The organism is Betaproteobacteria bacterium (genome assembly GCA_009377585.1).
Taxonomy (GTDB): domain Bacteria; phylum Pseudomonadota; class Gammaproteobacteria; order Burkholderiales; family WYBJ01; genus WYBJ01.
In genome coordinates this window covers 7,179-63,725 of record WHTS01000005.1, presented here as the reverse complement: position 1 = coordinate 63,725, position 56,547 = coordinate 7,179, and the positions used below count along the sequence as shown (strand labels likewise).

The 56,547-nt window shown below is 65.6% G+C and carries 53 protein-coding genes and 2 pseudogenes (1 of these 55 cut by a window edge); 30 read left to right on the top strand and 25 right to left on the bottom strand.

The window, feature by feature from the left end:
* The 4 genes in view from GEV05_03105 to GEV05_03090 are tightly spaced (at most 32 nt apart) and all read left to right on the top strand, a layout consistent with a single transcriptional unit that may run on beyond the window.
* On the top strand, window positions 1-154 hold the 3' portion of the coding sequence (locus GEV05_03105) for a sarcosine oxidase subunit alpha family protein (GenBank protein ID MPZ42385.1). Its footprint begins 2,828 nt before the window's first position; only the last 154 of its 2,982 coding nucleotides appear in the window; the start codon falls outside the window, past its left edge; its stop codon occupies window positions 152-154.
* Window positions 147-716: a sarcosine oxidase subunit gamma gene (locus tag GEV05_03100; GenBank protein ID MPZ42384.1), complete on the top strand. Its 570-nt coding sequence runs from the start codon at window positions 147-149 to the stop codon at window positions 714-716. The genes GEV05_03105 and GEV05_03100 overlap by 8 nt, the downstream gene beginning before the upstream one ends.
* Before the next feature lie 32 nt (window positions 717-748).
* Window positions 749-1,489 carry a DUF3750 domain-containing protein gene (locus GEV05_03095; protein ID MPZ42383.1) on the top strand — a complete coding sequence of 247 codons (741 nt, stop codon included), beginning with the start codon at window positions 749-751 and terminating at the stop codon, window positions 1,487-1,489.
* Complete coding sequence (locus GEV05_03090) at window positions 1,486-2,385, top strand: TIGR00730 family Rossman fold protein (protein MPZ42382.1); 900 nt, start codon at window positions 1,486-1,488, stop codon at window positions 2,383-2,385. Before GEV05_03095 ends, GEV05_03090 begins: the two co-directional genes overlap by 4 nt.
* 73 nt (window positions 2,386-2,458) lie before the next feature.
* On the opposite strand, the gene GEV05_03085 is transcribed toward GEV05_03090, so the two are convergent.
* Entirely contained in the window at window positions 2,459-3,523 is a 1,065-nt protein-coding gene (locus GEV05_03085) for a tripartite tricarboxylate transporter substrate binding protein (protein MPZ42381.1), read from the bottom strand.
* 168 nt (window positions 3,524-3,691) lie between these two features.
* Between GEV05_03085 and eutB the strand changes: the two genes are divergently transcribed.
* From eutB to GEV05_03065, 4 genes are all read left to right on the top strand, one after another.
* The gene (gene eutB, locus GEV05_03080) at window positions 3,692-5,071 is read left to right on the top strand and encodes an ethanolamine ammonia-lyase subunit EutB (protein MPZ42380.1); all 1,380 of its coding nucleotides are present in this window, start codon (window positions 3,692-3,694) and stop codon (window positions 5,069-5,071) included.
* Window positions 4,989-5,873: an ethanolamine ammonia-lyase subunit EutC gene (eutC, locus tag GEV05_03075; GenBank protein MPZ42379.1), complete on the top strand. Its 885-nt coding sequence runs from the start codon at window positions 4,989-4,991 to the stop codon at window positions 5,871-5,873. The genes eutB and eutC overlap by 83 nt, the downstream gene beginning before the upstream one ends.
* 491 nt (window positions 5,874-6,364) lie before the next feature.
* Window positions 6,365-7,111 carry a prolyl oligopeptidase family serine peptidase gene (locus tag GEV05_03070; GenBank protein MPZ42378.1) on the top strand — a complete coding sequence of 249 codons (747 nt, stop codon included), beginning with the start codon at window positions 6,365-6,367 and terminating at the stop codon, window positions 7,109-7,111.
* 4 nt (window positions 7,112-7,115) lie between these two features.
* The gene (locus GEV05_03065) at window positions 7,116-7,397 is read left to right on the top strand and encodes a hypothetical protein (protein MPZ42377.1); all 282 of its coding nucleotides are present in this window, start codon (window positions 7,116-7,118) and stop codon (window positions 7,395-7,397) included.
* A gap of 170 nt (window positions 7,398-7,567) precedes the next feature.
* Here GEV05_03065 and GEV05_03060 read toward each other — a convergent pair.
* The 3 genes and pseudogenes from GEV05_03060 to GEV05_03050 all read right to left on the bottom strand — a co-directional run bounded on the left by GEV05_03060 (window position 7,568) and on the right by GEV05_03050 (window position 9,042).
* Window positions 7,568-7,765, bottom strand: a pseudogene (locus GEV05_03060) (tyrosine-type recombinase/integrase).
* A 210-nt stretch (window positions 7,766-7,975) separates the two neighbouring features.
* Complete coding sequence (locus tag GEV05_03055) at window positions 7,976-8,659, bottom strand: transposase (protein ID MPZ42376.1); 684 nt, start codon at window positions 8,657-8,659, stop codon at window positions 7,976-7,978.
* The gene (locus GEV05_03050) at window positions 8,455-9,042 is read right to left on the bottom strand and encodes a transposase (GenBank protein MPZ42375.1); all 588 of its coding nucleotides are present in this window, start codon (window positions 9,040-9,042) and stop codon (window positions 8,455-8,457) included. The genes GEV05_03055 and GEV05_03050 overlap by 205 nt, the downstream gene beginning before the upstream one ends.
* Before the next feature lie 64 nt (window positions 9,043-9,106).
* Between GEV05_03050 and GEV05_03045 the strand changes: the two genes are divergently transcribed.
* From GEV05_03045 to GEV05_03010, 8 genes are all read left to right on the top strand, one after another.
* A complete protein-coding gene (locus tag GEV05_03045; protein MPZ42374.1) occupies window positions 9,107-9,700 on the top strand; it encodes a DUF1294 domain-containing protein in 594 nt (197 codons plus the stop codon).
* A gap of 135 nt (window positions 9,701-9,835) precedes the next feature.
* Window positions 9,836-10,150, top strand: coding sequence for a helix-turn-helix domain-containing protein (locus tag GEV05_03040; protein ID MPZ42373.1), 315 nt, complete (start codon window positions 9,836-9,838; stop codon window positions 10,148-10,150).
* 156 nt (window positions 10,151-10,306) lie between these two features.
* Window positions 10,307-10,549 carry a hypothetical protein gene (locus tag GEV05_03035; protein MPZ42372.1) on the top strand — a complete coding sequence of 81 codons (243 nt, stop codon included), beginning with the start codon at window positions 10,307-10,309 and terminating at the stop codon, window positions 10,547-10,549.
* Entirely contained in the window at window positions 10,549-10,887 is a 339-nt protein-coding gene (locus GEV05_03030) for a type II toxin-antitoxin system PemK/MazF family toxin (protein MPZ42371.1), read from the top strand. The genes GEV05_03035 and GEV05_03030 overlap by 1 nt, the downstream gene beginning before the upstream one ends.
* A 115-nt stretch (window positions 10,888-11,002) precedes the next feature.
* Window positions 11,003-11,806 (top strand): methyltransferase domain-containing protein, encoded by an 804-nt coding sequence (locus GEV05_03025; protein MPZ42370.1) that lies wholly within the window; start codon window positions 11,003-11,005, stop codon window positions 11,804-11,806.
* 81 nt (window positions 11,807-11,887) lie between these two features.
* A complete protein-coding gene (locus GEV05_03020) occupies window positions 11,888-12,658 on the top strand; it encodes a peptidoglycan DD-metalloendopeptidase family protein (protein MPZ42369.1) in 771 nt (256 codons plus the stop codon).
* A gap of 143 nt (window positions 12,659-12,801) precedes the next feature.
* A complete protein-coding gene (locus tag GEV05_03015) occupies window positions 12,802-13,650 on the top strand; it encodes a methyltransferase domain-containing protein (protein MPZ42368.1) in 849 nt (282 codons plus the stop codon).
* Between the two features lie 133 nt (window positions 13,651-13,783).
* The gene (locus tag GEV05_03010; GenBank protein ID MPZ42367.1) at window positions 13,784-14,005 is read left to right on the top strand and encodes a hypothetical protein; all 222 of its coding nucleotides are present in this window, start codon (window positions 13,784-13,786) and stop codon (window positions 14,003-14,005) included.
* Here GEV05_03010 and GEV05_03005 read toward each other — a convergent pair whose 3' ends face one another.
* The 9 genes and pseudogenes from GEV05_03005 to glxR form a co-directional block, all read right to left on the bottom strand.
* Entirely contained in the window at window positions 14,006-14,884 is an 879-nt protein-coding gene (locus GEV05_03005; GenBank protein ID MPZ42366.1) for an NAD-binding protein, read from the bottom strand.
* A 202-nt stretch (window positions 14,885-15,086) separates the two neighbouring features.
* On the bottom strand, window positions 15,087-16,055 hold the full coding sequence (locus GEV05_03000) for an EamA family transporter (protein ID MPZ42365.1): 969 nt from the start codon (window positions 16,053-16,055) through the stop codon (window positions 15,087-15,089).
* Between the two features lie 92 nt (window positions 16,056-16,147).
* Window positions 16,148-17,325: pseudogene (locus tag GEV05_02995) on the bottom strand (thiolase).
* Window positions 17,322-17,711, bottom strand: coding sequence for a hypothetical protein (locus tag GEV05_02990; GenBank protein ID MPZ42364.1), 390 nt, complete (start codon window positions 17,709-17,711; stop codon window positions 17,322-17,324). Before GEV05_02990 ends, GEV05_02995 begins: the two are co-directional and overlap by 4 nt.
* A gap of 39 nt (window positions 17,712-17,750) precedes the next feature.
* Window positions 17,751-20,213, bottom strand: coding sequence for a CoA-binding protein (locus GEV05_02985; protein MPZ42363.1), 2,463 nt, complete (start codon window positions 20,211-20,213; stop codon window positions 17,751-17,753).
* On the bottom strand, window positions 20,003-21,232 hold the full coding sequence (gene glcF, locus GEV05_02980) for a glycolate oxidase subunit GlcF (protein MPZ42362.1): 1,230 nt from the start codon (window positions 21,230-21,232) through the stop codon (window positions 20,003-20,005). Before glcF ends, GEV05_02985 begins: the two co-directional genes overlap by 211 nt.
* 31 nt (window positions 21,233-21,263) lie before the next feature.
* Window positions 21,264-22,322: a glycolate oxidase subunit GlcE gene (gene glcE / locus GEV05_02975; GenBank protein MPZ42361.1), complete on the bottom strand. Its 1,059-nt coding sequence runs from the start codon at window positions 22,320-22,322 to the stop codon at window positions 21,264-21,266.
* Between the two features lie 153 nt (window positions 22,323-22,475).
* Window positions 22,476-24,014 (bottom strand): FAD-binding protein, encoded by a 1,539-nt coding sequence (locus GEV05_02970; GenBank protein ID MPZ42360.1) that lies wholly within the window; start codon window positions 24,012-24,014, stop codon window positions 22,476-22,478.
* Window positions 24,015-24,092: 78 nt separating this feature from the next.
* Window positions 24,093-24,977 (bottom strand): 2-hydroxy-3-oxopropionate reductase, encoded by an 885-nt coding sequence (gene glxR / locus GEV05_02965; protein MPZ42359.1) that lies wholly within the window; start codon window positions 24,975-24,977, stop codon window positions 24,093-24,095.
* A 196-nt stretch (window positions 24,978-25,173) separates the two neighbouring features.
* On the opposite strand from glxR, the gene GEV05_02960 reads away from it, so the two are divergent.
* The 4 genes from GEV05_02960 (at window position 25,174) to GEV05_02945 (ending at window position 29,528) form a co-directional block, all read left to right on the top strand.
* On the top strand, window positions 25,174-25,764 hold the full coding sequence (locus GEV05_02960) for an NTP transferase domain-containing protein (protein ID MPZ42358.1): 591 nt from the start codon (window positions 25,174-25,176) through the stop codon (window positions 25,762-25,764).
* A complete protein-coding gene (locus GEV05_02955) occupies window positions 25,761-27,296 on the top strand; it encodes a hypothetical protein (protein MPZ42357.1) in 1,536 nt (511 codons plus the stop codon). The genes GEV05_02960 and GEV05_02955 overlap by 4 nt, the downstream gene beginning before the upstream one ends.
* A 29-nt stretch (window positions 27,297-27,325) precedes the next feature.
* Window positions 27,326-28,174, top strand: coding sequence for an AAA domain-containing protein (locus GEV05_02950; GenBank protein MPZ42356.1), 849 nt, complete (start codon window positions 27,326-27,328; stop codon window positions 28,172-28,174).
* Between the two features lie 178 nt (window positions 28,175-28,352).
* Window positions 28,353-29,528, top strand: coding sequence for a VWA domain-containing protein (locus GEV05_02945; protein MPZ42355.1), 1,176 nt, complete (start codon window positions 28,353-28,355; stop codon window positions 29,526-29,528).
* Window positions 29,529-29,530: 2 nt separating this feature from the next.
* Here the strand turns inward: GEV05_02945 and GEV05_02940 are convergent, their stop codons facing one another.
* The 3 genes from GEV05_02940 to GEV05_02930 all read right to left on the bottom strand — a co-directional run bounded on the left by GEV05_02940 (window position 29,531) and on the right by GEV05_02930 (window position 34,695).
* A complete protein-coding gene (locus GEV05_02940) occupies window positions 29,531-31,069 on the bottom strand; it encodes a PAS domain S-box protein (protein MPZ42354.1) in 1,539 nt (512 codons plus the stop codon).
* Entirely contained in the window at window positions 31,066-32,484 is a 1,419-nt protein-coding gene (locus tag GEV05_02935; protein ID MPZ42353.1) for a PAS domain S-box protein, read from the bottom strand. Before GEV05_02935 ends, GEV05_02940 begins: the two co-directional genes overlap by 4 nt.
* A gap of 405 nt (window positions 32,485-32,889) precedes the next feature.
* Window positions 32,890-34,695: a type II/IV secretion system protein gene (locus GEV05_02930; protein ID MPZ42352.1), complete on the bottom strand. Its 1,806-nt coding sequence runs from the start codon at window positions 34,693-34,695 to the stop codon at window positions 32,890-32,892.
* Between the two features lie 320 nt (window positions 34,696-35,015).
* Between GEV05_02930 and GEV05_02925 the strand changes: the two genes are divergently transcribed.
* Entirely contained in the window at window positions 35,016-36,218 is a 1,203-nt protein-coding gene (locus GEV05_02925; GenBank protein MPZ42351.1) for an ammonium transporter, read from the top strand.
* A gap of 369 nt (window positions 36,219-36,587) precedes the next feature.
* On the opposite strand, the gene GEV05_02920 is transcribed toward GEV05_02925, so the two are convergent.
* The 6 genes from GEV05_02920 to GEV05_02895 form a co-directional block, all read right to left on the bottom strand.
* Complete coding sequence (locus tag GEV05_02920; protein ID MPZ42350.1) at window positions 36,588-38,486, bottom strand: hypothetical protein; 1,899 nt, start codon at window positions 38,484-38,486, stop codon at window positions 36,588-36,590.
* A complete protein-coding gene (locus tag GEV05_02915; GenBank protein MPZ42349.1) occupies window positions 38,234-38,827 on the bottom strand; it encodes a hotdog fold thioesterase in 594 nt (197 codons plus the stop codon). Before GEV05_02915 ends, GEV05_02920 begins: the two co-directional genes overlap by 253 nt.
* A gap of 70 nt (window positions 38,828-38,897) precedes the next feature.
* A complete protein-coding gene (locus GEV05_02910; GenBank protein ID MPZ42348.1) occupies window positions 38,898-39,491 on the bottom strand; it encodes a hypothetical protein in 594 nt (197 codons plus the stop codon).
* Between the two features lie 185 nt (window positions 39,492-39,676).
* Window positions 39,677-40,633: a hypothetical protein gene (locus GEV05_02905; GenBank protein MPZ42347.1), complete on the bottom strand. Its 957-nt coding sequence runs from the start codon at window positions 40,631-40,633 to the stop codon at window positions 39,677-39,679.
* 2 nt (window positions 40,634-40,635) lie between these two features.
* Window positions 40,636-41,826: an acyl-CoA dehydrogenase gene (locus GEV05_02900; GenBank protein MPZ42346.1), complete on the bottom strand. Its 1,191-nt coding sequence runs from the start codon at window positions 41,824-41,826 to the stop codon at window positions 40,636-40,638.
* A 37-nt stretch (window positions 41,827-41,863) separates the two neighbouring features.
* On the bottom strand, window positions 41,864-42,424 hold the full coding sequence (locus GEV05_02895; protein MPZ42345.1) for an NUDIX domain-containing protein: 561 nt from the start codon (window positions 42,422-42,424) through the stop codon (window positions 41,864-41,866).
* A gap of 156 nt (window positions 42,425-42,580) precedes the next feature.
* Here GEV05_02895 and GEV05_02890 point away from each other — a divergent pair, with 156 nt between their 5' ends.
* Window positions 42,581-43,663, top strand: a complete 1,083-nt coding sequence (locus tag GEV05_02890; GenBank protein ID MPZ42344.1) for an AAA domain-containing protein — start codon at window positions 42,581-42,583, stop codon at window positions 43,661-43,663.
* Entirely contained in the window at window positions 43,660-44,913 is a 1,254-nt protein-coding gene (locus GEV05_02885; GenBank protein MPZ42343.1) for a hypothetical protein, read from the top strand. The genes GEV05_02890 and GEV05_02885 overlap by 4 nt, the downstream gene beginning before the upstream one ends.
* Here GEV05_02885 and GEV05_02880 read toward each other — a convergent pair.
* Entirely contained in the window at window positions 44,910-46,121 is a 1,212-nt protein-coding gene (locus tag GEV05_02880) for a GNAT family N-acetyltransferase (GenBank protein MPZ42342.1), read from the bottom strand. The genes GEV05_02885 and GEV05_02880 overlap by 4 nt on opposite strands.
* Before the next feature lie 70 nt (window positions 46,122-46,191).
* On the opposite strand from GEV05_02880, the gene GEV05_02875 reads away from it, so the two are divergent.
* The gene (locus GEV05_02875) at window positions 46,192-46,530 is read left to right on the top strand and encodes a P-II family nitrogen regulator (protein ID MPZ42341.1); all 339 of its coding nucleotides are present in this window, start codon (window positions 46,192-46,194) and stop codon (window positions 46,528-46,530) included.
* Here GEV05_02875 and GEV05_02870 read toward each other — a convergent pair.
* Both GEV05_02870 and trxB read right to left on the bottom strand, forming a co-directional pair.
* Window positions 46,527-47,075, bottom strand: coding sequence for a DNA mismatch repair protein MutS (locus GEV05_02870; protein MPZ42340.1), 549 nt, complete (start codon window positions 47,073-47,075; stop codon window positions 46,527-46,529). The genes GEV05_02875 and GEV05_02870 overlap by 4 nt on opposite strands.
* Before the next feature lie 51 nt (window positions 47,076-47,126).
* Window positions 47,127-48,086 (bottom strand): thioredoxin-disulfide reductase, encoded by a 960-nt coding sequence (trxB, locus tag GEV05_02865; protein MPZ42339.1) that lies wholly within the window; start codon window positions 48,084-48,086, stop codon window positions 47,127-47,129.
* 151 nt (window positions 48,087-48,237) lie between these two features.
* Here trxB and GEV05_02860 point away from each other — a divergent pair, with 151 nt between their 5' ends.
* The 6 genes from GEV05_02860 to GEV05_02835 form a co-directional block, all read left to right on the top strand.
* A complete protein-coding gene (locus GEV05_02860; GenBank protein MPZ42338.1) occupies window positions 48,238-50,052 on the top strand; it encodes a ShlB/FhaC/HecB family hemolysin secretion/activation protein in 1,815 nt (604 codons plus the stop codon).
* Window positions 50,053-50,342: 290 nt separating this feature from the next.
* Window positions 50,343-51,047 (top strand): cyclic nucleotide-binding domain-containing protein, encoded by a 705-nt coding sequence (locus GEV05_02855; protein ID MPZ42337.1) that lies wholly within the window; start codon window positions 50,343-50,345, stop codon window positions 51,045-51,047.
* Between the two features lie 133 nt (window positions 51,048-51,180).
* Complete coding sequence (locus GEV05_02850) at window positions 51,181-51,897, top strand: hypothetical protein (GenBank protein ID MPZ42336.1); 717 nt, start codon at window positions 51,181-51,183, stop codon at window positions 51,895-51,897.
* A gap of 222 nt (window positions 51,898-52,119) precedes the next feature.
* Entirely contained in the window at window positions 52,120-54,369 is a 2,250-nt protein-coding gene (locus GEV05_02845) for a DNA translocase FtsK (GenBank protein ID MPZ42335.1), read from the top strand.
* Between the two features lie 246 nt (window positions 54,370-54,615).
* Entirely contained in the window at window positions 54,616-55,227 is a 612-nt protein-coding gene (gene lolA, locus GEV05_02840) for an outer membrane lipoprotein chaperone LolA (protein MPZ42334.1), read from the top strand.
* Window positions 55,220-56,547, top strand: a 1,328-nt coding sequence (locus tag GEV05_02835; protein MPZ42333.1) for an AAA family ATPase, incomplete at its 3' end; no start/stop codon positions are given. The genes lolA and GEV05_02835, both read left to right, overlap by 8 nt.

Genomic DNA, 56,547 nt, shown 5'->3' with positions numbered 1-56,547 from the left:
CACCTGCGGGCGCTCGATCGCGCTCGCCCTGGTCGAGGCCGGAATCGCCCGCATCGGCGAGACGCTATACGCGCCGCTCGCTTCGGGTTGCGCGAAGGTGACATTGACCGCGCCGCGTTTCGTCGGCGATTCGGGCGAGGCATTGCATGGCTGACAGCGGGCAGGCGCGGCGCTTCGCCGGCCGCAATCTCGTGATCGAGGAGCGCCCCGGCCGCGCCTGCATCGACCTGCGCGGCGATCCGAACGATGCACGCTTTGCGCGTGCGGTGGAAAGCGTTACCGACTTGCGTCTGCCGCTCGAGGCGGGCACGTGCGAATCGGGGTTGCTCGCGTCGATCCTCTGGCTGGGTCCCGACCAGTGGCTGGTCTCGAGCGACACGCAGTCCGGCGAAGCCTTGACGGCGAGCTTGCGCGCGGCCTTGCGCGGTATCGCCTCGGCCGTGGTCGATGTGAGCCATGCCCGCATCGTGTATGCTGTCGGCGGCTCGAATGCGCGCGCCGTGCTGGCGAAGGGTTGTTCGCTCGATCTGCACGAGCGGGAGTTCCCGGTCGGCCGCTGCGCGCAGACGCTGCTCGCCAAGGTGCCGATCCTCGTCCACCGCGCTAGCACCGAGCCGACGTTCGAGATTCATGTCGCCCGCAGCTTCCGCGATTACGCCTGGGCCTGGCTGCAAGCGGCTGCCTCGGAATACGCCGCCGAGGCAGGCGCCGTGTAGTGTCCTGTCGGCGGATTGCGATGGGTTGGTGGATGCGTACGATAGGCTGGGTCGCACTGCTGGTGCTGATCGTGCCGGTGCTGGCTTCGACCGGCTGCACGTTGTTCAGCAAACCCGGCGACTGGCGCAGCGCCCGCCGCGACGCGTCCAACCAGGCGCCCGACCCGGCCGCGACGCAGGAAGCAATCGTCCAGGTCTATGCCGCGCGCACGGTTGGCTGGAAAGGGGCCTTCGGCGTGCATAGCTGGATCGTGGTGAAGCCGTCGAACGCGACGCGCTACACGCGCTATGAGGTGGTGGGCTGGGGCGTCATGCGCGGTTATCCGGCCATCCAGGTCAATCGCACCGGACCCGACAACTACTGGTTCGGCGCCGCGCCGGAGAAACTGGTGGAGCGGCGCGGCCCCGGCGTGGACGCGATGATCCGGCGCATCGAGGAGGCGGTGAAGACCTATCCGTATCCGGACAGCTATCGCACCTGGCCCGGTCCCAACAGCAATACGTTCGTCGCGCACATCGGCCGATCCGTTCCCGAGTTGCGCCTGGATTTGCCGCCGACGGCCATCGGGAAGGACTTTCTCGCCAACGGCTCCATCGTCGCAGTCGCGCCGAGCGGCACCGGGTACCAGGTCTCGTTGTACGGTCTGCTCGGCGTGACCGGCGCGCTGGAGGAAGGCATCGAGCTCAACGTGCTGGGCCTGTCGTTCGGCCTGGACTTCAACACGCCCGGCGTGCGGCTGCCCGGGATGGGAAGAATCGGATTACCCCAATGAAGAATGAAGGCACGGACAAGGAAGGCACGGACAAGGAAGGCGCGGACAAGGAAGGCGCGGAGCCTTCCCTGCCGGAGGCTGGGCCGGAAAGGCGGCACCAGGGCGTCAAGGCATATCTCAAGGAATCGTTCCTCAATGCCGCCGATGCCCGGCCGCTGCGCATTCTCGCCGAGTATCTCGAGCCCAGGAGCCGGCTCGGCCGGCATCGCATCGAGGACACGATCGTATTCATGGGTTCCGCGCGGGTCATCTCGCGCGAACAGGCGCAGGACGAGCTGCGCGCCGCCGAGGACGGGAAAGGCGATCTCGAGCGCGCGCGCACGCGGCTCGCGATGTCGCGCTACTACGAGGATGCACGCGAGCTCGCGCGGCGCCTGACCGAGTGGTCCAAGCAGCTCGACGACGACGAGCGCCGCTTCGTGGTCTGCACCGGCGGCGGTCCCGGCATCATGGAGGCGGCCAATCGCGGCGCTTCCGAGGCCAAGGGCATGAACGTCGGGCTCACCATTTCGATCCCGGTGGAGGAGTTCGACAACCGCTACGTCACGCGCGAGTTGTCATTCCACTTCCACTACTTCTTCATGCGCAAGTTCTGGTTCGTCTACCTGGCCAAGGCGCTGATCGTCTTCCCCGGCGGCTTCGGCACTTTGGACGAGCTGTTCGAGGTTCTGACCTTGCGGCAGACGCGCAAGATGCGCAAGCACCTCTCGGTGGTGCTGTTCGGCTCGCAGTACTGGGACGAGGTGGTGGATTTCGACGCGCTCGTGCGCCACGGCACGATCAATGCCGAGGACGTGAAGCTCTTCCATCGCACCGACTCGGTCGACGAGGCGTTCGACATCGTGTCGCGGGACCTCACGCGCTACGCCATGGCCGAGCGCGGCGCGACGCTCTGACGCCGGGGCGTCGAGCCCGCGCAACGTTTTCCCTGGGATGAGGGTCGGCTGAGAATTGTCGCTAATCGGAAGATCAGTTGACCCGGATGTCCGCGTCGCGGATCACGCGAGCCCACTTGTCGGTTTCTTCGCGCAAGAAACGCGCGAATTCCGCCGACGTTGTCGGCGCGGTATCCAGACCCACCTTGGCGAAGCTCGCGCGGATGTCCGGCATCCGCAGCGCTTTCACGATCTCCGTGTTGAGACGTTCGACGATCTCGGGTTTGACACCCGCGCGCGTGAACATACCGTACCAGGTGATGACGACAACCTGCGGCATGCCGGCTTCCGCGGTGGTGGGCACCTTGGGTAGCGAAGCGACGCGCTCGGGTGCGAGCACGGCCAGACCTCGCATGCGTCCCGAATTGATGAAAGGAATGGTGGCCGGCACGGTGGAAACGACCATGTCCACCTCACCGCCCAGCATGGCGGTAAGCGCGATCGATGCACCCTTGTACGGTACGTGCACGATGTCGATCTTCGCCAGCGCCTTGAACAATTCGCTTCCGAGCTGACTGCCGGAGCCGACGCCGCCGGAGCCGAAATTGAGCTTGTGCGGGTGCGCCTTGGCCAGCGCGATCAGCTCCTTCAGGCTTTTCGCGGGCACCGAGGGATGCACCACCAGGACGTTCGGCACGGTGGCGAGCAGCGAGATCGGGGTGAAATCGCGGAAGGTGTCGTAGCCGAGGTTCTTGAACAGGCTCGGGCTAATGGCGATGGTCGGGCTGGTGAGCAGCAGCGTGTAGCCGTCCGTCGGGGCCTTGGCGGCGAGCGCGGAAGCGAGGTTGCCGCCGGCGCCCGGGCGGAAGTCGGGAACCACGCCTTGGCCCAGGCTTTCGCGCAGCTTCTCCGACAGCGCGATCGCCAGGATGTGGGAAGCGCCGGTCGCGAATGCGACGATCATGCGGATCGATCTTTCGGGATACGACTGCGCCTGGATCGGAAGCGGGCAAAGGCAGGCAGCGCCGAACACGAGACAAGGCCAGGCACGTCGGATCGTCATGTAACTCCTCCACGTTGTGTCGTTCGTCTGATGATGGATGTGCACAGCTGTTGTCCGTGTCGCGGCTTGCGTCATCCACGGTCGCGATGTTCGCATCACGGCGCCAATTCGGCCAGCCGCGGCAGCGCAAGCGGAAGCATCAGCCGATGATCGCGCACACCTTCCTCCTCATGTCGAAGCTGCAGCTGGCCCGCAGTTTGCGTGCTCGCTTTGCCCGGCTCGTTGCGCTAACGTGTGGTCGAGCCCCTATCGACGGGAGGCGCCATGCCGGAATACGCCCATTCGGTTGGAAGCCGGGTCTATCGCTTCGCCGATCTGAAATCCTTGCTCGCCAAGGCGACGCCTGCGCGCACGGGTGATCGGCTGGCCGGCATCGCGGCCGAAAGTGCCGAAGAGCGGGTCGCCGCGCAGATGGCGCTGGCTGAGCTGCCGCTCACCGAATTTCTCAATATCGCGGTGATCGACTACGACGCGGATGAAATCACGCGCCTGATCATCGACGGGCGCGATGCGGGCGCGTTCGCGCCGGTCTCTCATCTCACGGTCGGCGACTTCCGCGACTGGCTGCTCGCCTACGAGACGGACACCGAGACGCTCGCCGCGCTTGCGCCCGGGTTGACGCCCGAGATGGTGGCCGCGGTCTGCAAGATCATGCGCATCCAGGATCTCGTGCTGGTGGCCGCCAAGGCGCGCGTGGTCAGCAAGTTCCGCAATACGCTGGGACTGCCTGGGCGGCTTGCCACGCGCCTGCAGCCCAATCATCCGACCGACGACGAGAAGGGCATCGCGGCTTCGATCGTCGACGGCCTTCTCTACGGCTGCGGCGATGCGGTGATCGGCATCAATCCGGCGACCGACAATCTGGCGCAGGTGATGCGCCTGAACCATATGCTGGCCGGCATCATCGAGGCGTACGCGATTCCGACGCAGTCGTGCATCCTCACCCACGTCTCGACCACGATGCAGGCGATGGCGCAGGGCGCACCGGTGGATCTCGTGTTCCAGTCGATCGGCGGCACCGAGGCGACCAACCGCAGCTTTGGCGTGTCGGCCGCGATGCTGGCCGAGGCGAACGACATGGCGCGCGGGCTGCAGCGCGGGCGCGTCGGCTCGAACGTGATGTATTTCGAGACCGGGCAGGGCAGCGCGCTTTCCGCCAACGCGCACCACGGCGTGGATCAGCAGACGCTCGAAGCCCGCGCCTACGGGCTCGCGCGCCGCTTCGATCCGTTGCTGGTGAATAGCGTCGTAGGTTTCATCGGCCCGGAGTATCTCGACGGGCGCGAGATCGTTCGCGCCGGCGTCGAGGACCACTTCTGCGGCAAGCTGCTCGGGTTGCCGATGGGCGTGGACGTCTGCTACACCAACCATGCCGACGCCGATCAGGACGACATGGACGTCCTGCTCACGCTGCTCGGTGCGGCAGGCGTCAATTACATCATGGGCGTGCCGGGCGCGGACGACATCATGCTCAATTACCAGAGCACGTCGTTTCACGACGCGCTCTACTTGCGCCAGCTCCTGAGGCTCAAGCCCGCACCCGAGTTCGAAGCGTGGCTCGATGCGATGGGCATCGTCCGCGGCGGCACGCGTCTCGAGCGCGCGCTGGCCGATCACAAGCTGCTCGCCTTGGCGCCGGGTTAGGAACGCGGGCGTGGCAAAGCCGCTTGCGACCGCCGTGCCGAGCTCGCATCCCGACCCCTGGCAGGTGCTGACGCGATTCACCGCGGCCCGCATTGGATTGGGCCGCGCCGGCGGGAGTCAGCCCACCCAGCCCTCGCTCGCTTTTCAGCTCGCGCACGCCCAGGCGCGGGATGCGGTGCAGCGCAACCTCGACGTCGATGCACTCGCCGAGCAGTTGAGCGCCGCGGGTATCGACAGCCTGCGTTTGCACAGTGCCGCGCCCGACCGGCGCACATTCATCGCTCGCCCGGATCTGGGCCGCATCCTGAACGACGAGTCCAAACGCTCGCTCGAGACACGCGGACCGCCGGCATCGGCCTACGACTGCGCACTGGTCGTGGCGGATGGGCTGTCGGCACTGGCGATCGAACATCACGCCGTAGCGCTGTTGCAGGAACTGGCGCGCCGGCTGGCTGCCGAGGGATGGTGCGCGAGCCCGGTTTGCCTGGTGAGCCAGGGACGCGTCGCGATCGGCGACGAGATCGGCACCTTGTTGCCCGCGCGCATGACGGCCATGCTGATCGGCGAGCGCCCGGGGCTTTCCTCGCCCGACAGCCTCGGAATCTACTTCACCTACGATCCGATGCCCGGGCGCAGCAACGCGGAGCGCAACTGTATCTCCAACGTGCGGCCGCCCGAGGGCTTGTCCTACGCGTTGGCCGCGCACCGGCTCTATCACCTCATGGTCGAAGCGCGTCGGCGCAAGCTTTCCGGGGTGGCGCTGAAGGAGGCTGCGCCCGCGCTTCCCGGCGAAACTGAATGAACCAGATCACGGGCAAAACGACGAACGAACCCGGGGCGAGCAGAAGCAGCAGGTAGCCGCACCACTTGGCGTACGGTCGCGGCAGCGAGGCGATCCAGCGATTCATTCGTCTGCAGTCCGTCGTAAGTCGTTCGAAGTCTTGGTTAGTCGTTCGGCAGCGCGCGGAATCGACATGAACTTGCGCAACGGGAGGCAATTCTGGCGCCGGCGGATCGAAAGCTCCAGGGCATATTCGACATCCATCGCTGGCGCAAGTCGTACGACCAAAGTACGCGTTCGCACGCGCGCCCAACGGTGCTGACCGCTGGGCGAAGGGATGCTCGGCGCAGTGCCGCCGGCGCTGCAACGCCTGCTCGCCGCGTTGCTGCAGACGCCGCCCGCAGGAGCGACGCCCCGGCCGTCGACCGGCTGCTGGCGCTCGGGGCCGGTGATACACTTCCCTGCCGCTCGCGTTGTCATTCGTTCATCCTTACCGAAAAGAGGAGATAGCCATGGCCTACGAAGGCATGATCGCGGAAACCATCACCATCAATGGCGACAAGGGTGAGCCCATCTCCGCGTATGTGGCGCGGCCGCTCGGCGCTGGCCCGTTCCCCGGCATGGTCCTGATCCACCACGCGCCCGGGTGGGACGAGTGGTATCGCGAAACCACGCGCCGCTTCGCCCATCACGGCTATGCGGCGATCAGCCACAATCTCTATCACCGTGCCGGCGAGGGCAAGGCGGACGACGTGGCGGCGAAGGTGCGCGCCGAGGGCGGCGTTCCCGATGCGCAAGTCATCGGCGATACCGAAGGCGCGGTTCAGTGGCTGCGTGCCCAACCGTGGCTCAACGGCAAGGTGGGCTGCATCGGCACCTGTTCGGGCGGGCGGCATACCTTCCTGTATGCCTGCCATACCAAGAGCATCGACGCGGCTGTCGAGCTGTGGGGTGGGCGCGTGGTGATGAGCAAGGAAGAGCTCAACCCCAAGCAGCCGACCGCGCCGATCGAATTCACCAAGAATCTCTCCTGTCCACTGCTTGGCCTGTTCGGCAACGAAGACCGGTCGCCGACGCCGGAGCAGGTGAACCTGCACGAAGCGGAGCTGAAAAAGCACGGCAAGAACTACGAATTCCACCGCTACGACGGCGCGGGTCACGGCTTCTTCTACTACGACCGGCCCATGTACCGGGTCGACCAGGCGCTCGACGGCTGGAAGAAGGTGTGGGCGTTCTTCGAGAAGCATCTGGCCAAGTAAGCCGGTGTGCACCTCCATCGTCGAGATCGTCCCGGCGGACGGTGCGGGCAAGGGCGCGGACGGCTGGTTCGATCTCACGCATTCCGTGGTGTCGTACGACCATCCGCACCACGCCCTGCTGGAAGAGGCCATCACCATCGACTTCATGAGCTCCGCCCTGGGTCCCGGCTCGCGGGTCGCGGTGGAGCTCACGCTGGAATCGGCCAAGGATTTGGCGGCAGCACTTGCGCGCGCCATCGCCGCGGCCGAGGAGGTCGAAGGCGGGCGGCATCGCCCGAGCGCTTGACGGCTCTGTAGAACCCCCGGCACTGCCCTGCGAGCGGGTCTTGCTCCCGCGCGCCGGCTTTCCGTACAGCGGCCATGTCCTCGGACGGGCTGGCTTGGACGGGTCCGGCCAATTTCCTACCTGCGCAGCCACCATCGCACTCGACGGGCGCTGCTACGACGAGTACTTCCCTACTGGTCGAATGCGCCGGCCGGCGGCAGATCTTCCTCCAACCGGTCCATCGGGCTTCGCAGTGCACCGGAGCTCGTCGGCGAAACGTGGGTGTAGATCATGGTCGTCGCTACATCCTGATGGCCGAGCAAGGTCTGTACGGTCCGGATATCGACGCCGGACTGCAACAGATGCGTTGCGAATGCGTGCCGGCTATGCCGATCTCGGCATAGTCGGCTATCCCGAGTCCCAGACTATGCCGAGTAATGCGGCCAGACATCTCGGACGTACGCCGAAACGAAGGGTTTTTACTCGGCATAGTTCTTCCGTGCTGATATGGCTTCCATTGTCAAGCGGGCGAATGAGGTTCTGCCGACCTCCGAGCATGGTGTTGAGATAAAGCGAGCCCGATAGGCGAGGCGGCGGACTCATCTGTGACGTCGGTCGATCAAGCTGATATGCGGGCGTTGGTTAGCCGCCAGACTGTTGTTCGTCACGGAGCTGCCTCGCTCTATTGATCGTTCCGTATTGGACGACAGTCCAATACGGACACGACGCTCGGCTTGTCGCCGGGCGATGATGGGACTCACGGCGGCGTGGTGCTGATAGGCCCAGGCGGCCTCGACCAGGGCGCGGCGTGCGGAGCTATTACCGGCTTTGGTGATCGCACCTTGTCGGTGTCGCGGCCCGGAAGAATTCTCGGTGGGGATCATGCCCAGATAGGCCATGAGCTGGCGGGGATGGGTGAAGCGGGCGAGATCGCCCAGTTCGGCCACGATGCGCACCGCGTGGATGAGTTGAATGCCGCGGAAGGCCTGCAGCGCCGCCACCACCGGTTGCCAGCGCCACTGGGCGAGTTGCTCCTCGATGGCTTGGTTAAGCCGCTGGATACGTGCGCTCGCCTCGCCTACGCCTTGGACATACTCCTCGAAGGCGATGCGCTGGGCCGGGCTGGGGATGTTGAGCCGAGCGATCCAGCGCTCGTGGGCGCAGGTCCAGGCGGTCTTGCCGACGTAGCGGATGTCGTTTCGAAGCAGCAACGCGGACAGCCGATGGCGGACTTGGCGCTGAACGCAGACGGCGTCTTCGCGGGCGCGCACCAAATCGCGCATGGCCTCGTCGGTGGCATCGGGGATGTAATGGGGGTGAGCTCTCCGGCGCGGGCCAGTCCACACAGCTTCAAACAGTCGCGCCGGTCGGTCTTGATGCGATCGCTCACGCGCCGCGGAGTGTTCGACGGCGCTACGACCCAGCACTGGTGGGCGCGAGCCGTAAGCGCTCGATGGATGACGAACCCGCAGGGCCCCGCCTCGTAGACGAAAAGCAGCGGGTGTCCGAGCGACTCGAGCTTGCGTACCGTGCGCGCCAATGCCGTGCTGTCGCCTGCGATGCGCCCGTAATGACGCACCTCGCCGCGCTCCTCGGCGAGCGCCAGATCGATCGAATCCTTGTGAACGTCCATTCCGACGTACAACTTGCTAGACTTCTTGCTCATGGCCTGCCTCCTGTACTCGGTTGACACCTTCGGGCATTCTGTTTAGCCCTCAGTGAGAACGCCCGTGCGATATCAAGGCAAGATCACCGACTGGAAGGACGACAAGGGCTTCGGCTTTGTTACGCCGAATGGAGGCGGACCGAGGGTGTTCGTCCACATCAAGTCATTTTCGAACCGGCAGCGCCGACCGGGCGGTAACGAGCTTGTTACCTACGAACTCACATCTGATGCACGAGGCAGACCGCAGGGTGTGAACATCGGTTTCGTTGGCGATCGCCCATCTTCTCCTCCGTCAACCGCGCCCGGTCCCAGCATTGGGGCTTTGGTTTTCGCATCCGTCTTCCTTGCCTTCGTGGCGGGGGCTGTGGCTACGGGAAAGTTACCTTTTGTGGTGCTCATCGCATACCTTATTGGGAGCTGTGTGGCATACCTGGCTTACGTTTTCGATAAAGCCGCGGCTCTGAAGGGGCAGTGGAGAACTCCGGAAAGTCACATTCATCGAATCGTCCGCGTTCGAGCGTATCCGCCCGCTGTACTTGGACGAGGACGAGTTCTCCGAGCTGCAGCAGTTCATGATGCAGAACCCAGAAGGCGGCGAAATTGTCCCGGGTTCGGGCGGGGTTCGAAAGCTACGTTGGCGGCGTCGAGGAATGGGTAAGCTGGGCGGTCTGCGAGTCATTCACTTCGTACGATATGAGCCAAACGAGTTTCTGGATGTTGGCCTTGTACGCCAAGGCGAAGCAGGACAACGTGCCCGCTCACATTCTGAGGCAGTTGTTGGAGGCATTCCGAAATGGCTAAGAAACTCACTGGAAAAGTATTGGCGAAATTTGAGGCCGAACGCGACGTATGGCAGGAGGTGTTGGAAGGCGTCCGTGAAATCAAGGCGGGTGGAGGTCGTCGCACTAAGGTAGAACCAAAGTCTCAGGTGGGTCGAGTGCGATTGAAAAGTGGGCTGTCGCAGTCGCAGTTCGCTGCTGCGCTTGGGGTGTCGAAGCGGACACTTGAGCAGTGGGAGCAAGGGCGGCGAGAACCTTCAGGAGCTGCACAAACGCTTCTGAAGATTGCGGAACGTCATCCCGAGGTCTTACTTGAGGTGGCAGGCTGACCTTCTGAATCATCGTAGCGAGTGAGGCCGAACCCGCGCATGCACCGGACAGTCGAAAGCGGCGCTTCGCTTGCTGTCTCCTGCCGCTGATGCGCATCGTTAGCCCTCGCGGCACCGATGGTTGATGGAAGTATGACCGCTGTTATACTTCCCGCCATGAAGACCGCCGTATCAATTCCGGATCGGGTGTTTCAGTCCGCTGAGAAGCTCGCGGCCCGGCTAGGGATTTCGCGTAGCGAGCTCTACGCCCGCGCTCTGGCTTCGCTCGTCGAGCAGCACCGAGAGGATATTGTTACCTCTACGCTCAACGAGATATATGGAGAAGACGGGGAAGACTCTTCTCTGGAGAAGGAACTGAGTGTCCTTCAGGCGCGATCTATTTCGCGCGAGAAGTGGTAATGCAACGCGGAGAGGTCTGGTGGGCCTTTCTTCCCGCGCCGTCAGGGTCGGAGCCAGGTTATCGAAGGCCTTGTCTAATCATTTCAGCCAATAGTTTCAACGTCAGCCGCATCAGCACCGTGGTCGCGGCGGTAATCACATCCAATCTCCGTCTGGCAGATGCGCCAGGCAATGTGCGCTTGCCTGTGCGCGGCACTGGGCTGTCAAAGCCTTCGGTGGTGAATGTCTCGCAGGTCATCACGGTCGACAAGGCGTTTCTCACGGAAAGGATCGGACGAATCCCGCCGAGCCTATTGGCTTCGGTAGATGATGGGCTCCGACAGGCGCTTTCTCTGTAAGGCGAGGGCTAACCGTGTGATGGAGCTGACCATCCAACAGCGGCGCTTCGCTTGCTGTTGTCCGGCTGCCCAACACAGTCGTTGGGCATCGCATGATGCGTAGGAGGTTGTGACCATGGGCGGCAAGCCTGTGTCCGACACGTGGGAGCGCGGCAGTCCATACGAGCAGTACGTCGGCCGGTGGAGCCGCCAAGTCGCGCCTAAGTTTCTTTCGTGGCTCGATATTCCGTCCGGCAGACGGTGGCTCGACGTGGGCTGCGGAACGGGAGCGCTCTGCGCGGCGATTTTGGACCGATGTTCCCCCGCATTGGTCGCGGGCGTCGAGCCTTCCGACGGATTTCTCAAGACCGCGAAGGAGAATCTTGAGGGCCGGGCGGCGCTCCACCAAGGCAGCGCGACGGCGATCCCACTTAATGATGTTTCGGTCGATGTGGTGGTCTCTGGACTGGTCCTAAACTTCGTACCGGACCAGCGCGCGGCGCTCCTTGAGATGACGCGGGTAACAGGCAAAGGCGGCACGATCGCCGCCTACGTCTGGGATTACGCCGGAAGAATGGAGCTTATGCGTTTTTTCTGGGATGCAGCGGCCGAGATCGACCCGGACAGCGTGAAGCTGGATGAAGGCGTCCGATTCCCGCTATGCCGCCCGGAGGCACTCGAAGAGCTCTTCACCAGCACCGGCCTCGACAAAATCGAAGTGAAGCCTATCGACATAACCACGCCGTTTGCGAACTTCGATGACTACTGGCAACCGTTTCTCGGCGGCCAAGGGCCGGCCCCCGCCTACGCTATGTCGCTCGATGAGACAGCGAGAGCACGTTTACGGCACCGAATAAGTGATCGCCTTCCAATCGCTGCAAATGGGTCGATCTCCTTGACTGCACGAGCCTGGGCAGCTCGCGCAAACGTCCCAGGCTAACCTGACGCTCAACCGCACGCTGCAGCCACCAGCGGGCTTCGCCCGAGGGTTCCTGCGGCCAGTCGTTCGGCGTCGCGGACAATGTCTGCGTCGACCTATGGCTTCAAGTTGTGGCAAGCTATGGCCTGTGGTGTAGCCTGTTGGAGTTGGTCATACCTCGTCCGATTGAAGCCCGTGTTGCGCCGACAGTCATCCGCTGTAGCCGGAGCGACCGTGCGTCGTCTGGCGTTCGTGCTCCTCGTCGTCGCGTGTACTTCGATTTTCGCGCAAGACCTGCGACTGCCTTTCACCGGCCGCTGGTTCGTTGCCCAAGGTGGCGATACCATCAATGTCAATCATCACATGGCCGTTCGTGCGCAGTGGTTCGGAGTCGACTTCGCCAAGCTGGGCGGCCCCGGCCAGCGGGCGTTGTCAGTCGCCAATCCATCCCGATTGCAGGATTTCTACTCCCGGAATGAGCCTGTGCTTTCACCGGTCGATGGCGTGGTCGAAAGCGTTGTCCGGGATCTTCCCGACAATTCCCTGGGAGCGAAGGATTTGAGCAACCCGGCCGGCAACCACGTGGTTGTCAAAGCGGCGGAAAACCGCTTCGTTTACCTTGCGCATTTCCAACGTGAGAGCATCACGGTTGCGCAAGGAGATCGCATCAGGGTAGGCCAAGTTCTCGGCCGCTGCGGCAACTCCGGTAACTCGGACTTTCCGCACATCCATCTTCATGTCCAAGACTCGCTGACCGATGAGGCAATCGGCCAGAATCCCGTCTTTGCGGGCATGACGGTCGAGCTTACGGGTAAGAAGTTCGAAAACGTCACGTGGCCAGTCATACGAGGACTGTTTCTCACGACGAACTGAAATTCAACCCATTCAACCTCGGATTGCAGCGACAGTGAAGACGAGCGCTTCGCTTGCTGTTGTCCGGCCGGTTATCGCGAACGCTGGCCACCGCCAACTCCCCGAGGTCGTTGGAGTGTAGTTTCCAAGAGAAGAGTCGACTTATGCCGCGTGTCTTGAAGAAGATGGTTCGTAAAGGCGTTCGCAATCTCTTCGGGGTCGATGTCGTTCGCGCCACGTTCGACGAGGGCTGGGCGGAAGAGCGGGATTACTGGCTCGGCGTCCTCCGCGACTTTTACCGAACCACGTATGACTTGGACCTTCATCCGTCGCAAACTGATTCGTCCCTGATTCCTCCCCTCGAGACGATCGTCAAAGTACAGCGCGCCAACAAGGCTGAGCGAGACGCGTTCTTTGCTTCTGGCTATCGGGGTGCTTTGACTTACCAAACGGAATTGCTCGACTACGACTTGCCCGTCAACCGGATGCGCAACATTCTGGAGATGGGCCTGGGTTTTGGCCGGCTGATCATTCACTATTTTCCGTTCGAGGCGAACCTGTACGGTTGCGATGTGACACCCGAGGCCGTCGCATGGACTCGCTCGAAACTGGCCGATCGGGTGCAGATCGAGCTCACGGCCGGCGAGCCGCCGCTGCCCTACGCCGATGGCATGTTCGATTTCGTCTACGCCAATTCCGTGTTCACTCATGTCCCCTGTGCCTTGATGGATCGCTGGGCCGCCGAGTTGCGCCGGATCATCCGACCGGGAGGGGTCCTGATCTGCAGCGTGCTGGACGCCAACCACTACCTCCGGAATATCCCGTATCGGGACTTTCACCGCGACTATCAAACTCCCGGATGCCGCGATTGGGATCAAGCCAGGGGTGTGCGAATGCGCAATTACCTGGACCGGAATTTCTTGTTCTCCACCTGGGGCAGGTATTTCCGCGTTCATGAGCTTCGAGCGCACTATCGCGACCAGAGCCACTTGATCTGCAAACGAGAGGTCTGACCGCCGGGGCAGTAGGGTTATCCTCACGGTATGCCTTGCGGCACGGCAGCCGCGCGTGTACCGGGCAACGCGCGTCGAACGACAACGTCGATGAAATTCGCAGGAAGCTCGGGCTGGTCAAGGAGGAAACGAAATGAAGCTGGTCAAGATCGTTGGCGTATTACTCATCGTCGCGGGTATCCTGGGTGTCGTGTTCAATAGCTTCAGCTTCACGAAGGAAACCCACGAGCTCAAGCTCGGGCCGATAGAGCTGGCCGTCAAGGAGAAGCAGGCAGTCGACATCCCGGTGTGGGCCAGCGTGGGGGCGATCGTAGTCGGTGGATTGCTTCTCGTGCTTGGAAGCAAGAAGGGCTAGCTAGCGCTGGGCGAAACGCACCGGAATGACGACCGAATCCTTCGGTCCGAGCCCCGCGCTTGCGAGCGCATCGAAGCAGGCGAGCGTTTGCGATGTGATCGGCATGCCGTAGCCGAGGGATTTTCCGTCGTCGATCATTGCGTGCAGGTCCTTGCGCATCGAATCGATATCGAACGCGACCGGTCCTGTATAGCCACCCGCCATCTCCTCGGCGAGCGCCTTGCCGCGCGCTTTCAGAACGTTCGGGCCGCCCGACGTGTCGGCGAAAAGATCCACGAGGCGGTTCGCATCGACGCCGAGGTGCTGCACCAGCGCCAGGGCCTCGCCGAACGCTTGCCAGAACACCATCAGCGGAAGATTGATCGCGAGCTTTCCGGAAGCGCCCGCGCCGATCGGGCCGAGATGCTCCCAGCGCCGGCACAAGGTGTCGAGCAGCGGGCGCATGCGTTCGACATCCTCCGCAGCGCCGCCGACGATTCCGAGCAGCTTGCCTTCGCGTGCGGGGCCGACCGTGCCGCCGACCGGGCACTCGATCATCGCGCCGCCCTTGGCGTGGATGCGAACGGCGAGCGCGCACTCGGTCTGCGGCCGCACGGTGCTCATCTCGATGAATGTCTTGCCGCGTGCCTCGTCGGCGAGCAGCCCGTCGGCTTCGCCGTATGTGCGCTCGATTGCGGCTGCATCGGTAAGCATGGTGATGATCACCTCGGAGCTCGCGGCAAGCTCGGCGGGCGTCGCACAAACGATGGCGCCGTCCTTCTCCAGCGCCGCTGCCCTTTCGCGCGTGCGGTTCCAAACACGCACGGTGTGTCCCAGGTTCAACAGGCGTTGCGCGATGGCGGCGCCCATGCGGCCGGTGCCGGCGATGCCGATGTTCATTCGTTGGTCCTCGTTCAGTGAGGCGACGCCAGAGTCGAAGTCATCTATATGCAAGGGGGGCGCACCTTAGACCACCCCGTCCGCGCATGGCGCGTCCCGCCCCTCCTTGCCAGGAGGGGAAGGCTTGCAAGCGCAAGAACGATTCGTTCGAGCCCGCCTGGACTCCCGCATGCGCGGCAGGGACGGTTTCGGGATTGTACGTTCAGCGTGCACCCCCCGCCTGGATCTTCCGGATGCTCGCTGCGGGCCGCGTCATGGCGATCACCCCCGCCAGAATGAGCACGATGCCGGCAAGGCGCTCGAGGGTCAGGCTCTCGCCCAGGAACACGATGCCGACCGCAACCCCGACCACGATCCGCAGGTAACTTTGGCTCGCTGCCGCGATGCTGCCGAGCGTGCCGAGGATCCGATAGTAGAGGTAGAGCGCGGCCGCCGTGGAAAAGACGGCCAGACATCCCGCCGCGATCAGAGACGATCGACTCGGCGCGAGCGACCATGGCCGGTCGATGACGAGGCTCAAGGGCATCAACACCGCTGCGCCGACGATCAACGTGAGCGTGGCGGGAACCAGCGGCGGCAGGGCGTCGAAGCGCCGGCCGTGCACGGCTGCGATGCCGAACAGAATCGCACCCAGCACGCAGGCCAACTGCTGCGGCACTTGGCCACCGATGTCCGAGACAACGCCGACACCGACGATCAGGACGACGCCCGCGAGGCCGGCGAGCGCGCCCGCGAGCTTGGCGCCTGTCGTCGGCTCGTGGCGCGTGATGGCCCAGGTAATGAAGAACGCGAAGATGGGCGAGGTGGAGTTGAGCACCGCAACCAGCCCGCTGTCGACCGTCTGCGCGGCCCAGGCGCTCAGGCTCCAGGGCACGATGTTGATCATCGCAGCCTGGATGATCAGCAGCCGCCAGGGATAGCGCGACGAAAACACGGCAACGCCCGAAGCGCGCAGGACGGCGCCCAGCAGCAGCGCCGCGATCGCGACCCGTGCCGCCGTGAGCGTGAGCGGCGGAATGGTTTCGACCGCCACCTTGGCGAAGTTGTACGAAACGCCCCATAGCAGCGACAGCAGTCCGAGCAGTGCGTAGTTACGAAACGTGGGCAAGGCGATCAGCGTGCGAAGCAAGGCCTGAGCGACTCGATCCTGGCTTCGCAGGTGACTCTGCATGGCGCGCGGCCTCGTCACGCACGAAATGCGCAAGCGTGCCGGGAGTGCCGCGTGCGCTTTCCGACGAATCCTCCCGCCTTCCGCGACCAAGCCTACCGCGCCCGCCGCGATTGCGCTATACCCGTGTTCTCCGAACCCAGGAGCACGGTCACCTGGCTCGACAGCACGCCGCCGTTGCCGTGTGCGAGCGCGACGTCGCAGTTCGCGACCTGGGCCGGCCCGCGCTCGCCGCGAATCTGGCGCACCGCCTCGATCAGCAGGAAGATGCCGTACATGCCGGGATGGCAGTACGAGAGGCCGCCGCCGTTGGTGTTCACGGCGAGCTTGCCGCCCGGCGCGATGCCGCCGTTCTCCACCAGGCGCCCGCCCTCGCCCTTGCGGCAGAAGCCGAGATCTTCCAGGAACAGGATCGGGTTGATGGTGAACGCGTCGTAGAGCTCGATCGCCTTCACGTCCGACGGCGTCAAGCCCGCCATCCCGAATGCGATCGGCCCGGAACGGGAAGCGCCGCTCACGGTGAGATCGGCCATGTTCGAGATGCTGTTGTGGCTCAGGTACTCGCCCACGCCCAGAACGTAGGCGGGTTTGCTCTTCAGTGACTTCGCGCGCTCGGCCGAGACCATGATGAGCGCGCCGCCGCCATCGCTCACCAGGCAGCAGTCGCGCACCGTGAAGGGGTAGCTCACCATGCCCGCGTTCAACACCTGCTCGATCGTGAGCGGTTCCTTTTCCCACGCGCGCGGATTCATCAGCGCCCACTTGCGCGCCGAGACGGCCACTTCGGCCAGCTGTTCGCGCGTGGTGCCGTACTGGTGCATATGGCGCGAGGCCGCCAGCGCATACGCCGATGCGGGAAGGAAGGGTTTGTAGGCGGTCTCGTAGGGGTTGAACTCGCGCGGGCTCGCGGATGCGCGCGAGATCGTGCGCTGCGTGCTGCCATAGGTGATGAGCGCGACATCGCACAACCGTTCTGGATCGCGCCTTGCGCGTGGCCGATGTGCGATTCGAACGACGAACCGCCGATCATGGTGTTGTCGGCGTAACGCGGTTCGATGCCGAGATATTCGCGCAGGTACAGGGTGGGGCTGCGCGCCTGGGTGGTGGCGGCGAAGATGCCGTCGATGTCGGTAAGCTTCAGCCCGCAATCGTCGAGCGCACGGCGCGTGGCCTGCGCCATCAGGTCGATCGGGCTCGTGTTGGGCGCAACCGCGCCCAGGTCGGATTCGGCCGCGCCGACGATCGCGACGCTGCCGCGCTCGAGGCCCCTCATCGTGCGCCCTCCGCCGGCACGAACACCGGATACGGCGCCTGCTTGTCGTCGCCGGGATGCATGCGAACCTTGACCCGCATGCCGATCTTCACCTGCATCGGATCGATGTCCTCGACCCGGCTCATCATGCGAAAGCCTTCGTCGACGTCGATCAGCGCGACGTTGTACGGTGGCGTATCGCGCATGTGCACGACCGTGGTTGCGTGCACTGTCCCGTGCCCCTGACTGACTCGCCATTCGAGATTGGTGCTGCCGGATACGGGCGCCACGACGCGCGGGAAGAAAACCGCCTTCTTGTCGTCGACCGAGTATTGATACGCGAGCTGGCCCTTCTTGCAGTAGTCGACGAAGGTGCCGTAAGGCGAGGATTGCAGCTTCTGTTCCAAGGCAGATCTCCTTTCCGCTTCAGCGACCGCGCAGGCTGCTCATGAGCGGCCATCCTCACGCAGTACGATCAATGCATCGGCCGCGACGACCCCTTGCCCGCGGGGGCGCACGAACAATGGATTCACGTCGATTTCCTCGATGCGCCCGGCATGGTCGTGGATCAGCCACGACAGGCGCGCCAGCGTATCGGCGAGCGCTTCGGTATCCAGTGCCGGTGCGCCGCGATAACCGCGCAGCAGCGCCGCACCCTTGATCTCCGCCAGCATGTCGAGGGCCGTGCCCTGGTCGAAGGGCGCGAAGCGGTGCGTGACATCATGCAGCACTTCGGTCAGCACGCCGCCCAGCCCGAACATCACCGTCGGGCCGAAATGCGGGTCGTCGACCGCGCCGAGGATCACTTCGGTGCCGGCGGCCATTTCCTGTGCGAGCACGCCTTCGATGCGGGCGTCGGGCCGATACTTCCGCGCCGAGGCGATCACCTCGCGCGCGGCTGTCTGCAGTGCGGGCAGGTCGGCGATCCGCAGCCGCACCGCACCGGCTTCGGTTTTGTGCGCGATATCGGGCGACTCGATCTTGACCGCGAGCGGGAACGTGAATTCGTCCGTGCGCAAAGCATCGATGTCGCGCTCGGCGATCAGCGTTTCGCGCACGACCGGGATGCCGTAGCGCGCGAGGATCTGTTTGGAGCGCCGCTCGCCCAGCGCGCCGCCGCCGCCCGGCAGATCGAGCGATTGCGGCGGCACGGGGCGATCGCCTGCCTTCTGGATTCGCGCTTCGAGCCGTTGCGCCTTGAGGCCGAAACGGTACATCGCGCCGAGCGCGTTCATGGAGCGCCGCGGCGACAGGAACGACGGAATGCCGGCTCGGCGAACGATGTCGAACGCTTCCTGGTTGCGCTCCGAGCCCGAGCCCCATTGCAGCGTGACGGGCTTGTCGCTGCGCGCGGCCACCGCGACGAAGCCGGGCGCCCATGCCGATGCGATCGAGCCCGGCGCGGAGCGCACGATCGCCTGGTCGAACTCGGGCGCGGCGAGCACCGTGTCGATCACGCGGTTGTAGGCGGCGAATCCGTCGTCGTAGCCTTGCGGCGTCAGGTCGATCGGGTTCGTCAGCGAGCCGAGCTCGGGCGCGAGCGGTTTGAGCTTGGCGATCGTTTCGGCGGAAGTCTCGGGCACTTCGAACCCGTGCGCTTCGCACAGATCGGCGACCAGCACGCCGGCGCCGCCGGAGAGCGTCAGGATGACCGTGCGATTGCCCTTGGCGCGCTTGCGATAGCTAAGGAACTGCGCGAGGTCGACCACGTCGTCGGTGTCGCCGACTTCGATGAAGCCGCCTTGCTCCACCGCGCGCCGGAAGAGCTCCGGCCCCGCGCTCAGCCGTCCGGTGTGCGAGGTGGCGGCGCGCTTTCCGGAACGCGAGTTGCCGACCTTCCACATGAGCACCGGCTTTTCCAGCTCGAGCGCGCGCCGGCCGATCTCGAGCAGGCCGCGCCCGTCGGTGCTGCCTTCGAGGTATGCGACCACCGCATCGGTGTCATCGCGCTCGAGCAGATAGCGGATGAACTCGGTCGCCTTGATGCTCGTCTCGTTGCCGGTAGAGACGATGTAGTTGAATCCGACGCCCTGCAGGTCGGCCGCAGCCACCACACCGAAGCCGAAGCCGCCGCTTTGCGTGACCATCGCCAGACGCCCCGGCCGAAGGTTCGGATTCGACATCGCTCCGCCGAAGCCGGCGTGGATGTGCTCGTTCAGGTTGAGCACCCCAATGCAGTTCGGTCCGACGATGCGCACCGGATTGCGCGCAAGCGCCTGCTCGAGCGCGCGCTGGTTGTCCGCGCCGCGGCTGCCGATTTCCTGGAAGCCGGCGCTCAGCACGATGGCGAACGGGATGCCGCGGCTGCCGCATTGATCGATCACCGAGGGCACATGGCGCGCGCCGACCACGATGATCGCCAGATCGCACGGATCAGGCACCGCGCGCACGTCCGGATAGCAGGTGAGACCCTTGAGCTCAGGGTATTTCGGGTTCACCGGATAGACCCGGCCGGCATAGCCGAACTCGGTGAGGAAGCGAAGCGGCTGCCCGCCCACGCTGCTGGCGGTGGCCGATGCGCCGACGAGTGCAATGCCGCGGGGGCTGAAAAGCCGGTCGAAGTCGGTGGGCGAAGCGGCGGACGGGTTGCTCTGCGACACGATGATCCTCCAGCCGGCCGATTCTAGCACCGGGGTGGCGGAACTCTGCCTGCGTACGCTGCCGTTGACATCAACAACGTCATTCGATGCTTCTTGCCCTACGTGCCCGTCGAGATCCGCTCGGCCACCGCCTCGATCCAATGCCGCAGGGGCGTTTGCATGCCCGCGCGCAGATGCATGAGACAGCCGATGTTGGCGGTGAGGATCTCGTCCGGCTGGCCGGAATTCAGCGCAGCCTGTTTCGCGTCCTTGAGCCGCTGCGACAGCTCGGGTTGTAGGATGGAATACGTTCCCGCCGAGCCGCAGCACAAGTGCGCATCGGGCACGGCGGCAAGCTCGAAACCGAGGTCGCTCAGCAACGTCTCGATCGCGCCGCGCACGCGCAATCCATGCTGCAGGGTGCACGGCGAATGGAACGCCACGCGGCGCGCGGCCGCGGGCTCGCATGCGGCCCGCAGTTTCTCGCGCTCGGCGAGCAGCACTTCGCTCAAGTCGCGGCACGATTCGGCGATGCGCCGCGCCTTGTCGCGATAGCGGGGATCGTCGACCAGAACATGCGCATAGTCCCTCAGCATCACCCCGCAACCGCTGGCGGTGAAGACGATCGCTTCGGCGCCTTCGAGGTGCGGCCACCAGGCATCGATCAGGTTGCGTATGCGCTGGCGTGCCGTATCGGCGGCGTTCAGATGGAAGTCGATCGCGCCGCAGCAGCCCGCTTCGGCCACGCGCTGCAGTGAGATCCCGAGGCGGTCCAGCACGCGCGATGCGGCGGCGTTGATGTTTGGAGCGAGCGCGGGCTGTACGCAGCCATCGAGCACCAGCATGCGACGGGCATGGCGAAGCGGTGCCCATGGGCTCCGGGTCTCGCGTGGCGGCACTCGGGCGCGCAGCGTCGATGGCAACCACGGTGACACCAGTTGGCCGAGTGCGAGCAGCGGTGCGAACAGCCGAGGCTCGGCCAACGTGCGCCGAAGAGCGCTACGTCGCAGCCGCTCGGCGAGCGGGCGTTCCACCCGAGCTTCCACCACGGCACGGCCGATGTCGGCCAGCCGCGCATACTGCACGCCGGACGGACAGGTGGTCTCGCACGCACGGCAGGTGAGGCATCGGTCCAGGTGGATTTGCGTCTTCTCGCTCGGACTGGCGCCTTCGAGCACCTGCTTGATGAGATAAATGCGCCCGCGCGGTCCGTCCAGCTCATCGCCCAGCAACTGATAGGTCGGGCAGGTCGCGTTGCAAAACCCGCAGTGCACGCACTTGCGCAGGATCGCATCGGCCTCCTGGCCTTCGGGCGTGTCCTTGATGAACTGAGCAAGATTCGTCTGCATGCAGGCTCGATGGGGCGGTCTGTTCCCGATTCTACAGATCGGGGTACAGGCGCCCGCGATTGAGAACGCCGGCCGGATCGAAGGTCTGCTTCAGGCGTCTGTGCAGGCGCATGAGCGGTTCGGCCAGCGGATGGAACACGTTCGCGCGCTCGGCCGCGCCGCGATACCAGGTGGCGTGCCCGCCTGCCTTGTGCGCCAGCTTGCGCACCTCGACAGGGTCGGCGTCGGTGCGCACCCAGCGCAGCGCACCGTTCCATTCGAGCAACTGCGGACCGGCCAGCGCGAGGGCAGGCGCGGTGGATTTGACCGACAGGCGCCACAGCGTTGCCGCGCCTCGGAAGAAGCTGCATTGCTGCTCGCGCACGGCGCGCCAAAACTCGGCGGAATCGGGCACCCGCTCGCCGCCGAGCTGCCGTGCGAGCGCTTCCACGCCGGCCTGCGTTCCCGACAGGCGGATCGCGAGCACGCGTTCCTCATGGCAGGTTGCCGATATGGCGTAAGGTCGTGCAGCCCACTCGTTCATGCGTCGGATCGCCGCTGCCTGGTCCAGCTCGAAGCGCAAGGTCAGTTCGTGTGCGGGCTCGGGCAGCACCTTGAGCGAAACGTCGAGGAGCAATCCCAGCGTTCCCATTGCACCGACCATCAGGCGGGAAACATCGTAGCCGGCGACGTTCTTCATCACCTTGCCGCCGAATGCCAGTTCGTCGCCGCGGCCGTCGAGGATGCGCGCGCCGAGCACGAAGTCGCGCGCCGAGCCGGCAGCGGCGCGCCGCGGCCCGGAAAGTCCGCAGGCGATTGCACCACCCAACGTTGCAGCGGGGCCGAGATGCGGCGGCTCGAACGCGAGCATCTGGTCTCGTTCGGCAAGGGCGTGCTCGATCTCGGCGAGCGGTGTTCCGGCGCGAGCGATCAACACCAGCTCGGTCGGCTCGTACTCCACGATGCCGCGGTAGTCGGAAGTATCGAGCAAGGCGCCCTGGCGAATGCCGCCGTAGAAATCCTTGCTGCCGCCAGCGCGAATGCACAACGGCTCGCCGGCCGCCGCCGCTTCGCGGATGCGCTCGGACCATTCGGTGACAAGGTCGTGCATGAGAGCAGCCGGTCCTCGCAGCGTCATTCCCGCGCAAGCGGGAATCCAGGACTCGCGCCGCTGGGCCTGGGCTCCCGCTTGCGCGGGAACGACGGATCGCATTTCGGTTGTAGATGCTTCACTCGTGCGATGCCGAATCGAAAGCGTGCGCGCTCAGAAGCGTGGCAATTCCGGATGCTTCTCTTGCCCGCCGTGCACATGCATGCGACCCAGCTCGGCGCAGCGATGCAGCGTCGGCACGGCCTTGCCGGGATTGAGAATGCCGGCCGGATCGAACGCAGACTTGACCGCATGAAAAGCGGCAAGCACCTTGGGCGGAAACTGGATGCACATCTGGTCGATCTTTTCCACGCCGACACCGTGCTCGCCGGTGATGGTGCCGCCCGCCTCAACGCAAAGCTCCAGGATCTCGGCGCCGAACGCTTCGCAGCGTTCCAGCTCGCCGGGCGCGTTTGCGTCGTAGAGAATCAGCGGATGCAGGTTGCCGTCGCCGGCATGGAAAACGTTGGCGCAGCGCAGCTCGTACTTGCGTTCGAGGGCGCCGATGCCTGCGAGCACCTCGGCCAGGCGCTTGCGCGGAATGGTGCCGTCCATGCAGTAGTAGTCGGGCGAGATGCGCCCGACCGCGGGGAAGGCGGCCTTGCGCCCCGACCAGAAGCGCAGCTGCTCGGCCTCGTCGCGCGATACCCGAACCTCGTAGGCGCCGGCAGCCCGCATGACTTCGTTCACGCGGCCGATCTCCGCTTCGACTTCCGCCGCCGTGCCGTCGGACTCGCACAGCAGGATCGCTTCGGCGTCGAGCGGGTAACCCGCATGCACGAACGGCTCCACGGCCGCCGTCGCCTGCTTGTCCATCATCTCCAGGCCGGCCGGAATGATGCCCGCAGCGATGACATCGGCAACGGCGTTGCCGGCTGCCGTGATGCTGTCGAACGCGGCGAGCACGCAGCGGGCGGTTTCAGGCTTCGGCAGCAGCTTGACCGTGACTTCGGTGACGACGCCCAGAAGTCCTTCGGATCCCGTCATCAGCGCCAGCAGATCGTACCCGGCACTATCGAGCGCATCGGCGCCGATCTCGACCATCTCACCCTCGCTCGTACACATCCGCAGCCGCAGAATGTTGTGCACGGTGAGCCCGTACTTGAGGCAATGCACGCCCCCGGAATTCTCGGCCACGTTGCCGCCGATCGTGCAGGCGATCTGGCTCGACGGGTCCGGCGCGTAGTACAAGCCGTGGGGCGCCGCCGCCTCCGAGATGGCCAGATTGCGCACGCCGGGCTGTACGCGGGCGGTGCGCGCTAGCGGGTCGGTCTCGAGGATGCGCATGAAGCGGGCAAGCGACATGAGCACGCCGGCGCCATGCGGCAGCGCGCCGCCCGATAGACCCGTGCCGGCTCCGCGCGCAACTACCGGGACATTGCGCGCGCTGCACAGCCCGAGCGTGCGGCGCACTTCTTCCTCGTTCCGCGGCAGCACGACGATCGCGGGCAGCTGCTTGTAGGCGGAGAGCCCGTCGCACTCGTACGGCTTCAGGTCTTCGCGATCGAACAGGACAGCGTCGGCCGGCAGGAACTCGCTCAATGCGGCGAGCAGGCTCGCGCGTTCGGCCGCCGGCAGCACCCGGCCGTTGCCTGTGGACGGCAGCCGGTCGTTGCTTTCCACGCGATCGAGGGTCTGCACGATGGAGGACATCCGGAAGGGCTCTTACTCCCCTCTCCCTCCGGGAGAGGGGCAGGGGGTGAGGGAAGCAAGCAGGTGCCCGAAGTGACGCTACTTTCCAACCTCGTGGTTCGCCAGCCGCTCCAGCGCACGCACCATGCCGGAATGGTCCCACTGAGCCCCGCCGTTGGCGACGCACGCATTGAACAGCTCCTGCGCTGTCGCCGTGTTCGGCAGGCTCATGCCGAGCGCGCGCGCGCCCGATAGTGCGAGACCGAGGTCCTTCTGGTGCAGCTCGATGCGAAAGCCGGGATCGAAGGTGCGCTTGATCATGCGCTCGCCGTGCACTTCCAGCACGCGCGAAGCGGCGAACCCGCCCATCAGCGCCTGCCGCACCTTGGCCGGATCGGCGCCGGCCTTGGCGGCAAACAGCAGCGCTTCCGCAGCAGCCTCGATATTGAGCGCAACGATGATCTGGTTGGCGACCTTGCAGGTCTGACCGTCGCCGTTGCCGCCGACCAGCGTGATGTTCTTGCCTAGCTGCTCGAAGATCGGCTTGGCGCGGTCGAACGCGGCCTGCGGGCCGCCGACCATGATGGTGAGTGCCGCGTTCTTGGCACCCACTTCGCCGCCCGACACCGGCGCATCCAGGTAATCGCAGCCGAGCGCGTTGATGCGCCGGGCGAAGTCCTTGGTCGCGAGCGGCGAGATCGAGCTCATGTCGACGACGAGCTTGCCCTTGCTCAAGCCTTCGGACACGCCGTTGGGTCCGAACAGCACCTTCTCGACATCGGGCGTGTCCGGAACCATGAGGATGATGACGTCGGACTGCTGCGCAACTGCCTTGGGCGAGTCGCACGCCTTGCCGCCGGCCGCGGTCAGCTCGGAGGCCACGCCGCTGCGCGAGTTGAGGTACAGGGTATGCCCGCCCTTGATCAGATTCAGCGCCATGGGCTTGCCCATGATGCCCAGACCGATGAAGCCGATGCTGCTCATAGCCGTTCTCTCCAGCACACGATTCGATTCATTCTACGGCACTGCCTTGGGGCTTGTCCGCGCGTCGTGCGCACTATATGGCCGGCGCGCGCGGACACGGGATGGCGCAACCGATTCCCGGGATGGCGCAACCGATTCCCGGGATACCGAAGCGCGCCGCTGCGCCTACAATGAGGCGGTTTCATGGAGCGTCGGGATGCGCATCGTCGGAGTATTGCTGGCGGCAGGACAGGGGACGCGCTTCGGTGGTGACAAGCTGCTGGCAAGGCTTGCGGACGGTACGCCGGTGGGAGTGATGGCGGCGCGCAATCTCGCGGCGGCGCTGCACGAGGTGATCGCCGTCGTTCGGCCCGAAGATGTGCGGCTGGCGGAGCTTCTGGGTGCTGCCGGGATTGCCGTCGAGCCGTGCCCGAGCGCGTGGCAGGGCATGGGATCGAGCCTGGCGCATGCGGTGCGCGCCCGTGCGGACGCCGACGGCTGGATCGTCGCGCTGGCGGACATGCCCAAGGTACGGCCGGAGACGATTCGTGCGGTAGCCGGCGCGCTCGAAGACGGCGCGCCGCTCGTTGCACCGGTCCATCGCGGCGAGCGCGGTCATCCGGTCGGGTTCGCGGCCGCCTACGGTGCGCGGGTAGCGGCCCTTTCAGGGGACGCCGGCGCGCGCGAGATCCTGCGCGCCGAACGCGATCGGATCGTGCTCATCGAATGCGATGATCCCGGCGTGGTCGCCGACATCGACACCGTCCTGGACCTGGAACGATTCAAGACCGACCCGCCGCGGTCATGACGCCGGCGAGTAATGGGCTGCCCGCTCGTCCGGTCCGCGCTGCGCTCGTCGCCGCGCTGCGGCTTGCGCTGTTCCGTCCCGCCGACGCGGCCGCGTTCGCACCGCAGGCCCGCGTGCTGGCTGCGCTGGGGTTGCTCCATGTCGCGCTCGCGTTCGTTTTCCAGCTGGCGGGCGTCGGTCTCGACGGGCAGCTCAATCTGTACGCGCTTCCGCGCGCCCTGTTCCTGCTCGCGGCTGCGCTGTTGTGCGGCGTGGCGTGTGCCGAGTGCGCGAACGATTCCGGGCTCGCGCTGCGAATCGCGGTCGCTGCGACTGCGCTCGCCGTGGTCTTGTCGATACCGATCGGGTTGACCGGCCTGCTGTTCGAACGCGGCGGTCTCGATCGTGTGCGGCCGCAGCTCGGCCCGTATCTGTGGTACGGATTCCTGCTCTGGTGGGCGGCGGCTGTTTCGCTTGCGATTGCGCGCCTCGTGCGCGCGCCTGCGCTCGGGCGCATGCGCGCGGTCGCATACGGCCTGATTCTGCTGGTCGCGCCGGCCTACTGGATTCCCGCCGGGCCGCTCTGGAGCCGTGCCTATGACGGGGCATGGGACGCAGGCGCCGATCGAGGCCTCGTAGCCGAATCCGCCTTCTATGCGCAGCCGCGCCTGCTCGAGCAAGCGCTCGGCGCGCTGTCGCCCAGCCGGGTGGGGATCGACGATGTCTATGTCCTGACCGCCGCCCTGTATGCGTCGGAGGACGTATTCATGAAGGAGGTCGGGGTGATCGCCGAGCTTCTGGAACAGCGCTTCGATGCGCGCGGCCGAACGGTGCGTCTGGTCAACAATCGGGCGACGCTTACCCAATGGCCGATCGCGACGCTCACCAGCATTCGCGCGGCCCTGGCCGCGATCGGCCGGCGCATGGATGCGCAAGAGGACCTGCTCGTCCTGTACCTCACCTCGCACGGTTCCGAGAAGCACCGGCTCTCCGTCGACCTATGGCCGCTCCAGCTCTCCGAGATCGATCCTGCAGACCTGCGCAAGGCCCTGGACGATGCGGGCATCCGCTGGCGGGTGATCGTCATTTCGGCCTGCTATTCGGGCGGCTACATCGCGCCGCTGAAAGACGAGCGCACGCTCATCATCACGGCCGCAGCCGCAAGCCGACAATCGTTCGGCTGCGGATCGGCATCGGACTTCACCTATCTCGCCAAGGCGCTATTCGACGAAGAATTGCGCAGCTCGCTTTCGTTCGAGGACGCATTCGCCAACGCTCGGAAGACGATCGAGGCGCGTGAACGCGAACAGGGGTTCGTGCCTTCCGAGCCGCAGATCCACGTCGGCGCGGCGATTCGCGACAAGCTGCGCGCTCTGGAACAACGGCTCGCCGCGGCGGCGAACGCAGAGCCGGAGGCGACGGCGGCCGGGATCGACGGCAGCACGCCGGCCCACGAGCCGCAGGAGGGCAGCGGCCAGCCGCAGGAGGAAAGCGGCCAGCCGCAGGAGGAAAGCGGCCAGCCGCAGGAGGGCAGCGGCCGATCGCCGCTATAATCGATCCGTTCCCATCTCGAGGTCACGTCATGTCCCGTTTCATCGGAACTGAGTCCTATATTGCCACCGAAGACCTCATGATGGCCGTGAACGCGGCCATCACGCTCGAGCGTCCCTTGCTGGTGAAGGGCGAGCCGGGAACGGGCAAGACCATGCTGGCCGAGGAGGTCGCGAGGGCGTTGGACCGGCCGCTGTTCCAGTGGCACATCAAGTCAACGGCTAAGGCGCAGCAAGGCTTGTACGAGTACGACGCCGTGTCGCGCCTGCGCGATTCGCAGCTGGGCGATGCCAAGGTGCACGCCATCGCCAACTACATCGTCCCCGGAGTGCTGTGGCAGGCATTCGAATCGGATGTGCCGGCGATCGTGCTGATCGACGAGATCGACAAGGCCGACATCGAATTCCCCAACGACCTGCTGCGCGAGCTCGACCGCATGGAGTTCTACGTCTACGAGACCCAGCAGCTCGTGCGCGCCCGGCATCGGCCCACGGTGATCATCACCAGCAACAACGAGAAGGAGCTGCCAGACGCGTTCTTGCGCCGCTGCTTCTTTCACTATATCCGCTTCCCGGACAAGGAAACCATGGGGCGGATCGTCGACGTCCATTTCCCCAGCATCAAGAAGGAGCTGGTGCGGGAGGCGATGGAAGCGTTCTTCGGCATTCGCGAGGTGCCGGGATTGAAGAAGAAGCCGTCGACCTCGGAGCTGCTCGATTGGCTGAAGCTCCTGCTCGCCGAAGACATCCCGCCGGAGGCGCTGCACACCAGCGACACGCACAAGGTGGTGCCGCCGCTGCACGGCGCGCTGCTCAAGAACGAGCAGGACGTGCACCTGTTCGAGAAGCTCGTCTTCATGTCGCGCCGCAAGACCACTTGACCGCCGCCTCAGGGGGTCAGGTCTTGCTTGTTGCATCAGAGCCCGAGCTGCAAGAAAGGCCTGACCACGACGTGCAACAATCAAGACCTGACCCCGGCGGCGGCGCAGCGATGCAACATGCAAGACCTGACCCCAGAGACCTGACGTAACATGCAAGACGCCACCATGCTGTGACCCAATGCTGATCGATTTCTTTTTCACACTGAAGGAATTCGGCGTTCCGGTCTCGATCAAGGAGTTCCTGGTCCTGATCGAGGCGCTGAAGAAGCACGTCGCCTACTGCTCGGTCGACGACTTCTACTACCTCGCGCGCACCTCTCTGGTGAAGGACGAGAAGCACTTCGATAAGTACGACCGCGCGTTCGGCAAGTACTTCAAGGGCATCCTCGCGATTGACGGCATGGTGGCCGAGATCCCGGAGGAATGGCTGCGGCACATGGCCGACAAGTACCTTACCGACGAAGAGAAGAAGCTGATCGAGGCGCTCGGCGGCTGGGACAAGCTCATGGAGACGCTGAGAAAGCGCCTCGAGGAGCAGAAAGGCCGCCACCAGGGCGGCTCGAAGTGGATCGGGACCGCCGGCACCAGCCCCTTCGGCGCCTACGGCTACAACCCGGAAGGCATCCGCATCGGTCAGAAGGAATCGCGCAACCGCCGCGCGGTGAAGGTCTGGGATGCGCGCGAGTACAAGAACTACGACGATCAAGTCGAAATCGGCATCCGCAACATCAAGGTGGCGCTGCGGCGGCTGCGCAAGTTCGCCCGCGAAGGGGCGCCCGACGAGCTCGATCTCGACGATACCATCCGCTCCACTGCCCGCAATGCCGGCTGGCTCGATCTCAAGATGGTGCCCGAGCGGCACAATGCGGTGAAGGTGTTGCTGTTCCTCGATGTCGGCGGCTCGATGGACGATCACGTCAAGGTGTGCGAGGAGCTGTTCTCGGCCGCGCGCACCGAGTTCAAGCACCTCGAGTACTACTACTTCCACAACTTCCTGTACGAGCGGGTGTGGAAGGACAACCGGCGCCGTTTCAACGAAAAGATCGCGACCTGGGATGTGCTGCACAAGTACGGCCACGACTACAAGCTCGTGTTCGTGGGCGACGCCACCATGAGCCCGTACGAAATCACCTATCCCGGGGGCAGCGTCGAGCACACCAATCCGGAGGCCGGCGCGCTCTGGCTGGAGCGCATGCTCGGCGTGTACGAGCATGCCGTCTGGATCAACCCGCAGCCCGAGGCGCACTGGCCCTACCACGAATCGATCGAGATCACGCGTCAGCTGATGGGCGGGCGCATGTATGCGCTCACGATCGACGGACTGGACCGCGCGATGCGCGCACTTAGCAAGTAGAACTAGTGCATCCGGCTGCCGTCGCGCGCGGTGGCCGCGGCCGCCGGCAGGGTGAAGTGGAAGGCGGCGCCCCGGCCCGGCGCCGACTCGGCCCGTATGGCTCCGCCATGGCGCTCGACGATACGCTTGGCGGTCGCTAAGCCGATTCCGGTGCCGGGAAAGTCGCTCTCGCGATGCAGGCGCTGAAACGGCGTGAACAGCCGCTCGCCCTGCGAGGGGTCGAAGCCGACGCCGTTGTCGCGCACCGTCAGCTGCAACATGCCCGAGGCTGCGTCGGTTCGCGTGAGCTCGATGCGAGGCTCTAGCGTGCGCGCAGTGAATTTCCACGCGTTGCCCAGCAGGTTCTCCAGCAGGCTGTGCACCAGGTAGCGATCGGCGCTGGCGATGATGCCCGGCTCGATCACGACTGCGACTTCCCGGTCGGGCGCATGACGTGCAAGCTCCTCGACGCATTCGCGTGCGATTGCGCTCACGTCCACGGGCTGGGCATTGACCTCGAAGCGCGCGATCCGCGCGAGCATGATCAGCGCCTCGATCAATTCGGACATGCGCATGGTACCGGCGCGGATGCGCTCCACGCAGCGCTGCCCATCGGCATCCAGGCGCTCGCCCTGAGTTTCCTGCAGGATCGCAGCGAAGCCTTCGATGCTGCGCAGCGGAGCGCGCAGGTCGTGCGACACCGAGTAGGAGAACGCTTCCAGCTCCCGGTTGGCACGCTCCAGGGCGGACGTGCGGGCGCGAACGCGCTGCTCCAGCTCTTCGTTCAATTGCTGCAGCCGCGCCTCGATGCGCTTGCGCTCGGTCACGTCCAGACCGGTTCCCCGGTAGCCCTGGTAGTGCCCGCGCGCATCGGTGCGCGGAACGCCGCTTATGCGCTGCCATGCCGGTGTGCCGTCCGGTCGCACCATCATGTGCTCGAGCCCGCGAAACGGCTTGTGCGACCGGATCTGTTCGCAGAACCAGGATGCCAGACGCTCGCGTTCTTCGGGCGGCATCAGCTCGGTCGGGCTGTGACCCAGCAGCTGGGCCTCGGGATAGCCCATGATCTCCTCGGCCCGCTTGGAAACATAAACGTAGCGGCCGTTCGCATCGGTCTCCCAGATGAACTCGCCAGTCGCGTCCACTACGTCGCGGAAACGCTGCTCGCTTTCGCGCAGCGCGCTTTCGGCGGCATGGCGGGCGAGCGCCATCTGGATGGAGGCATGCAGCGCTCGCTCGTCGACGGGCTTCAGCAGAAAGCCGAACGGCAGGGTCTGCTCCGCGCGCGCGAGCGTGCTGTCCTCCGAATAAGCGGTGAGGAAGATGACCGGAATGTGCAGCGTCTCGTGCAGGGCGCGCGCGGCCTCGATGCCGTCGATCGCGCCTTCCAGGTGGATGTCCATGAGGACGATGTCGGGCAGCTGCTCCCTGGCGGTCTGCAACGCCTGCTCGCCGCTCGGTACGGTGCCCGCAACGGTATAGCCGAGCGAGGACAGGCGCACTTTCAGGTCGAGCGCGACGATGCGCTCGTCCTCCACCACCAGGACGCTGGCTGTCGTCATGTCGAAGCACCTATGGTTTCGATCGGAAAACGCAGCTCGAAGCGGGCGCCGGAACCACGCTCCACGCTCAGCGTTCCACCAACCTGTTCGGCGAGCAGGGGTATGAGTTGCATTCCCAGCGATTCGCTGCGTTCGATGTCGAGATCCTCGGGCAGCCCGCACCCCGTGTCCGAGACGCGCAGCCTGGCAAGGCTGTCGGCTTCGCGTCGCAGTTCGATTCGTATGCGCCCGGTACGTTCTCCCGGGAAGGCATGCTTGAAGGCGTTGGTGACGAGCTCGTTGACCAGCAGTCCGCACGGCACGGCGCGCTGTACATCGAGCTCGACGTCGTCCGCCTCGACTTCCAATTCTATGCGACTGCGCCCGTAGGTGCTCGACAACAGGTCGCCGAGCCGGCGCAGATACGGTCCGAGCTGCACCAGCGACCAGTCGCGCCGCTCGAACAACAGCTGGTGGATGAGCGCCATCGCCTGGACACGGTCCCGGCTCTCGGCGATCAAGGCGCGCACCGCGGGATCGCGTGCGCGCCCGGCCTGCAGGTTGAGCAGGCTGGTGATCACCTGCAGGTTGTTCTTCACGCGATGATGGATTTCGTTCAACAGAACGGTCTTCTCCGTGAGGGCGGCGCCGATCTGCTCCTGTGCCCGCTTGCGCTCGGTGATGTCGATCACGCTCGCAAGGATGAATGCGCCCTCGGTGGTGCGGATCGGATTGAGACCGATTTCGATCGGAATCTCGGTGCCGTCGCGGCGCAGCCCGTAGAGATCGCCGCCCGTTCCTATCGGGCGCACGCGTGGCGCATCGAGGTATCCGCCTCGCAGGCGCGAGTGCTCGGTTCCGAAGCGTTCCGGAACGAGCGTCTCGATCGGCTTGCCGACCAGCCCCACGCGCTCGTAGCCGAACAGGCGTTCCGCTTCCGCGTTGAGCAGCACGATCTTGCCAGCCTGATCGACCATGATCATGGCGTTGGGCGCATACTCGACCAGCAAGCGGAAGCGCTCTTCGCTCGCCCGCAATGCCTGCTCGGTACGCTTGCGCTCGGTGATGTCGATGATCGAGGCGAGCACGAAGTTGCCCACTCGGGTAGCGATCGGATTGAGCCCGATCTCGATCGGCACTTCAACGCCATCGCGGCGCAAGCCGAAAAGATCCCGCCCCGCTCCCATGCGACGCGTCTCCGGCGCGCGCATGTAGGCGCCGCGCACCGCACGGTGCATCGCGCGCTCGTTGTGCGCAAGCAGAACTTCGATCGATTGCCCGAGCAGCTCCGAGCGCTGGTAGCCGAACAGCCGTTCGGCCTGGGAGTTGAGCAGCTGGATCGCGCCGCCGGCGTCGACCATGATCATGGCATTGGGCGCCGCTTCCACCACCAGGCGAAAACGGGCATCGCTGTCGTCGGCAACGTCGGCAGCCATAGCCTGGATGCGGCCCGTCGAGTCGCCCGAGGATGGCGTCGTTGAATGCGGCGGCAGTGGCGACGGATCGCGGGCGCCTGCAGGCTGCGCCGGCCGCGTGCGGCGCAGCTCGGGATGGGAAACAAGATAGAAGGCGGTCGCGAACACCGCCACCGACAGAGCCGCAATGCACGCGTACAGCGCCTGCAGGCGCAGCGCAGGCGGAACGAACACCAGCACCACCCACGCGGCCAGCACCGCGATCGGTCCGATGGCGATCCAAGGGCCCGCGCGGCCCGCCCGCGCTTCGTTCTCCACGCGGCCCGTCCGCGCTTCGTTCTTCCTGCGGCTGCGAGCGCTAGCCGCCATGGCGTGCACCCGGCCGGTTGCGGTTGCGCTCGGATTGCCCTGGGCGAACGCGGCGATCTAGCGCGCTGCCTTGCGCGGATCGCCGCTTGCGGGCGGTGCGACCTTCAGCACTTCGTCGATGGTGGTCACGCCGGCCGCGATCTTGGCTGCGCCGCTGATGCGAAGGGGTTTCATCGCCTCTTTGTAGCACTGTTCGGTGAGCGCCTGCAGGTCGGTCTCGGTGGTCACCAGGCGGCGCAGCACCGGCGTCATGGTGAGCATTTCGTAGAGACCGACGCGTCCCATGTACCCGGTCATGCGGCACTCGAGGCACCCCTTGGCGTAATACACCGTCGCCGGCTTGTTCGCCTTCCAGGGCGTCACCAGCATGTCCCAGGCTTCGTCCTTGAGCTCGCCGGCTTGCTTGCAATGCGGGCACAACGTGCGCACGAGGCGCTGCGCCATCACGCCGTTGAGCGTCGAGTTTAGCAGGTAATACGGCACGCCCAGATCGAGCAGCCGCGAGATTGCCGAAGGCGCGTCGTTGGTATGCAGCGTGGAGAGCACCAGGTGTCCCGTGAGCGCGGCCTGAACGGCCATTTCCGCGGTCTCGAGGTCGCGGACCTCGCCCACCATGATGATGTCGGGGTCCTGCCGCAGCAGCGTTCGGACCCCGGCGGCGAACGACAGATCGATGCCCTGCACGACCTGCATCTGGTTGAAGGCCGGTTCCACCATCTCGATGGGGTCCTCCACCGTGCAGACGTTCACTTCCGGAGTGGCCAGGGATTTCAGCGTCGAATAAAGCGTGGTGGTCTTGCCCGATCCGGTCGGTCCGGTCACGAGCACGATGCCGTTGGGCATGCTCACCATCGCGTTCCAGCGCCGCGAGTCCTCGTCGGAGAAGCCCAGCTCGGAGAAGTCGCGCACGAGCACTTCCGGGTCGAACACCCGCATGACGAGCTTCTCCCCGAACGCGGTGGGCATGGTGGAAAGGCGCAGCTCGACCTCGTTGCCTTCCGGGGTCTGGGTCTTCACGCGCCCGTCCTGCGGCCGGCGCTTCTCCACCACGTCCATGCGCCCCAGCACCTTGATGCGGCTCACCATGGCGGCCATGACCGGAGTGGGAATCTGGTAGACCTGATGCATCACGCCGTCGATGCGGAAGCGCACGTTGCCTGAATCGCGCCGCGGCTCGATGTGGATGTCGCTCGCCCGCTGATCGAACGCGTACTGCAGCAGCCAGTCGCAGATGTGCACGATGTGCTGGTCGTTGGCGTCGAGCTTGCCGCTGCGGCCGAGCTGGACCAGCTGCTCGAAATTCGCGATCTGGCTGTAGGCGCCCTTGTCCTGCTCGGTGGCGATCTTCACCGAGCGCGCGAGGTTGTAGAACTCGACGATATAGCCGGTGATGTCGAGCGGGTTGGCGATGACGCGCTTGATCTCCTTGCGCAGGATGTGAATGAGCTGAGGCTCCCATTCGCGCACGTAAGGCTCGCAGGTCGCGATCACCACCCGGGTTGGCGTCACCTCCACGGGCAGGATCTTGAAGCGCGTGGCATAGGCGTTCGACATCACCTTGGTGACCGTGGCGAAGTCGATCTTGAACGGATCGATGTGCAGGTAGGGCAGCTGCACCCGCTCGGCGAGCCATTGGGTCAGGCCCTCCACCGTCAGCGTTTTCTTGGGATTGTGCGCATCGCGCCACTTCTGGTCGGCCACCACCACCAGCGGGTGCGTGTCGCTGCGCGCAAGCCGCCGGTCCCGCAGCAGCTTCTCCCCGACTTCCTTCGCCACCAGCCCATCGGCGACGAGGTCTTTCACGACGGCATCGAGGCTCAGAAGGCGTTCCGGGGCAGGATTATGCGCAGTTGCGCTTTGCATTCGGACCTCGCGATTCAGGCTTTGTGGCCGGCACATCAGGGGATGCAGGATGGCACGAGCAGGCAGGTTCGGCAATCGAGCACGGCAGGAAGATAAACGCGGCAGGAACAGAAACGGCGCAAACGCATCCCGACTGAAGCGGCATCCTCTCCGACGCACCAATGATGTGCGCTAAACGGGGCCCAGGCACCACATAAGTGCGGCAACTGCCCTAGCCGCGCCGAATCGACGACATAAGCCTATGAAAAGCCGGGATTCTACTTGTTTGGAACAACGCTTGCTTGCCGCCCTTTCCAATTCGATTGCCAGGGGAGGGGCTGATGGAAGCGCTGAAGGTTTCGACCGACGTACTGTTCATCCTGTTAGGCGCCATCATGGTGCTCGCCATGCACGCCGGCTTCGCGTTTCTCGAGCTCGGTACGGTGCGGGCGAAAAATCAGGTCAACGCGCTGGTGAAGATCATGTGCGATTTCGCCATGTCGAGCCTGGCCTACTTCTTCATCGGCTATGCGCTCGCCTACGGCGTGAACTTCTTCGCCGGCGCCGAACAGCTCGCGCAACGCAGCGGTTACGACCTGGTGAAGTTCTTCTTCCTGCTCACGTTCGCTGCCGCGGTGCCCGCCATCATCTCCGGCGGCATCGCCGAGCGCGCCCGCTTCTATCCGCAGCTTGCCGCGACGTTCCTGATCGTCGGCTTCGTGTATCCGTTGTTCGAGGGCATCGCCTGGAACCAGCAGTTCGGCGTGCAGGGCTGGATCAAGGCGACCTTCGGCGCGGAGTTCCACGATTTCGCCGGTTCGGTGGTCGTGCATGCCATGGGCGGCTGGATTGCCTTCATGGCGGTCATCCTGCTCGGCGCGCGCAACGGCCGCTATGGCCGGGACGGGCGCGTGACTGCCCAGCCGCCTTCGAGCATTCCGTTTCTCGCGCTCGGCGCCTGGATCCTGTCGATCGGCTGGTTCGGATTCAACGTGATGTCGGCCCAGACCATCGACAAGATCAGCGGCCTGGTGGCGGTCAACTCGCTCATGGCGATGGCGGGCGGGATTCTGGTCGCCATGGTTGTCGGTCGCAACGACCCTGGTTTCGTCCACAACGGTCCGCTGGCCGGATTGGTGGCCATCTGCGCCGGCTCGGACTTGATGCACCCGATCGGCGCGCTTGTCACCGGCGGCATCGCGGGCGCGCTGTTCGTGTGGATGTTCACCGCCACCCAGAATCGCATGCGCGTCGACGACGTGCTGGGCGTATGGCCCCTGCATGGCTTGTGCGGCGCCTGGGGCGGAATCGCGTGCGGCATCTTCGGCTCCAAGGCGCTCGGCGGCCTGGGCGGGGTCACGTTCATGTCGCAGCTGGTGGGGACGGTGCTCGGGGTCGCAGTCGCGGTGATCGGCGGTGCGATCGTGTATGGACTGTTGAAGGCGATCGTGGGCATACGGCTTACGTCCGAACAGGAATTCGACGGCACCGACTTGTCGGTGCACCACTTCACCACGGCGCAGGAGGTTGATGGGCGCTTGTAAACCACACCCCTTGCAGGGCGCGCATCGGCATGCAGGCCGATGCCGTTCGCTCGGCGCGGACCGCCTCGTATAGCTTCGGCGCAGGCTCGACGATCTGCGCCCGGCGGTTGGCGTCGACTCGCTTTGCGGTCGATCCCCACTTCGTGGGGCCCCTCGCCCGGGAAGCTCGCGCCGCTATGGTCCGCGAATTCCCGGGCGCACCCCCGTCGGCTGTGCCGACAACCCTCCTCCTGAGAGGAGGGGACAACGATATCAACCGTCAGCTTCGCCGGCACCCCGCCGTGAGAAGCGGCGAGGCTTGCAGCGTTCCCCTCCTTGCCAAGGAGGGGCTGGACGCGACAACGTCGCGGACGGAGTGGTCCAAGGAACTCAGCCGAACCGCACCGTCCCCGCCATCGCGATTGCTCCCTTCTCGTTCGGGGTCCAGACCTCGGCGTTCGATCCATCGGCAGAGGGGTTGGCGTTGATCGTGAACGTCTCGGTATGGAACACGGGGCTCATCGCGCGATAGTCGAAATGCGCGACCGGACGCAGGCTATGGCGCCGGCATAGATCGAGCAGCAGCGTGGCCTGCAACGGGCCGTGCACGACCAGCGCCGGGTAATGTTCTTCGCCGGTCGCATACGGCAGGTCGTAGTGGATGCGATGGCCGTTGAAGGTCAGCGCCGAGAAGCGGAACAGCAGCACCGGATCGGCGGTGAGCGACCGTCGCCAGGCAGCCGACTCGGGCGCGGGCTTGCCGGAGGCCGGCGCCTCGCCCGGCCGGGCGGCTTCCCGGAAGACGATGTCGTGCTCGTCGATCGCTGCGACTTCGCCCGAGCCGTAGATGGTGTGGCGCGCGGTGAGGAACACCAGCGTCCCGCTGCGGCCTTGCTTGGGCTCGATGGAGACGATCTCGGACTCGCGCCGCACGGGCTCGCCCATGATGAGCGGCCGCCGAAACTCCATGCGCCCTCCCGCCCACATGCGCCGCGGCAACGGCAGCGGCGGCAGAAAACCGCCGCGCTGCGGATGGCCGTCGGGTCCGATCCCGGATTGGCGTCGTGCCTCGAGGAAGTAGAACCAATGCCAGCCGAGCGGGATTGGTTCGCCGCGTTGCGGCGTCGGCTCGTCGCGATCGAGCGAGGCGGTCATCGCCTTCACCGGCCACGCCGTGATTTCGTCTTCCGCCGAATCCTTGCGGCCCAGCCAGGTCCGGAATTGGTTCAGATCGGTTGTGTCAGTGCTCATGGTGTGCATCACGCCGTCCGTTCCGAGCAGCTCCACCCGCGCGGCATGTCCCAGCGCCGGGTACTTTTCCGGCAGCGCGTAGCACACGCCCAGATTGACCGCGGCCCCATCGTCGTAGCGCAGGATCGCCCAGGTGAGATCGTCTGTGGCGTGCCCGGCCGCGGCGAGCACGCCACGGCTACCGACCGCCGTCACTTCGGTGAGGCGCCGGCCCTCAAAGAACCAATTCATCAGATCGACGTAGTAGGTGAGCGCATCGACCACCGGCGTCGCGTGCGGATTGCGCGCGAGCATGGCGAGCGCCTGCGAGCGCGAGTTGTAGACGCGCGCCTGGGCGCCGATCAGCCGGCCCATGCGCCCGCGCACGATCTGTTCCTTCGCGACCTGATAGCGCTTGCGAAAGCGCCGGCTGTAGCCGACGCGCAAATCCCCGCGGGCGGCATCGCACGCGGCGAGGATGCGATCGGCATCGGCGAGGGTGAGCGCGATCGGCTTCTCCACCAGCACGGCCTTGCCCGCGGCGAGCGCCTGCAGCACCGCCTCGACGTGCTCGCCTTCGCTGGTGGAGACGACCACGGCGTTCACTTCGGGATGCGAGATGATCTCGAGATTGTCCGCCGACCAGGCGTCGGCCGAGACGGTTTCGGCGAGCTTGCGCGCCTTCGCGGTCTCGATGTCCGAAACCGCGACGAAGCGCACGGCCGGGTGCTCGGCGGCGATGCGTGCGCGCAGCGAGCCGATGCGTCCGGAGCCGACGATGGCAAGCCCGATGGTCTTGCTCTGCTTCACGGCCGTTCGATCCGTGCGCGCGAGCCGTTGACGCGGCGCGTGCCACTTCTTGCTGCCGCGCGCGTGGCGGACGAGCGTGTGCCGGACGAGCTCGTAGGCCGAGCGGACGCGCCGGAACGCTTGCGGACAGGCGGTTCCGTTTCGGCAGCACTTTCCACCGGCTTGTCCGCGCGCGGCAGCAAGACCATCTGGGTCTGAGTCACGACCGCGACCATGCGCCCATCGGCATTGCGCACCGTCGTCTGCCATACCATCGTGGTGCGGCCGATGTGCAGCGGGACGGATACCGCGTGCAGCAGCGGTGCTTCGCCGGCCGCAAAAAAATTGGTTTTCGATTCGAGCGTGGTCGTGCGGGCACCGGGCGGCAGATTGGCGACGGTACCGCGGGCGCCGAGCAGATCGGCGAAGGTCATGATGACGCCGCCGGCGACGCGTCCGCCGCGGTTCATGTGCTGGGGCTTGACCGGCAGCTCGGCGCGGATGCGGCTGCGAGTGATGCCGAGCAGGCGAATGCCCAGCAGCTGCGCGATCGGATGGTTCGCGAATACGTCTTCCAGCGGCGCAAGCCGCTTCGACTGCGCGCGGCTCATGTTTCCAGCGGCAGCCGCACCGGCTTGCCGGTCGCGACCGCGCGCTCGATCGCGATGGTGGTCTCGAGGTTCACGCGCGCCTGCTCGGGGGTCGTATGCGCCGTCGGATTGCCGGTGACCAGGTGATCGAGCCAGGCCCGCGTCTCGTTGCCGAGCGGACCCCAGAAGTCGCCCAGCGCCCAGTCGCCGGCGGTGTTGCTGCCGAGAAACGCCATGTTGACCTGGTCTGTTCCTTGGCGCGCAGAAAGCATTCCTTGAAGCGGCGGCTGTAGCCGACCCGCAACGTGCCACCGGTCTGCCGCAATGTGCCCAGGATGTCGTCGGCATCGGCGAGCGAGAGCGCGATCGGCTTTTCGACCAGGACCGCCTTGCCGAGCTCGAGCGCCTTGCGCACCGCGGGCGCGTGCTGCCCCTCCGGGGTGGAGACGAACACAGCATTGACTTCCGGGCGCGCGATCGCTTCGTCGTTGTCGGCGCAGTGATAGGCCGCCCCGGTCTGCTGCGCGAGATTGCGCGCGCGTTCCGGATCAGCATCGGAGATCGCGATGAAGCGCACCGACGGGTGCTTCGCCGCGAGCCTCGCGCGCAACGTGCCGATGCGTCCCGCGCCGATCACGGCAACGCCGAGTTCCTTGTTCAATGGCCGGCTCCTTGGTGTTGCAATCGAGGTTCGAGGCTAGCGAAGCATGCGCGCGCAAGCGGCGCTGGAAAAGTATGCGCGCGCAAGCGGCGCTGGAGCATAGCGCGTCCGCGCGAGGGGCGGCAAGTTGAGCGCCGACTGAGCGGGCGCGGCTCGCGTGCTGAGCGTCAGAACAGCAACGCGCAGCGGTGAGACGGCCTCGCGACGGGTTATCGTCCGCAGGGCCAGGACGCGGGGGAGCGGGCGCCGGCTGCGCCTGGCGCTTGCGCCGGCTCCGGGCAGAACGCGCGTTCCGCCACCGGGCTCGCATACATCGCGCGAGCGCTATGACCGACATTCGGAATCTCCACCAGCTGCCAGCCGAAGCGCCAGCCGCGGTCGTGCGCCATCGCGGCGGCGGACTGAAAGACATGCGTGCCGCGCGCATAGCGATGCACGCCCTGCCGTTTCGCTCCGGCGGTTTGCGAGAGATCGATCGAGCCCGTGTCCGCGGTGCCCAGGACCACGGTAACCGGCTGCGCCAGATAGCGCTCGAGCGCGCGCTCGTTGCCGATCTCGGCGGGCAGGCGGCCGAAGCCATAGGGAAAAGGCTCGGCAAGTGTCGGCGCCACCCAGGACGACGGATTGGCGATGATGATGCGCGCCGCGGGCAACGGCGCGAACGCGGTCATGCGCGCGAGGAACTGGGCGCCGGCCGAGTGACCGATGAGGACGTAGGGCAGGTCGGGTGCGCCCTCGTGGGCGCGCACGGCGTCGATGACGGCACGCAAAACTTCGCCGGTCCATTGTTCGGGCGGTTGCGCGCTGAACGCCCCCGTTTCGGCGTTCCTGCGAACGATCCCGGCGCGCTGATAACGCCAGGTCGGGAAGCGCTCGCGATCGAAATACGGCACGATCAAAAGCGCCCCGAAGCGCTCGGCGAGGCCGCGCGTGTGGTCGCGATAGCCGGTGGCGTTTCGCCCCAGGCCGTGCAGCGAGACGATCATGCCCTCGCCGCGGTAAGACGGCGGCTTGTAGACGGAGAGCTCGATCGATGTGCCGGCCGCTTCGACGTCCGTGTCGCTGTCGCCCGGTGCGTAGGCGGCCGCCGCACCGAGCGCAACGACCAACACCAAGCCGCCCAGCAGGCGAGCGGCCAGGCGGGCGTGTGATGGGCGGCTGGGCATGTTCAGAAGAAGGCCTGGATGCCGGTTTGCGCGCGCCCCAGGATCAACGCGTGCACGTCGTGCGTGCCTTCGTAGGTGTTCACCGCTTCCAGGTTCATGACGTGGCGGATGACGTGGTATTCGTCCGAGATGCCGTTGCCGCCGTGCATGTCGCGCGCCATGCGGGCGATATCGAGCGCCTTGCCGGCGGCGTTGCGCTTCACGATCGACATCATCTCCGGCGACCAGCGGCCCGAGTCCAGCAACCTTCCGACGCGCAACGCCGCCTGCAGCCCGAGCGCGATCTCGGTCTGCATGTTGACAAGCTTCAACTGGATGAGCTGGTTGGCCGCAAGTGGCCGGCCGAACTGCTTGCGCTCCAGCGTGTATTCACGCGCGGCGTGCCAGCAGAACTCGGCCGCGCCCATCGCACCCCAGGCGATGCCGTAGCGCGCCTTGTTCAGGCAGCCGAACGGGCCTGCCAGGCCGGAGACGTTCGGCAGCAGGTTCTCCGCCGGCACGAACACGTCATCCATGACTACCTCGCCGGTGATCGAGACCCGCAGGCTGAACTTGCCCTCGATCTTGGGCGTGGACAGCCCCTTCATGCCTTTTTCCAGAATGTAGCCGCGGATCTTGCCGGCATCGTCCTTGGCCCAGATCACGAACACGTCGGCGATCGGTGCGTGCGTGATCCAGATCTTCGAGCCGTTCACGACGTAGCCGCCATCCACCGAGCGCGCGCGGGTCTGCATGCCGCCCGGATCCGAGCCGTTGTCGGGCTCGGTCAAACCGAAGCAACCGACCCACTCGCCGCTTGCGAGTCTGGGCAGATACTTCTGCCGCTGCGCTTCGCTGCCATAAGCGTAGATCGGAAACATCACCAGACTCGACTGCACGCCGGAAGCCGAGCGGTAGGCGCTGTCGACGCGCTCCATTTCGCGCGCGATGAGGCCGTAGCAGACGTGATTCACGCCCGCGCAGCCGTAGCCCTCGATCGTGGGGCCGAGAAAGCCCAGTGCCCCCATCTCGTTCAGGATTTCGCGATCGAAGCGCTCGTGGCGGTGCGAATCGCGCACCCGCGGCATCAGCTTTTCCTGGCAATAGGCGCGGGCGCTGTCGCGCACCATGCGCTCGTCGTCTTCGAGCTGCTCGTCGAGCAGGAACGGATCGTCCCAGCGAAACGCGGGCAGCGCCGCATCGGTAGCGTTCATGGGTCCCTCGGAAGGTGCTTGCGCACGGCGGTGATGGTCACGGACCGGGCTGCGACGGCGTTCGCGGCATCGGCTGGATCGTGCCGATGTGAAAGCCGAACGCGCCCTTGCGCTTGTCGTTGAAGTAATGGTTCAGCGTGTTGCGTACGGTGGCGAACGCGATGTCGTCCCACGGCACGTCGCTCTCGTGGCACAGCTTGAGCTCCAGCGTCTCGGCGCCGGCGGAGAAATCGAGGTCGAGCAGGCGCGCCCGGAACAGCATGTAGACCTGGCTGATGTGCGGGATGTTGTAGAGCGCGAACAGCTCGCCCACTTCCACACGGGCATTGGCCTCTTCCAGCGTCTCGCGCTGGGCACCCTCGCTGGTGGTCTCGCCGTTTTCCATGAACCCGGCCGGCACCGTCCACAGCCCCCGCCGCGGTTCGATGGCGCGCCGGCAGAGCAGGATGCGGTCCTCCCATTCGGGGATGCAGCCGACCACGATCTTCGGGTTCTGGTAGTGAATCGTGCCGCAGGCGTCGCAGACGTGCCGCGGCAAGGTGTCGCCGGCGGGGACGCGGACCACGACACGAGTGCCGCAATTTGAGCAGAAGTTCATGAGGAAGGCAGGGGAGCGGGACGATTCTATACGCTCGGCTGCGAGGGGCAAAGTTCGGTCGTGGGTACGCTTCTTGGACCACCCCGTCCGCGACACTGTCGCGTCCAGCCCCGCCTCGACGAGGAGGGGAAAAAGTCGCGTGCTATGATCGATCGCATGCGACCTTCGCACGTGCGAGCGGTCCTCGAGCGCGAGTTCGCCGCCGCGGCCGACGGCATTCACACACCCGTCATGCTTTGGGGCCCACCAGGAGTGGGCAAGTCGCGAATCGCCGCCGCCGTCGCAGAACACCATGGCGTGCCGCTGGTCGACATCCGGCTGTCGCAGATGGAGCCGACCGATTTGCGCGGCATTCCGTATCGGCAGGCCGATCGGGTGCTCTGGTCGGTGCCCGCGCTGCTGCCCGATCGCGAGCGGCATGGGCCGCGTGGCATCCTGTTCCTGGACGAGATCACCTCCGCCCCGCCGACAGTCACCGCTGCGGCCTATCAGCTCATCCTCGACCGCCGTCTGGGCGAATATGCCGTGCCGCCCGGCTGGGCGCTGTTCGCTGCCGGCAACCGGCATGGCGATCGCGGCGTGAGCTATGTCATGCCGGCGCCGCTCGCCAACCGCTTCACGCACTACGAGATCGAGCCTCAGCTCGACGACTGGGTGCAGTGGGCACACGATGCCGGAATCGACCCGCGCATCATCGCTTTCTTGCGCTTCCGCCCCGACCTGCTGTTCCAGTTCGATTCGGCACGCGCCTCGGCGGCTTTTCCGAGCCCGCGTTCCTGGGAGTACGCCGATCGCGCGCTGAGGAAGTTCCGCGACTGCCCGCAGCTCATGCTCGATGCGTTGCAGGCCTGCGTCGGCGCCGCGGCCGGCATCGAGCTCACGGCGTTCATCGAGCACATGTTCGCCATGCCGGACATCGAGGCGATCGCGACCGGCCGCTGCTCGGACGTGCCGCTGGGGCTGGACCTGCAGTACGGCGTGGCTGCGGCGCTCGTTCGCCGCGCCCAGGCAGCTTGCGCGAGCGGCGACGCCGATGCCGTGGTCGGCAACATCCTGCGCTACGCGCGCGAGCTTCCGCAACGCGAGCTGGGCGTGATGCTGGTCACCGATCTGCACCGCTCGATCGGGAAGCCCTTGTACGCGCTGCCCGAGTTCGCCGAGTGGGCGCACAGCGTGAGCGACCTGCTGCTGCACGAGCCTGACGGAGGCGGTAGCGCCGGCACAAGCGCACAGCTATGACCGACGTGGGCCGCGACCCGGCGCAAGCGCAGCTCGCCGCCGCGCGCGCTCGGCTCATTCTCGACAAGCCCTTCATCGGCGTGCTGCTGCTGCATCTTCCGTTCGAGGCGGCCGGCTGGTGCGAGACGGTGGCGACCGATGCCCGCCGCATCTACTACAGCCCGGACTACATCCAGCGCCTGGATGCACGCCAGACGCAATTCGTGCTCGCCCACCAGGCGCTGCACTGCGCGCTGGGGCATTTTGCGCGCCGCGGACATCGGCTGCGCGAGCCCTGGGATGCCGCCTGCGACTACGCGGTCAACCTGTTGCTGGTCGAGGAAGGCTTGCCGCCTGTTCTGGGCGCGCTGGTCGATGCGCGCTTTCGCGGGCTGAGCGCCGAAGAGATCTATCCGTTGCTTGCTGCGCATGGGTCGGAGCGTGCGTTCGATACGCATCTGTTCGATGCGACCGCTGCGCGCGGCATCGCCCTCGTCGGCCAAGGCGCCGAGGACGCGGCATCAGGCGATGCGTCCGATGGGGTTGCCGCCGAAGGCACGAGTACAGCGCTCGACAGCGACGCAGCGCCACAGTCGCGCCGTAATCGCGGCGGCGGTGGCGAGACGCAGGCGCCCCTGCTGCCCGAGGACGATCTGGCGCGCCGCTGGCAGATGCGCTTCGCGCTCGCCGCGCAGCAAGCGCGGCATGCCGGCCGCTTGAGCGCTTCCTGGCAGCGCCTGCTGTCGGTTGCCTTGGAACCGCCGCTGCCGTGGCGCGCACTGCTCGCCCGCTTCCTCGCCGCCCGCGCGCAGGAGGACTACACCTTCCAGCGGCCGCCGCGGCGCGAGTCGGACATCTTTTTGCCGCGCCTTCGCTCGGAATCGATGGAGGTGCACGCCGTGCTCGACACCAGCGGCTCGATCGGCGATACGGAGTTGTCCGCATTCGCCGCCGAAATCGATGCCTTGAAAGGGCAGGTGCGCGCTCGGGTAACGGTGCATGCCTGCGATCGGGCGCTCGCGGCCGACGGGCCGTGGACGTTCGAGCCGTGGCAGCCGATCGTCCTGCCCGATCGCCTGTCGGGCGCAGGCGGCACCGACTTCCGGCCCGTGTTCGAGTGGCTGCAAACCAGCGCGGCGAACCCCGATGCGCTGGTCTACTTCACCGACGCTTGCGGCGAGTTTCCCGGACAGCCCCCGCCATATCCCGTTCTGTGGCTGGTAAAGGGCAATGCCGAGGTACCCTGGGGCGAGCGGATCGCGTTCAACTAGCTCGGCTCGGCCGATGTGGCTGCATCGGTAGAGAACGGGCTGTGTTCGTTCAGTTCGTCCACGTACTCGCCGATGCCGCGGGTTTCGCGCGCGAGATACTGGCCGATCGCATGCCTGAATTCGGCATGCGCCACCCAGTGCGCCGAGACGGTCTCGACCGGCATCAGGCCGCGCGCCATCTTGTGCTCGCCCTGCGCGCCGCCCTCGAAGCGGCCGATGCCGTGCGCGATGCAGTATTCGATGGTCTGGTAGTAGCAACACTCGAAATGCAGCAGCGGGACGTGCGCCACCGCGCCCCAGTTGCGGCCGTACAGCACCTCGTTTCCGATCACGATGTTGAAGGTTGCCGCAACCGGTTTGCCGTCGCGCGAGGCCTCGATGAGCAGCAGGTGCTCGGGCATGTGCTGCGCCAGGTGCAGAAAGAAGGCGAGATTGAGATACGGCGTCGAGCGATGCTCGCGATAGGTGCGCCGGTAGCAGCGTTCGAAGAAGACCCAGTCGGCTTCGGTTGCCTCGGCCCCGCGAATCCAGCGAAACGTGATGCCCTGCTCGTGCACCCGGCGCCGTTCCTGCCGGATCTTCTTGCGCTTCTCGCGCGTGAGGCTGCCGAGGAAGTCTTCGAAGGTGCGGTAGCCGGCGTTGTGCCAGTGGAATTGCACGCCCTTGCGCAGCATCATGCCGGCGCGTTCGCATTCGGTGGCGACCTCGCCGGGCGGAAACAGGACGTGCAGCGAGGAGGCACGGCTGTTTTCAGCGAAGGCCAGCGCGCCCGCGAGCAGCAACCCGCGCTGGTGCGGGCTTGCCGCCATGATGCGCGGACCCGTCACCGGCGTGAACGGCAGCGCGCACAGCAGCTTCGGGTAGTAGGCGAGTCCGTGGCGGTGATAAGCGTCGGCCCAGGCCCAGTCGAACACGTACTCGCCGTACGAATGGTCCTTGAGGTAAAGGGGCATGACGCCCGTCAGGACATCGTCATGCCACAGCGACAAGTGGCAAGGAACCCAGCCGCTTTCGGGAGCTGCGCAGCCGGTACGCTCGAGTCCGTGCACGAAGGTGTGCCGCAGCAGGGGATTGCCCCCGGCCAGCCGGTCCCATGCGCTGGGCTCGATGTCGCCGGCCGATTCGACCACCCGGATCACGTCGTGGGGCTGGTGCCTGCTCATGCAATCGGCGTTCGAGCGCGGCGGCACGATCTCGCGCCCGGCCAGGCCAGCGCGTTCCGCCACCGCAGGTTAGCGGCTATACTAACCGCAGTTCGCGTTCGCTCCGGAGAGCGGCATGAAAAAAATCGAAGCGATCTTCAAACCCTTCAAGCTGGACGAGGTGCGCGAGGCGTTGTCGGAGATCGGCGTGTCCGGGCTCACCGTCACCGAGGTCAAGGGCTTCGGGCGGCAGAAGGGGCACACGGAGCTTTACCGCGGCGCCGAATACGTGGTCGATTTCCTGCCCAAGGTGAAGGTCGAGGTGGTCGTGCCGGACAAGCTGCTGGAGCAGGCCATCGACGCCATCATCAAGTCCGCCCGCACCGGCAAGATCGGCGACGGCAAGATCTTCGTCAGCAGCGTCGAGCAGGTGATCCGCATCCGCACCGGCGAGACCGACGAGGCGGCAATCTAGCCGCGCAGCAGCACCACCACCGCGCCCGAGCCGCCGTCGACCGGACGCGCCTCGCAGAAGGCCAGCACCTCGTCCCGGATGACCAGCCAGCGGCCGAGCTTGCGCTTGAGCACGGGTTCCCGGTTGGGCGATCGCAACCCCTTGCCGTGCACGATACGCACGCAGCGGATGCCGCGTTGCACGCATTCGGAAAGAAACTCTGCCGTCGCCGCTCGCGCCTCGACTGAGGTCATGCCGTGCAGGTCGAGATCGTCCTGCACCACCCAGTGGCCGCGCCGCAGCCGGCGCAGCACCTGAGCCGGAACTCCGTTGCGGACGTATACGAGCTCTTCGCCCGTGGCGAGGCCCGTATCCGGGTGTGCCTGGGTCGTGAGCGATTCGGCCAGCACGGAGCGCTCGTCGCGCAGCCGCTGCAACGGAATCGGAGCAGGGCGCTCCGGCCGATGCTCGACGCGTGCGGGACGCCCGAGCGGCACGACATCGCGCATCGCTTCCGCAAACGAGGCGTCGAATTCCGCATCCAGCGCGGCACCGGGTTTTTTCATGGCTGACGTCCGCCGGATCATGTCGAGGCGAAAGCTGCGCCGCCGCAGCGGTTAGGTATCGAAGGCTTCCAGGTAGCGTTGCGCATCGAGCGCCGCCATGCAGCCGCTGCCGGCGCTGGTAACTGCCTGGCGGTAGACGTGATCCTGTACGTCGCCGGCCGCGAAAACACCGGCAACGCTGGTCGCGGTTGCGTCGCCTTCGGTTCCGCCGTGAGTCACGATGTAGCCGTTCACCATGTCGAGGTGGCCGAGGAAGATCTCGGTATTCGGCTGGTGGCCGATGGCGATGAACACGCCTTTGAGCTCGAGTTGCTTCGACGCATCGGACTGGGTGCTCTTCAGCCGCACGCCGGTCACGCCGGACGGGTCGCCCAGGACCTCGTCGAGCACATGGTCCCAATGCAGGGTCACGTTGCCGTGCGCCGCCTTGTCCTTCAGCCGGTCGACCAGGATCGGCTCGGCGCGAAACCGGTCGCGGCGGTGTACGACGTGCACGCGACGCGCGATGTTGGTGAGGTACAGCGCCTCCTCCACCGCCGTATTGCCTCCGCCGATGACGGCCACGTCCTGGCCCTTGTAGAAGAAACCGTCGCAAGTCGCGCAGGCCGACACGCCTTTGCCCATGAAGCTCTGCTCGGACGGCAGGCCGAGATACTTGGCCGACGCGCCGGTTGCGATGATGAGCGCATCGCAGGTATAGATGGCGCTATCGCCTTCGAGCCGCAGGGGCCGCTGCTCGAAATCGACGGCCGCGATGTGATCGAAGATGATCTCGGTGCCGAAGCGCTCGGCATGGCGCTGAAATCGTTCCATCAGCTCGGGACCCTGCACCCCGTCGGCGTCCGCGGGCCAGTTGTCGACGTCGGTCGTGATCATGAGCTGTCCGCCCTGGGCCATGCCGGTGATCAGGACAGGCTTGAGGTTCGCGCGCGCCGCGTAGACCGCCGCCGTATAGCCGGCAGGGCCGGAGCCCAGGATGAGGAGGCGGCAGTGTCGGGTGCTTTTGGCCATGGTTCGAGGATCTCGAGGATTTGCAAAAAAACAACAATTTAACAGCCCGCAGCGGCCTTTGTCGAGTTGACTCAGGGCTTCAATGTGCCAAACCAACTCGTTGTCATACAATCGAAAACCAGGACATCAGCATCCCGGCTAGGGTCTTTTGATGAGTTGCACGCGTTGGGTTTTGTTGGCTGCGTGTTTGACTGCGGTCTGCGCAGCGGCAAGCGAACCCACCTCCAGGGAGCAGCACAAGGCTTCGTCCACATCGTCCGCCGCGGCGTCCGTGTGGTCGGCTGTGACTTCGCTGTTTTCTTCAACCGAGCCCGAGACCCGGCCGATCCAGCTTGCGCAAGCCGGGCCGGCAAAGAAGCCAGCGCTGCCCCTGCCGGAGCAGGTTGCCGTGCCGCCGCCGCCTCGATTCGACATCCAGCATTTCGACGTGCAGGGCAACAGCCTGCTTTCCGCCGAGGAGGTCGCCGAAGCGGTCGGCCCCTACACCGGCAAGAGCAAGGATTTCGCCGATGTGCAGCGCGCGCTCGAAGCGCTGCAGCGGCGCTACCAGCAACGCGGATTCGGCGCGGCCCAGGTCGTGTTGCCGGAACAGGAGCTGGAGCAGGGCGTGATCGTGCTGCGGGTGATCGAGCCCAAGCTGGGCAAGGTTACGGTCGAGGGCAACGAGTACTTCGACTGGTGGAACATTCGCCGCAGCCTGCCCGCGCTGCAGGAAGGAACCACCCCCAATGCCCTCGAAATCGGCCGTAACGCCCGACTTGCCAACGAAAACGCCGCCAAGCGCACCACGGTACTGCTACGGCCTGGCGCCAACGAAGGCGAGATGGATGCGACCGTACGGGTGCAGGACGAGAAGTTCTGGCGCGCAGCGGTCAGTTTCGACAATACCGGCTCGCCCACCACGGGCATGTACCGGCTGGGCGTCGCCTATCAGCATTCGAACCTGTTCAATCTCGACAATACCGTCACCATCCAGTACCAGCTCGACCCCGAGCCGATCGAGGAGGCCGACCAGCTCAAGGTCCTCGGTGTCGGCTACCGCATCCCGCTCTATGGCCAGAACGCGTCCATCGACCTCCTGGCCGGGTACTCGTCGATCGGGTCGGCGAGCGGGCAGGTGATCCAGGGGGTTGCCTTCAATATCGCCGGCAGTGGAACCATTTTCGGCGCACGCTACAACTATACGCTGCCGCGGCCGGCCGGCTGGGGCGAATACGACCACCGGATATCGGTCGGCCTGGACTACAAGGCGTTCTCGAATCAGGTTGCCGAGGCCACCAATCCGGACACGAACCTCACGCCCGACGTGACCGTCCATCCCCTGAGCGTGACCTACAGCGCGACCAAGCGTATGCAGAATGCCGAGCTCGGCTTCTTCGGCACGCTGTTGAAGAACATCCATCCGCACGGGTCGGACGCGTCCGCGGAGCACTTCAACGGTCCACCCGGCATCGGCGTGCGTCCCGGCGTCGGCGAGCCCTGGTACACCGTGTTTCGCTACGGCATCAACTATGCGCGTGCGTTGCCGCACGACATGCAGCTGCGTGCGAACATGACCGGGCAGTGGACGCGCGACGCATTGGTGCCGGGCGAGCAGTTCGGCATCGGCGGCTGGGACAATCTGCGCGGCATGCTCGAGCGCGAAGGCGCGAGTGACCGCGGCTATCGTGCCAGCATCGAGCTCTATTCCCCGGATGTGGCTTCGGGTTTCGGCATGGATGGCGGCAGGCTGCGCTTCCTCACCTTCTTCGATTTCGGCAAGGTGAAGTTGAATCACCCCGAGGCTTCCGCCCCCTGTGCCCCGACTGCGTGCGGTTTCTCCGCTTCGAGCTTTGGGTTCGGCATGCGCCTCGCATTGCGGCAGGGCGTGAGCGCGCGGCTGGATTACGGCCGGCTGCTCGATGGCGGGGTCGTTGCCGAACGCGGGGACGACCGGTGGCATTTCGGCGTGGCGGTCGCCTTCTAGCCGGAGCGCCGCGACGATCGCGCTTGCGAGCTTTGCACTTCGCCGTCGGCGCATCGGGAGCCGGCGGTGGGCCACTCGTCCTGCGTGCTCGGCCTTCCATCGGCCCACCGGTCCGCGCCAATCGGCCTGGTTGCATGATTCGGGCCGCCCGGACGTATGCGGCCGCTGAAATCCATCGGGCATACGCTGCGGCCAATGCCGCCTGGATGCGCCGCCAAGCGCAGACAAGGGTACGGGACTCGTGTAGCATCGCGCTGAAAAAGAACGGATCTTCTAAGGAAGAAGCACGTATGGTGACTACGGATGTGCTCAAGTCGGTGCCGCTCTTCTCGGCCATGCCGAACGAACAGTTGGCGGCACTGGCCGGCTGCGCCACGTTGCGTCGCTACCCCCGCAGTACCTTGATCCTGCGCGCCGGCGAAGAAACCGACGGCCTCTATGTGATGTTGTCGGGGCGCGCCAAGGTCCTGATTCCGGACGACGAAGGCCATGAGGTCATCCTGGCGGTGCTGAGCCAGCGCGACTTCTTCGGCGAGATGGGTCTGTTGGACGATCAGCCGCGCTCCGCGAGTGTTGAGACGCTGGAGCCGTGTGAGCTGTTGCGACTGGGAAAGTCGGAATTCCTGCGCTCGCTGCACGACAACTTCGAGCTCGCCATGCGCATCATCCGCTCGCTGGTCAAGCGGCTGCGCGAGGCCGATCGCCAGATCGAGAGCCTGGCCCTCATGGATGTCTACGGGCGGGTCGCCCGGGTGCTGCTCGATCTTTCGGAAAATGTCGACGGCAAGCGCGTCGTCGCCAAGGCGCCGCCCAAACAGGAGATCGCGCGCATGATCGGTGCATCGCGCGAAATGGTGAGCCGGGTGATGAAGGATTTGCAGACATCGGGCCACATCCGGGTCGACAAGCGCCGCATCGTGCTGCTTTCGGACATGGAAGTTTCGAGCAAGAAGATCCGGGAACAGGCGCGCAAGGCCTGGAACTTCAAGGTATGAGCGGCGGCATGGCCGTTGTTCCGGCTGAACCCCGCGGCCTGTACGGTCGATACTGATTTCAGCCGGCAAGGGTTGGGGCGGGCCTGACGGCCAAAAGTTGGACAGGCCTGGCGGCCTGGTGGGAGGAAAATCAATGATGTTGCGGTTAGCAGCGATTTGCGGTCTGACGATCGCGCTCGGCATGGCGCTGTGCGAGGTGGCGTGGGCTGCCGCCGGTACGGTCACGCATCTGAGCGGTACGCTCGCCGTGACGCGCGCGGACGGATCGGCGCGTATCCTGTCGCGGCGCTCCTCAGTCAACCCCGGCGATCTGCTCGCCACGCAGCGTGACAGCTATGCGCAGATCAACTTCACTGACGGCAGCACCATGACGTTGCGCCCGAACACGCAAATGCGCATTGACGACTACCGCTTCACGGAAGATCGCCCGCAGGAAGACAGCTCCTTCTTTCGCTTGCTCAAGGGGGGATTGCGCACCATTACCGGTTTGATCGGCAAGCGCGGCAATCAGGATGCCTACCGCATCGGCACCAGCACCGCCACGATCGGCATTCGCGGCTCCTCGGGCGATACCCTGGAGTGCACCGAGGGCTGCGAGGGCGTGACGGAGGAGGCAGAGAAGCTGCCGCCCGGGCTCTATCACGCCACCTACACCGGCAGCTATATTCTGAGCAACCAGGCAGGGGATCTGGTGGTCGAGGAGAATCAGCTCGCGTTCGTGCGCGACGCAGCCTCGACGCCGCAGATCCTGCCTCAGGATCCCGGCTTGAACTTCAATGTCCTGCCCTTCGCCCTTCCCGGTCAAGGCGGGCCGCAACGTCCTGGCGGTCAGGAGTGCGTCGTGCGTTGAGTTGGCGCACCGGTTGCGGCACCCGCAAGCGGTGGGGTTTCGTGCTCGCCGCGGCATGAGCGGCCGATTTGGCGGCCGATTTCAGCGCGTGCAACGCGCTGCCAACGGCATCCGGCTCGTATAATCCAGGCATGGTGCTATCCACGAGCATCGCGCAGCCGTCGCGGCGGGTTTGCCTTGCAGAACGCCGCGCATAATCCGTTGCCGCCCAAGCTGGCTGCGCTGCTGCGCGAGTCATGGTGGCTCGCATTCGTGGCCATTGCCCTCTACCTGGTTCTCGTCCTGGTCACGTATTCACCGGCCGATCCGGGCTGGTCGCACAGCGTCGAGCCCGAGCAGGTGCGCAATGCCGGCGGGCGAGTCGGCGCCTGGATCGCCGACGTGGCTCTGTACCTCTTCGGCCTTTCCGCCTACTGGTGGATCGTCTTCTGCCTGTTCCTGGTGTTCTGGGGCTACCGCCAGATCGAGCGCTTCGAGCCGGGGGACCGGCGCTCGCTCGCGGTTTCCGCCCTGGGTTTCCTCGTGCTGTTGGCTGCGAGCTGCGGCATCGAAGCCTTGCGCCTGTACGCACTGAAGGTGGCCCTGCCGCTCGCGCCGGGGGGTGTCGTAGGCGCGCTTGTCGGCGAGGGCATGCACGTCGCATTCGGATTCACCGGCGCGACCCTGGTGCTGTTGGTGCTCGTCGGCATCGGTTCGAGTCTCTTCACGCAGGTCTCGCTGATCGCCGCCATCGAGAAGCTCGGTGGGTGGCTGGAAAATGCCTGGTTCACCGTCGCCGCCAGGGTGACGGCGTGGCGCGACCGCAAAGTCGGTGAAGTTGCCGCGGTCGAGCGCGAAGCGAGCGTGGAGCAGGTGCGAAAGCGCCTCGACGTGCACGAGCCCGTTCGGATCGAGCCGCCGGTTTCGGGGATTGCGAAATCCGAGCGGGTGACGCGCGAGAAACAGCGCTCGCTGTTCGAGGAAATCCCCGATTCCCCCTTGCCGCCGCTGCATCTGCTGGACGAGCCCGATGCGGACGTGGAGGCGATGTCGGCCGAGGCGCTCGAATACACCTCGCGCCTGATCGAGAAGAAGCTGCTCGACTTCGGCGTGGAGGTGAAGGTGATCGCCGCCTATCCGGGGCCGGTCATCACGCGCTACGAGATCGAGCCGGCGGTGGGCGTGAAGGGCAGCCAGGTGATCAACCTGGTCAAGGATCTGGCACGCGCGCTTTCGGTGGTCAGCATCCGCGTCGTCGAAACGATCCCGGGCAAGAGCTGCATGGGCCTGGAGATTCCCAATCCCAGGCGCCAGATCGTGCGCCTGTCCGAGATCCTGAGCTCGAAAGTGTACGCGGACATGCATTCGCCGATCACCCTGGCGCTCGGCAAGGACATCGCCGGCAAACCGGTGGTCACAGATCTCGCGCGCATGCCGCACATGCTGGTCGCGGGGACCACGGGTTCGGGCAAGTCGGTGGCGATCAACGCCATGATCCTGTCGCTGGTCTACAAGGCCACCCCTTCGCAAGTACGCCTGATCCTGATCGATCCGAAGATGCTCGAGCTTTCGGTCTACGAGGGCATCCCGCACCTGCTCGCGCCGGTCGTGACCGACATGAAGCAGGCGGCCTACGCGCTCACCTGGTGCGTGGGCGAGATGGAGCGGCGCTACAAGGTCATGTCGACGCTGGGCGTGCGCAACCTCTCGGGCTTCAACCAGAAGGTGCGTGAGGCCGAGAAGGCGAAGCAGCCGCTCCCGGACCCGTTCAGCATTTCGGTCGACAGTCCGAACGGGCCAGCCACGCTGCAGGAAATGCCGCTCATCGTGGTGGTGATCGACGAGCTCGCCGATCTCATGATGGTGGTTGGCAAGAAGGTCGAGGAGCTGATCGCGCGGCTTGCACAGAAAGCGCGCGCAGCCGGCATTCACCTCGTCCTTGCCACCCAGCGACCGTCGGTCGACGTCATCACGGGTCTCATCAAGGCCAATATCCCGGCACGGGCTGCATTTCAGGTCTCGGCCAAGGTCGATTCGCGAACGATCCTCGACCAGATGGGTGCCGAATCGCTGCTCGGCCAGGGCGACATGCTGTACCTGCCGCCCGGCACCGGGTACACGGTTCGCGTGCACGGGGCATTCGTCGCCGATCACGAAGTGCACAAGGTAGTCGAGCAGTTGAAGACGCACGCCGAGCCGAACTATGTCGAAGGCGTGCTCGATGCCCCCGATCTCGAAGGCGACGATGCCGTGGCGGTCGGAGGGGGGGGGAGCGGCGACGCCGAGAGCGATCCGCTCTATGACCAGGCGGTCGAGATCGTCCTCAGGACACGGCGCGCGTCCATCTCGCTCGTGCAGCGCCATCTGCGCATCGGCTACAACCGGGCCGCGCGCCTCATCGAGCAGATGGAACGCGCAGGCATGGTCTCGGCGATGCAGACCAACGGCAACCGCGACGTGCTTGTGCCGCCTTCGGCGCAAGAGGAACGATAAGGCGGGACGGCAGGCGACGCGGGCCAGGAACCTCGCGCGCATGCGCGGTCCAACCGGAATCGACAGGCGCGGCGGTAGCGTCGTTTCCGGCGGGCGTCGCCGCAGCGCTCGATTGTTGATCATCCGTATTGGACGACAGTTCAATACGGGCACGACGCTCCCCTCTCCCCCCGGGAGAGGGGTTGGGGGTGAGGGTCGAGCGGCGTCATGAAATACGAAAGCTCGATACGAAAGGACCCTGGTTTCATGCGCAAGCTCTTGCAGGTTGCTCTGTTGTTGTTCGTTTCCGCCGCCGCCGGCGCAGCCGGCCTCGACACGCTGAAAAATTATCTGCGCGAGACCCAGTCGGCCAGCGCGCATTTCACCCAGGTCGTGTACGACCGCAACATGCGCAAGCTCCAGGAGACGAGCGGCACCATGCACTTCGCCCGCCCTGGGCGAATCCGCTGGGCATACGAGACACCGTACGAACAGCTCATCGTCGGCGACGGCACCAAGCTCTGGGTCTATGACAAGGATCTGAATCAGGTGACGGTGAAGGCCATCGGGCAGGCGATCGGCGGCAGCCCTGCGGCGCTGCTCGCCGGCAGCAACGACATCGAGAAGGACTTCCGTATCACTTCGGGCGGAACGGAAAACGGGCTCGACTGGATCGAGGCCGAGCCGCGCAACAGCGAGTCGACCTTCCAGAAGGTTCGGATGGGTTTCGGCAAGGCAGGGCTCGAGGCCATGGAGTTGCTCGACGGCTTCGGCCAGCGCACGGTGGTGCGCTTCGATCGCATCGAGCGCAATCCGAAGCTTTCGCCGGAGCTGTTCCAGTTCACGCCGCCCAAGGGGGCGGACGTCATCAGTGGCTGATCTGTTCGCGCCCGCCGAACCGGTCGCGCCGCTCGCCGAAGCGCTGCGGCCCGCATCGATCGATGAAGTCATCGGACAGGCGCATCTGCTCGGGCCCGGCAAGCCGTTGCGGGTCGCGTTCGAAGCCGGCAAGCCGCACTCGATGATTCTGTGGGGACCGCCGGGGGTGGGCAAAACCACGCTGGCGCGACTCATGGCGAAAGCATTCGATGCCGACTTCATCGCCGTATCGGCGGTGCTCTCCGGGGTGAAGGAGATCCGCGAGGCGGTGGATCGGGCGCAGCAGAACCTGAAGGCGTACGGCCGGCGCACCATCCTCTTCGTCGACGAGGTGCACCGCTTCAACAAGTCGCAGCAGGATGCGTTTCTGCCGCACGTCGAGCGCGGGCTCATCACCTTCATCGGCGCGACCACCGAGAACCCGTCGTTCGAAGTCAACAGCGCGTTGCTCTCGCGCGCGGCGGTCTACGTGTTGAAGCCGCTGACGGCCGAGGAATTGACGACGCTGCTCGATCGGGCGACCGAGCGCGCATTGCCGCGGCTGCGGCTCTGCGCTGCGGCCCGCGCGCTGCTGGTCGACTACGCCGACGGCGATGCTCGGCGGCTGCTGAACATGCTCGAACAGATCGCCGTGGCGGCCGAAGCCAGGCAATGGGCGGAGGTCGACGAGGAATTCCTGCGCTCGACCCTGGCGCAGGCGCGGCGTTTGTTCGACAAGGGCGGCGAACAGTTCTACGACCAGATCTCGGCGCTGCACAAGTCGGTGCGCGGCTCGAGCGCGGACGCGGCGCTCTATTGGCTCACGCGCATGCTCGACGGCGGTGCCGATCCGCTCTATCTCGGCCGGCGCCTGGTGCGCATGGCGATCGAGGACGTTGGCCTGGCCGATCCGCGGGCGCTACGCCTCGCGCTCGACGCGTGCGAGACCTACGAGCGGCTCGGCTCGCCGGAAGGCGAGCTGGCGCTGGCCGAAGCGGCGCTGTATCTCGCCTTCGCGCCGAAGAGCAACGCCGCGTATGTCGCTTATGGTGCCGCGCAGGAAGCGGTCAAGGCGACTGGATCGCAGCCGGTGCCGTTGCATCTGCGCAATGCGCCGACGCGGCTGATGAAGCAGCTGGGCTACGGCCGCGACTACCGCTATGCGCACGACGAAGGCGAAGGCTACGCGGCCGGCGAGCGCTATCTGCCCGAGGCGCTGGGGGACCGGCGGTTCTACCAGCCAACCGAGCGCGGGCTGGAGGCGCGCATTCGCGAGCGGATGCTGCAATTGCGCGCACTGGATGATAGCGCTCGCGCGGACGAGAATGGCCGCAGGGACGA

Coding starts and splice junctions, on each gene's coding strand:
- GEV05_02850 (MPZ42336.1), top strand. CDS start 51,181: ATGATGTTGCGGTTAGCAGCGATTTGCGGTCTGACGATCGCGCTCGGC.
- GEV05_02900 (MPZ42346.1), bottom strand. CDS start 41,826: ATGAACGCTACCGATGCGGCGCTGCCCGCGTTTCGCTGGGACGATCCG.
- GEV05_02945 (MPZ42355.1), top strand. CDS start 28,353: ATGCTGATCGATTTCTTTTTCACACTGAAGGAATTCGGCGTTCCGGTC.
- GEV05_02855 (MPZ42337.1), top strand. CDS start 50,343: ATGGTGACTACGGATGTGCTCAAGTCGGTGCCGCTCTTCTCGGCCATG.
- GEV05_03090 (MPZ42382.1), top strand. CDS start 1,486: ATGAAGAATGAAGGCACGGACAAGGAAGGCACGGACAAGGAAGGCGCG.
- GEV05_03020 (MPZ42369.1), top strand. CDS start 11,888: ATGTCTGCGTCGACCTATGGCTTCAAGTTGTGGCAAGCTATGGCCTGT.
- GEV05_02940 (MPZ42354.1), bottom strand. CDS start 31,069: ATGACGACAGCCAGCGTCCTGGTGGTGGAGGACGAGCGCATCGTCGCG.
- GEV05_02915 (MPZ42349.1), bottom strand. CDS start 38,827: ATGAGCCGCGCGCAGTCGAAGCGGCTTGCGCCGCTGGAAGACGTATTC.
- GEV05_03015 (MPZ42368.1), top strand. CDS start 12,802: ATGCCGCGTGTCTTGAAGAAGATGGTTCGTAAAGGCGTTCGCAATCTC.
- GEV05_02950 (MPZ42356.1), top strand. CDS start 27,326: ATGTCCCGTTTCATCGGAACTGAGTCCTATATTGCCACCGAAGACCTC.
- trxB (MPZ42339.1), bottom strand. CDS start 48,086: ATGGCCAAAAGCACCCGACACTGCCGCCTCCTCATCCTGGGCTCCGGC.
- GEV05_02955 (MPZ42357.1), top strand. CDS start 25,761: ATGACGCCGGCGAGTAATGGGCTGCCCGCTCGTCCGGTCCGCGCTGCG.
- GEV05_03005 (MPZ42366.1), bottom strand. CDS start 14,884: ATGAACATCGGCATCGCCGGCACCGGCCGCATGGGCGCCGCCATCGCG.
- GEV05_02905 (MPZ42347.1), bottom strand. CDS start 40,633: ATGCCCAGCCGCCCATCACACGCCCGCCTGGCCGCTCGCCTGCTGGGC.
- GEV05_02885 (MPZ42343.1), top strand. CDS start 43,660: ATGACCGACGTGGGCCGCGACCCGGCGCAAGCGCAGCTCGCCGCCGCG.
- GEV05_02970 (MPZ42360.1), bottom strand. CDS start 24,014: ATGTCCTCCATCGTGCAGACCCTCGATCGCGTGGAAAGCAACGACCGG.
- GEV05_03025 (MPZ42370.1), top strand. CDS start 11,003: ATGGGCGGCAAGCCTGTGTCCGACACGTGGGAGCGCGGCAGTCCATAC.
- GEV05_03100 (MPZ42384.1), top strand. CDS start 147: ATGGCTGACAGCGGGCAGGCGCGGCGCTTCGCCGGCCGCAATCTCGTG.
- GEV05_03070 (MPZ42378.1), top strand. CDS start 6,365: ATGGCCTACGAAGGCATGATCGCGGAAACCATCACCATCAATGGCGAC.
- GEV05_02895 (MPZ42345.1), bottom strand. CDS start 42,424: ATGAACTTCTGCTCAAATTGCGGCACTCGTGTCGTGGTCCGCGTCCCC.
- GEV05_03030 (MPZ42371.1), top strand. CDS start 10,549: ATGCAACGCGGAGAGGTCTGGTGGGCCTTTCTTCCCGCGCCGTCAGGG.
- GEV05_03085 (MPZ42381.1), bottom strand. CDS start 3,523: ATGCGAACATCGCGACCGTGGATGACGCAAGCCGCGACACGGACAACA.
- GEV05_02960 (MPZ42358.1), top strand. CDS start 25,174: ATGCGCATCGTCGGAGTATTGCTGGCGGCAGGACAGGGGACGCGCTTC.
- GEV05_02875 (MPZ42341.1), top strand. CDS start 46,192: ATGAAAAAAATCGAAGCGATCTTCAAACCCTTCAAGCTGGACGAGGTG.
- glcF (MPZ42362.1), bottom strand. CDS start 21,232: ATGCAGACGAATCTTGCTCAGTTCATCAAGGACACGCCCGAAGGCCAG.
- GEV05_02925 (MPZ42351.1), top strand. CDS start 35,016: ATGGAAGCGCTGAAGGTTTCGACCGACGTACTGTTCATCCTGTTAGGC.
- GEV05_03035 (MPZ42372.1), top strand. CDS start 10,307: ATGAAGACCGCCGTATCAATTCCGGATCGGGTGTTTCAGTCCGCTGAG.
- GEV05_03000 (MPZ42365.1), bottom strand. CDS start 16,055: ATGCAGAGTCACCTGCGAAGCCAGGATCGAGTCGCTCAGGCCTTGCTT.
- GEV05_02930 (MPZ42352.1), bottom strand. CDS start 34,695: ATGCAAAGCGCAACTGCGCATAATCCTGCCCCGGAACGCCTTCTGAGC.
- GEV05_02890 (MPZ42344.1), top strand. CDS start 42,581: ATGCGACCTTCGCACGTGCGAGCGGTCCTCGAGCGCGAGTTCGCCGCC.
- GEV05_02920 (MPZ42350.1), bottom strand. CDS start 38,486: ATGGCAGACGACGGTGCGCAATGCCGATGGGCGCATGGTCGCGGTCGT.
- eutB (MPZ42380.1), top strand. CDS start 3,692: ATGCCGGAATACGCCCATTCGGTTGGAAGCCGGGTCTATCGCTTCGCC.
- GEV05_03095 (MPZ42383.1), top strand. CDS start 749: ATGCGTACGATAGGCTGGGTCGCACTGCTGGTGCTGATCGTGCCGGTG.
- GEV05_03040 (MPZ42373.1), top strand. CDS start 9,836: ATGGCTAAGAAACTCACTGGAAAAGTATTGGCGAAATTTGAGGCCGAA.
- GEV05_02935 (MPZ42353.1), bottom strand. CDS start 32,484: ATGGCTGCCGACGTTGCCGACGACAGCGATGCCCGTTTTCGCCTGGTG.
- GEV05_03055 (MPZ42376.1), bottom strand. CDS start 8,659: ATGCGCGATTTGGTGCGCGCCCGCGAAGACGCCGTCTGCGTTCAGCGC.
- GEV05_02870 (MPZ42340.1), bottom strand. CDS start 47,075: ATGAAAAAACCCGGTGCCGCGCTGGATGCGGAATTCGACGCCTCGTTT.
- glcE (MPZ42361.1), bottom strand. CDS start 22,322: ATGCACGACCTTGTCACCGAATGGTCCGAGCGCATCCGCGAAGCGGCG.
- GEV05_03050 (MPZ42375.1), bottom strand. CDS start 9,042: ATGAGCAAGAAGTCTAGCAAGTTGTACGTCGGAATGGACGTTCACAAG.
- glxR (MPZ42359.1), bottom strand. CDS start 24,977: ATGAGCAGCATCGGCTTCATCGGTCTGGGCATCATGGGCAAGCCCATG.
- eutC (MPZ42379.1), top strand. CDS start 4,989: ATGCGATGGGCATCGTCCGCGGCGGCACGCGTCTCGAGCGCGCGCTGG.
- GEV05_02860 (MPZ42338.1), top strand. CDS start 48,238: ATGAGTTGCACGCGTTGGGTTTTGTTGGCTGCGTGTTTGACTGCGGTC.
- GEV05_03010 (MPZ42367.1), top strand. CDS start 13,784: ATGAAGCTGGTCAAGATCGTTGGCGTATTACTCATCGTCGCGGGTATC.
- lolA (MPZ42334.1), top strand. CDS start 54,616: ATGCGCAAGCTCTTGCAGGTTGCTCTGTTGTTGTTCGTTTCCGCCGCC.